Origin of the sequence: Streptomyces sp. NPDC047453 (genome assembly GCF_040643155.1) — a bacterium.
Lineage (GTDB): Bacteria > Actinomycetota > Actinomycetes > Streptomycetales > Streptomycetaceae > Streptomyces.
The window spans coordinates 1-57,671 of the sequence record NZ_JBEYTS010000037.1; the positions used below are offsets into that span (position 1 = coordinate 1).

The 57,671-nt window shown below is 72.0% G+C and carries 46 protein-coding genes and 1 pseudogene (1 of these 47 running past the window's edge); 17 read left to right on the top strand and 30 right to left on the bottom strand.

The annotated features are described in order from the left end of the window. Positions 1-75: 75 nt before the first annotated feature. The 3 genes from ABZ818_RS27055 to ABZ818_RS27065 form a co-directional block, all read right to left on the bottom strand. The gene (locus ABZ818_RS27055; RefSeq protein ID WP_361419770.1) at positions 76-1,008 is read right to left on the bottom strand and encodes an SGNH/GDSL hydrolase family protein; all 933 of its coding nucleotides are present in this window, start codon (positions 1,006-1,008) and stop codon (positions 76-78) included. Positions 1,009-1,186: 178 nt separating this feature from the next. Next, positions 1,187-3,067, bottom strand: coding sequence for a sensor histidine kinase (locus ABZ818_RS27060; protein ID WP_361419773.1), 1,881 nt, complete (start codon positions 3,065-3,067; stop codon positions 1,187-1,189). Continuing rightward, positions 3,064-3,738: a response regulator transcription factor gene (locus ABZ818_RS27065; protein ID WP_361419776.1), complete on the bottom strand. Its 675-nt coding sequence runs from the start codon at positions 3,736-3,738 to the stop codon at positions 3,064-3,066. The genes ABZ818_RS27060 and ABZ818_RS27065 overlap by 4 nt, the downstream gene beginning before the upstream one ends. Positions 3,739-3,914: 176 nt before the next feature. Here ABZ818_RS27065 and ABZ818_RS27070 point away from each other — a divergent pair, with 176 nt between their 5' ends. Next, positions 3,915-4,322 (top strand): hypothetical protein, encoded by a 408-nt coding sequence (locus ABZ818_RS27070; protein WP_361419779.1) that lies wholly within the window; start codon positions 3,915-3,917, stop codon positions 4,320-4,322. Between the two features lie 202 nt (positions 4,323-4,524). On the opposite strand, the gene ABZ818_RS27075 is transcribed toward ABZ818_RS27070, so the two are convergent. From ABZ818_RS27075 to ABZ818_RS27130, 12 genes are all read right to left on the bottom strand, one after another. Beyond that, a complete protein-coding gene (locus tag ABZ818_RS27075; protein WP_361419782.1) occupies positions 4,525-5,304 on the bottom strand; it encodes an enoyl-CoA hydratase/isomerase family protein in 780 nt (259 codons plus the stop codon). A gap of 5 nt (positions 5,305-5,309) precedes the next feature. Further along, on the bottom strand, positions 5,310-6,557 hold the full coding sequence (locus tag ABZ818_RS27080) for a cytochrome P450 (RefSeq protein WP_361419784.1): 1,248 nt from the start codon (positions 6,555-6,557) through the stop codon (positions 5,310-5,312). A gap of 89 nt (positions 6,558-6,646) precedes the next feature. Beyond that, positions 6,647-8,005: a cytochrome P450 gene (locus tag ABZ818_RS27085; protein ID WP_361419787.1), complete on the bottom strand. Its 1,359-nt coding sequence runs from the start codon at positions 8,003-8,005 to the stop codon at positions 6,647-6,649. Positions 8,006-8,018: 13 nt separating this feature from the next. Beyond that, positions 8,019-8,579: an ATP/GTP-binding protein gene (locus tag ABZ818_RS27090; protein ID WP_361419790.1), complete on the bottom strand. Its 561-nt coding sequence runs from the start codon at positions 8,577-8,579 to the stop codon at positions 8,019-8,021. Between the two features lie 3 nt (positions 8,580-8,582). Beyond that, positions 8,583-8,960, bottom strand: a complete 378-nt coding sequence (locus tag ABZ818_RS27095) for a DUF742 domain-containing protein (protein ID WP_141367239.1) — start codon at positions 8,958-8,960, stop codon at positions 8,583-8,585. Then, positions 8,957-9,802: a roadblock/LC7 domain-containing protein gene (locus tag ABZ818_RS27100; protein WP_361419793.1), complete on the bottom strand. Its 846-nt coding sequence runs from the start codon at positions 9,800-9,802 to the stop codon at positions 8,957-8,959. The genes ABZ818_RS27095 and ABZ818_RS27100 overlap by 4 nt, the downstream gene beginning before the upstream one ends. After that, positions 9,799-11,001, bottom strand: a complete 1,203-nt coding sequence (locus ABZ818_RS27105) for an ATP-binding protein (RefSeq protein ID WP_361419796.1) — start codon at positions 10,999-11,001, stop codon at positions 9,799-9,801. The genes ABZ818_RS27100 and ABZ818_RS27105 overlap by 4 nt, the downstream gene beginning before the upstream one ends. A 293-nt stretch (positions 11,002-11,294) precedes the next feature. Continuing rightward, positions 11,295-12,077 carry a hypothetical protein gene (locus ABZ818_RS27110; protein WP_361419942.1) on the bottom strand — a complete coding sequence of 261 codons (783 nt, stop codon included), beginning with the start codon at positions 12,075-12,077 and terminating at the stop codon, positions 11,295-11,297. A gap of 642 nt (positions 12,078-12,719) precedes the next feature. Next, positions 12,720-12,998 carry a hypothetical protein gene (locus tag ABZ818_RS27115; RefSeq protein WP_361419799.1) on the bottom strand — a complete coding sequence of 93 codons (279 nt, stop codon included), beginning with the start codon at positions 12,996-12,998 and terminating at the stop codon, positions 12,720-12,722. Continuing rightward, positions 12,995-13,363 (bottom strand): hypothetical protein, encoded by a 369-nt coding sequence (locus ABZ818_RS27120; protein WP_361419802.1) that lies wholly within the window; start codon positions 13,361-13,363, stop codon positions 12,995-12,997. The genes ABZ818_RS27115 and ABZ818_RS27120 overlap by 4 nt, the downstream gene beginning before the upstream one ends. Before the next feature lie 227 nt (positions 13,364-13,590). Beyond that, positions 13,591-15,069 (bottom strand): glutamate-cysteine ligase family protein, encoded by a 1,479-nt coding sequence (locus ABZ818_RS27125; protein WP_361419805.1) that lies wholly within the window; start codon positions 15,067-15,069, stop codon positions 13,591-13,593. Between the two features lie 133 nt (positions 15,070-15,202). Further along, positions 15,203-16,567, bottom strand: a complete 1,365-nt coding sequence (locus ABZ818_RS27130; protein ID WP_361419808.1) for an aminotransferase class V-fold PLP-dependent enzyme — start codon at positions 16,565-16,567, stop codon at positions 15,203-15,205. A 172-nt stretch (positions 16,568-16,739) separates the two neighbouring features. Here ABZ818_RS27130 and ABZ818_RS27135 point away from each other — a divergent pair, with 172 nt between their 5' ends. Further along, complete coding sequence (locus tag ABZ818_RS27135) at positions 16,740-17,219, top strand: MarR family transcriptional regulator (protein WP_361419811.1); 480 nt, start codon at positions 16,740-16,742, stop codon at positions 17,217-17,219. Between the two features lie 99 nt (positions 17,220-17,318). Here the strand turns inward: ABZ818_RS27135 and ABZ818_RS27140 are convergent, their stop codons facing one another. Beyond that, positions 17,319-18,566, bottom strand: a complete 1,248-nt coding sequence (locus tag ABZ818_RS27140) for an FAD-dependent oxidoreductase (protein ID WP_361419814.1) — start codon at positions 18,564-18,566, stop codon at positions 17,319-17,321. Positions 18,567-19,521: 955 nt separating this feature from the next. On the opposite strand from ABZ818_RS27140, the gene ABZ818_RS27145 reads away from it, so the two are divergent. The 7 genes from ABZ818_RS27145 to ABZ818_RS27175 all read left to right on the top strand — a co-directional run bounded on the left by ABZ818_RS27145 (position 19,522) and on the right by ABZ818_RS27175 (position 26,374). Continuing rightward, a complete protein-coding gene (locus ABZ818_RS27145) occupies positions 19,522-20,337 on the top strand; it encodes a hypothetical protein (RefSeq protein ID WP_361419817.1) in 816 nt (271 codons plus the stop codon). A 137-nt stretch (positions 20,338-20,474) separates the two neighbouring features. Then, positions 20,475-21,347 (top strand): class F sortase, encoded by an 873-nt coding sequence (locus ABZ818_RS27150; RefSeq protein WP_361419820.1) that lies wholly within the window; start codon positions 20,475-20,477, stop codon positions 21,345-21,347. A 113-nt stretch (positions 21,348-21,460) separates the two neighbouring features. Then, positions 21,461-22,735: a GNAT family N-acetyltransferase gene (locus ABZ818_RS27155; protein WP_361419823.1), complete on the top strand. Its 1,275-nt coding sequence runs from the start codon at positions 21,461-21,463 to the stop codon at positions 22,733-22,735. 80 nt (positions 22,736-22,815) lie between these two features. After that, a complete protein-coding gene (locus ABZ818_RS27160) occupies positions 22,816-23,439 on the top strand; it encodes a hypothetical protein (protein ID WP_361419827.1) in 624 nt (207 codons plus the stop codon). A gap of 94 nt (positions 23,440-23,533) precedes the next feature. After that, positions 23,534-24,817, top strand: coding sequence for a hypothetical protein (locus tag ABZ818_RS27165; RefSeq protein ID WP_361419830.1), 1,284 nt, complete (start codon positions 23,534-23,536; stop codon positions 24,815-24,817). Then, positions 24,808-25,599, top strand: coding sequence for an endonuclease/exonuclease/phosphatase family protein (locus ABZ818_RS27170; RefSeq protein ID WP_361419833.1), 792 nt, complete (start codon positions 24,808-24,810; stop codon positions 25,597-25,599). The genes ABZ818_RS27165 and ABZ818_RS27170 overlap by 10 nt, the downstream gene beginning before the upstream one ends. Positions 25,600-25,636: 37 nt before the next feature. Continuing rightward, on the top strand, positions 25,637-26,374 hold the full coding sequence (locus ABZ818_RS27175; RefSeq protein ID WP_361419835.1) for a hypothetical protein: 738 nt from the start codon (positions 25,637-25,639) through the stop codon (positions 26,372-26,374). 50 nt (positions 26,375-26,424) lie between these two features. On the opposite strand, the pseudogene ABZ818_RS27180 reads toward ABZ818_RS27175, so the two are convergent. Then, positions 26,425-26,586, bottom strand: a pseudogene (locus tag ABZ818_RS27180) (two-component sensor histidine kinase); the annotation flags it as partial. Between the two features lie 235 nt (positions 26,587-26,821). Between ABZ818_RS27180 and ABZ818_RS27185 the strand changes: the two are divergent. Next, positions 26,822-28,084, top strand: coding sequence for a DUF418 domain-containing protein (locus ABZ818_RS27185; RefSeq protein WP_361419837.1), 1,263 nt, complete (start codon positions 26,822-26,824; stop codon positions 28,082-28,084). A gap of 58 nt (positions 28,085-28,142) precedes the next feature. Here ABZ818_RS27185 and ABZ818_RS27190 read toward each other — a convergent pair whose 3' ends face one another. The 3 genes from ABZ818_RS27190 to ABZ818_RS27200 all read right to left on the bottom strand — a co-directional run bounded on the left by ABZ818_RS27190 (position 28,143) and on the right by ABZ818_RS27200 (position 36,292). After that, entirely contained in the window at positions 28,143-32,198 is a 4,056-nt protein-coding gene (locus ABZ818_RS27190; RefSeq protein WP_361419840.1) for an endo-alpha-N-acetylgalactosaminidase family protein, read from the bottom strand. A 68-nt stretch (positions 32,199-32,266) separates the two neighbouring features. Beyond that, positions 32,267-34,999, bottom strand: a complete 2,733-nt coding sequence (locus tag ABZ818_RS27195) for a family 20 glycosylhydrolase (protein ID WP_361419843.1) — start codon at positions 34,997-34,999, stop codon at positions 32,267-32,269. Positions 35,000-35,251: 252 nt separating this feature from the next. Next, complete coding sequence (locus tag ABZ818_RS27200; protein ID WP_361419846.1) at positions 35,252-36,292, bottom strand: LacI family DNA-binding transcriptional regulator; 1,041 nt, start codon at positions 36,290-36,292, stop codon at positions 35,252-35,254. Positions 36,293-36,610: 318 nt separating this feature from the next. On the opposite strand from ABZ818_RS27200, the gene ABZ818_RS27205 reads away from it, so the two are divergent. Next, a complete protein-coding gene (locus tag ABZ818_RS27205) occupies positions 36,611-38,422 on the top strand; it encodes a glycoside hydrolase family 35 protein (RefSeq protein WP_361419849.1) in 1,812 nt (603 codons plus the stop codon). 49 nt (positions 38,423-38,471) lie between these two features. Here ABZ818_RS27205 and ABZ818_RS27210 read toward each other — a convergent pair whose 3' ends face one another. The 3 genes from ABZ818_RS27210 to ABZ818_RS27220 all read right to left on the bottom strand — a co-directional run bounded on the left by ABZ818_RS27210 (position 38,472) and on the right by ABZ818_RS27220 (position 40,881). Next, entirely contained in the window at positions 38,472-39,305 is an 834-nt protein-coding gene (locus ABZ818_RS27210; protein WP_361419852.1) for a maleylpyruvate isomerase family mycothiol-dependent enzyme, read from the bottom strand. 153 nt (positions 39,306-39,458) lie between these two features. Continuing rightward, positions 39,459-40,253 (bottom strand): maleylpyruvate isomerase family mycothiol-dependent enzyme, encoded by a 795-nt coding sequence (locus tag ABZ818_RS27215; RefSeq protein WP_361419855.1) that lies wholly within the window; start codon positions 40,251-40,253, stop codon positions 39,459-39,461. Continuing rightward, positions 40,204-40,881, bottom strand: a complete 678-nt coding sequence (locus ABZ818_RS27220) for a TetR/AcrR family transcriptional regulator (protein ID WP_361419858.1) — start codon at positions 40,879-40,881, stop codon at positions 40,204-40,206. Before ABZ818_RS27220 ends, ABZ818_RS27215 begins: the two co-directional genes overlap by 50 nt. Positions 40,882-41,122: 241 nt before the next feature. On the opposite strand from ABZ818_RS27220, the gene ABZ818_RS27225 reads away from it, so the two are divergent. Further along, positions 41,123-41,659: an RDD family protein gene (locus ABZ818_RS27225; RefSeq protein WP_361419861.1), complete on the top strand. Its 537-nt coding sequence runs from the start codon at positions 41,123-41,125 to the stop codon at positions 41,657-41,659. A 293-nt stretch (positions 41,660-41,952) separates the two neighbouring features. Here ABZ818_RS27225 and ABZ818_RS27230 read toward each other — a convergent pair whose 3' ends face one another. From ABZ818_RS27230 to ABZ818_RS27255, 6 genes are all read right to left on the bottom strand, one after another. Beyond that, entirely contained in the window at positions 41,953-43,548 is a 1,596-nt protein-coding gene (locus ABZ818_RS27230) for a class I adenylate-forming enzyme family protein (protein WP_361419864.1), read from the bottom strand. Between the two features lie 126 nt (positions 43,549-43,674). After that, positions 43,675-44,670 (bottom strand): UbiA family prenyltransferase, encoded by a 996-nt coding sequence (locus tag ABZ818_RS27235; protein WP_361419867.1) that lies wholly within the window; start codon positions 44,668-44,670, stop codon positions 43,675-43,677. Positions 44,671-44,745: 75 nt separating this feature from the next. Beyond that, positions 44,746-46,506, bottom strand: a complete 1,761-nt coding sequence (locus ABZ818_RS27240) for a CoA transferase (protein ID WP_361419870.1) — start codon at positions 46,504-46,506, stop codon at positions 44,746-44,748. After that, a complete protein-coding gene (locus tag ABZ818_RS27245) occupies positions 46,503-46,850 on the bottom strand; it encodes a hypothetical protein (RefSeq protein ID WP_361419873.1) in 348 nt (115 codons plus the stop codon). The genes ABZ818_RS27240 and ABZ818_RS27245 overlap by 4 nt, the downstream gene beginning before the upstream one ends. Positions 46,851-47,626: 776 nt before the next feature. Next, on the bottom strand, positions 47,627-48,289 hold the full coding sequence (locus ABZ818_RS27250) for a response regulator transcription factor (protein ID WP_361419876.1): 663 nt from the start codon (positions 48,287-48,289) through the stop codon (positions 47,627-47,629). Then, complete coding sequence (locus tag ABZ818_RS27255) at positions 48,286-49,410, bottom strand: histidine kinase (protein WP_361419879.1); 1,125 nt, start codon at positions 49,408-49,410, stop codon at positions 48,286-48,288. The genes ABZ818_RS27250 and ABZ818_RS27255 overlap by 4 nt, the downstream gene beginning before the upstream one ends. Positions 49,411-49,619: 209 nt before the next feature. On the opposite strand from ABZ818_RS27255, the gene ABZ818_RS27260 reads away from it, so the two are divergent. From ABZ818_RS27260 to ABZ818_RS27280, 5 genes are all read left to right on the top strand, one after another. Continuing rightward, entirely contained in the window at positions 49,620-51,800 is a 2,181-nt protein-coding gene (locus tag ABZ818_RS27260) for an MMPL family transporter (protein WP_361419882.1), read from the top strand. Between the two features lie 308 nt (positions 51,801-52,108). After that, positions 52,109-52,990, top strand: a complete 882-nt coding sequence (locus tag ABZ818_RS27265) for a hypothetical protein (RefSeq protein WP_361419885.1) — start codon at positions 52,109-52,111, stop codon at positions 52,988-52,990. Between the two features lie 801 nt (positions 52,991-53,791). Continuing rightward, complete coding sequence (locus tag ABZ818_RS27270; protein ID WP_361419888.1) at positions 53,792-54,031, top strand: hypothetical protein; 240 nt, start codon at positions 53,792-53,794, stop codon at positions 54,029-54,031. Between the two features lie 120 nt (positions 54,032-54,151). Further along, entirely contained in the window at positions 54,152-54,790 is a 639-nt protein-coding gene (locus tag ABZ818_RS27275; protein WP_361419891.1) for an isochorismatase family protein, read from the top strand. Positions 54,791-54,936: 146 nt separating this feature from the next. Beyond that, positions 54,937-55,371, top strand: coding sequence for a universal stress protein (locus ABZ818_RS27280; RefSeq protein ID WP_361419894.1), 435 nt, complete (start codon positions 54,937-54,939; stop codon positions 55,369-55,371). Positions 55,372-55,395: 24 nt separating this feature from the next. Here the strand turns inward: ABZ818_RS27280 and ABZ818_RS27285 are convergent, their stop codons facing one another. Continuing rightward, positions 55,396-57,671: the 3' portion of an AAA family ATPase gene (locus tag ABZ818_RS27285; protein ID WP_361419897.1), read on the bottom strand. The gene runs 505 nt beyond the window's last position; 2,276 of the gene's 2,781 nt are visible here — the last part of the coding sequence; its start codon lies off the right edge, out of view; it ends in the stop codon at positions 55,396-55,398.

Consider the following 57,671-nt stretch of genomic DNA (forward strand, 5'->3'; position numbering starts at 1 on the left):
CAACTGAACAAGGGTGCGTCGTCGAGGGGGGGGGGGGGCGCCCGGGGCCCGCCGCACACCGCAGCCTGCCGTGACTCAGTTCCGCCCGTGCTGCTTGCCCAGCACGTCCAGCACCGCGCGTGCCATGGCCTCCTCGCCCCGGGCGTTGGGGTGGGCCGGGGCCGCGGGCGAGGCCGGCTGCAAGGGTTCGATCCAGCGGTCCGCCGGGGCCTTGCACATGTCGTGGCCGACCGTGGGCCGGTAGGTGTCGACGTACTCCGCGTGGTTCCACGTGGCCACCAGGCGGAGCATCGTGTTCAGCCGTTTCTCGGTGTCCCGCAGATAGGGGAAGTCCTGCGAGGCGAACGGCACCGAGGGGAAGCAGCCGCTGCCGTCGTCGGGCAGCAGGTCCGGGTAGCCGACGACGAGCACCCGGGCGTGCGGCGCCCTGGCGTGCACGGCCCGCAGCACGCGGTCCACCTCCGGTGCCGTCCGCGCGATGTCGAGCGTCAGCCGGTCGATGCCGGACGAGGCGTAGTGGCGCCGGCAGGGGTCCCCGGTCGGCTGCTGGGAGCCGAGTTGGGCGCAGGTGGCGATGATGGAGCCGAACCCGACGTCGTTGCCGCCGATCTGGACCGTCACCAGGTCCGTGTCCTTGCGCAGGGCGTTGAGCTGGGCGTCGTTGGAGCCCTGCGGCTTCCACATCTCCTCGGTCGTCGCCCCGCCGCAGCTCACGTCCTTGAACGAGGCGACGTTCCGCTCAGCCGCAACGAGTGACGGGTAATTACTGTCTGAGCGCCCGCAGTTGGCGTCGACCTGCCGTGGGATTCCGGGACCGGAGGTGTAGGAGTCCCCGAGCGACACATAGTGCGCGGCGCGGCCGGACCCCGCACCGGACCGGGCGCCGTGCGCCGAAGCGGGCGCCGTGGAAGCGGCGACGAGGGCGCATCCGCCGAGCGCCGCCCCCACCGCGGCCGGCCACCGCCGGCGTCTCGCCGGCACCGCACCCGAATGTTCCTGATAGATCATCAGTTCTCCCCCCTGGGCCGGGACATCGCACGCCGTCGGCACCGGGGCGCCGCCGTCGCACGTTCGACTGGGCTTGTATACCGCTCGGTAAGTCCCCGGGGCCAGGGGTGTGAAGCGGTGGCGGTGTTCTCGCGGCGGCGGCCGGGGACGAGGGTTGTGCCGTGCGCGGCGGACGGCGTCACGCCGGGATGGACAGGGGAAGTTCGGCGGTGATCGTGGCGCCCTCGGGTGTGGTGCGGACGGTCAGGGTGCCGCCGATCTGCTCGACGCGCTCGTGCATGGACTGGATGCCGACGCCGGGTGTCCACGGCTCGGTGCAGCGGCCGGAGTCCGCGACCGTCACCCGCAGGTGGGTGGTGCCGCGCAGGTCCAGGGTGAGCGTGGCGGCGGTGACGGCGGCGTGCCGGGCGATGTTGGTGACGGCCTCCACCGCCACCCGATAGGCGGTGACCTCGACGGCCGCGGGCAGTTGCGGCAATTGCTCCGGGGCGTCGACCGTCACCGTGAGGGGACGGCCGTCGGCGACCCGCAGCGGGGCGGTGCGCTGGCGGATGGCCTCGACGAGGCCGAGTTCGTCGAGGGCGCGGGGGCGCAGCCCGTAGACGATCCGGCGGATCTCGGTGATCGTGTCGCTCACGTCGGCGCGCAGCGCGCGCAGCGTCTCGACCGCGTGCTCGGGGTCGGTGGCGATGAGGTTGACGACCGCGTCCGCCGTGTAGGCGATGCCGGTCAGGGTGGGGCCGAGACCGTCGTGCAGATCGCGGCGCATGCGGCGCCGCTCCTCCTCCAGCGCGGTCACCGTGCGGCCCCTGGACAGGCGCAGTTGCTCGCTGAGCCGGGCCGCGTGCAGGGCCTGTGCGAGCGGGGCCGCGACCAGGTCGACCACCGCGGCGGCCGCGCGGGGCAGCCGCAGATGTCCCGGCGGCAGACCGACCACGAGATCGCCCACCTTCTCACCGTCCGCGCGCAGGGCGGAGACCTGGACGTGGTCCGCGCCGACGGTGCCCGCGGTGGCGACCACGCTGTCCTCCTGGCGCAGTTCGATGCCGGGCACGCCGAGCGTGGTGCGCAGGGTGTGCAGCCACAGCGGAGGCGGGGCGCCGGCGGTCAGGTCCGTGCCGAGCCGGGTCAGCGTCTCCACCGGGTCGGCCGACCGGCCGAACAGCATCTCGTCCATGACCGCCTCGACATGACGCCGCACCGGCTGGTACCCGGCGGCGATCCCCGCCGCCAGCAGGGGCGGTACGCCCTTGCCCGGCCGGGTGCCCACGGCCAGCTCCCACACGGCGGCGATGCCCTCGTACACCGCGGCACTCAACGCGAGCATGACGATGAGGACGGCGGCGCCGCGCATCACCACCCGGACGTCCACCGCGCGGGGCGCGACCAGCGCCACGGTGATGGCGCCAGGCAGCAGCAGGGACGCCGCGCCGACCGCCGCCACGGTGGTCGGGAAGCCCAGCGTGAGGGAGTTGTCCACCGCGAACAGCAGCATCCCGGCCAGCGTCGTCGCGGCGGCGCCCAGCACCAGCCACAGCACGCGGCGCCGGTCGTCGCCGGAGGTGAGCTCGAACAGCACCCAGGTGCCGGCGCACATCGCGGTCCCGGAGGCCACCCCGGCCGCGATCAGCGCCGGCTCGCCGCCCGTCACCGAGGCGGCCGCGCAGCCCGCCCCGCAGACGGCGATCGAAGCCTCCGCCCAGCGCAGCGTCCGCGACACCGGCCGCACCTCGACGACGCGCAGCGCGGCCAGCGGCAGGGTGACCGTGGAGGCCAGCACCACCAGGATGACGGCGAGGTCCGGGGCACCGGCCGCGGCCAGGAGCGGTGCGCCGAGCAGCGCCGCCGCGGACAGGGTGAGCAGCCTGGAGGCGGCCGAGGCCCCGCGCCGGGCGGTGACCAGGACGTGCGACGCCGTCAGCCCGAGGCCGACGATGACGGCCCACAGGACCCACCGCTCGGACGGGGACGGCGGCGCCCACCACAGAGAGGCGACCGACGCACCGGCGATCGGCGCGAGGGCCGCACATCGCAGAGCGGTCCGCAGGCGCGCGGTCATGAGGCGGGGCCGGACGCGTGGTCGCCCAGTCCCCGCTCGCGGGCGAGCAGGATGGCCTCGGTCCGGCCGCTCACCCCCAGTTTGGCGAAGATGGCGGACAGGTGGTTCGCGACGGTCTTGACTGCCAGTTCCAACTCGGCCGCGACACGGGCGTTGCCGTGGCCGCGTGCCACCCGGTCGAGGATCTCGCGTTCCCGGGCAGTCAGTTCGGGGAAGGGGTCGGCCGGCCGGGGCGGCGGTCCGACCTGGCCGAGCAGACGGGCCGCCACGCCCGGCGCGATGACGAACTGGCCGGTCGCCACGGACCGGATGGTGGTCAGGATCTCCTCCTGCTGGGCCCCCTTGAGGAGATAGCCGCGGGCCCCGGCACGCAGCGCCGACAGCACCGTCTCGTCGTCCTCGTACATGGTGACGACGAGCACGGCGACGTCGGGCAGCAGCGCGGTCAGCCGCCGGGTGGCCTCCACCCCGTCCATCGACGGCATCCGGATGTCCATCACCACCACGTCGGGACGGCTCAACTGCGCCTCGCGCAACGCCTCCTCGCCCGTGGCGGCCTCCGCCACCACGTCCACCCCGGCCAACGAGGTCAGCAGCGTGCTCATGCCGCGCCGCACTACGGGATGGTCGTCGGCGATGAGCACCCGGATGGGACGGGCCGCGGAGGTCATGTCCCGATAATGGCGGAGACCGGTTCCCGGCGGGGAGGCTCTTCTCCCGGGACGTACGGGAAATCCTCCCTGCCGGCGGGGACGGACCACCGATGCGCTCCGGACCGCCGCTGCCGCATGCTCACCGCACCGGGTCGCCGCACCGGCGTCCCCGACTCCCGGACACAGGAGCCCAGATGAGCCAGACCAGCCGCACGGAAACCGCCCTCGGCCTCACCCGCAAGAACAAGGTGGGCCTCGTCCTCGCGGGCCTCCTGGGCCTGCTCGACATGACCAACTTCTTCACCCTCCCGGAGCCCGGCTCGGACACCCAGGGCCCGCCGATGGCCGTCGCCATCGCCGATGGCGTGCTCGGTGTGATCACGGTGCTCGCGGTCGTCTACACCTGGCGCACGCTGAACCGGACCGGCTCCCGCGTCGTGGCGGCCTCCCGGATCCTGTCGGTGGTCTCGGCCCTCCCGGCGTTCTTCGTCAGCGGCGTCCCGGCCGCGGTGGTCGCCCTGGTCGCCGTGTTCACGATCCTCAGCGTCGTCGTCATCGCCCTCGTCCTGACCCGCCCGGCCCCGGAGGCCGGAACCGCCTGACCGGCTACGGGAGCACGGCGTGCCGCTCGGGCGCCGGGGACGCATCCGCCACCGCAGGGGAGCGGCGGATGCGTCCTCGTGCGTCGTCCCGGCCCGGTCCGGCCTGCCCTCGTCCTGGCCCGCCTGCCGTCGTCACGGACGCCGAAAACGCCGTACGCGCCCGACGCCAGGGGGCGTCGGGCGCGTACGGACGGAAGTGCGGTCAGCGCTGGGACACGGCCCGACCCTGGTTGAGCTGTGCGGTGAGGAGATGGGCGTCGAGCAGCGCGACGTCGGCGGTACGGTCGGCCCGCGCGTAGCCGGCGAGCATGCGCTTGGTGAGGGTGAGGGCTTCCGGCGCGCGCCGGACGAGGGGCCTGATCCAGGCGTCGACGGCCGCGTCCAGCTCCTCCACGGGCGCGACCTTGTGCAGGAGACCGAGCCGGTGGGCGGTGGCCGCGTCGAACGGTTCGCAGGTGAGCATGAGTTCGCGGATCCTGGCGGACCCGCCCTCGGCGACCAGGCGGCCCATGGCGCCTCCCCAGGCGGGGGGCAGTCCGAGGGCGATCTCCGGCATACGGAACCGGCAGGTGTCCGCCCCCGCGCGCAGGTCGCAGAAGGAGGCGAGTGCCAGGCCCGCGCCCACGACCCTGCCGTGGAGTCTGGCGATGGTCACCGCGTGCGAGTTCTCCAGGGCGTCGCACACGCGGTAGGCCTTGTCCACGATGCGGCGCATGGCGCCGCCGGTCGGGTCTTCCGCCAGTGCCGCCTGGAACTCGTCGCGGTCGGCGCCGAGGCAGAAGTCGTCGCCCTCCGCGGACAGCAGCAGCACCCGGATGTCGGGCCGTTCATGGAGGCTGTTGAGCAGGGAGACGAGGTCGTCGAGAGCCGCGACGGTCAGCGAGCTGTCCTGCGCCGCGGGGTTGAGCCGGACCCGGAGGACAGGTCCGTCCTGCTCGACGTGTATCGCCTTGTAGGGGAAGGTGTCGAGGGTATTGGTCATTTCGATCATATGAGAGCGACATCCAGGTTCAGCGGGCGCCGGAAGGCAACGCGCGGCGCCCACGTCGGACGGCGCACGAGGGTGAGCCGCGGGAAGCGCCTGACCAGGTGGTGCAGGAGGGTCTGGGCCTCCAGCCGGGCCAGGGGCGCGCCGAGGCAGTAGTGAATGCCGCCGCTGAAGGCCAGGTGCGCCGGTTTGCGGTGCAGGTTGAACAGCTCGGGGTCCTCGTGCTTGGCGGGGTCGCGGTTGGCCGCCCCCACCATGAGGTGGACCATCTCGTCCTTGCGCACCTCGACGCCGCCCAGCTCGGTGTCCCTGGAGGAGACACGGCTGATCACATGGGTGGGCGGGTCGTAGCGCAACGACTCCTCCACGGCGGCCGGCACGAGGTCGGGGTGGATGGTGAGCCGGTCCCACTGCCGGGGGTGTTCGAGGAGCAGCAGGGTCATGGTCGACAACAGGGTGGACGTCGTCTCCAGGGCGGCCAGCAGCACGAACAGGGCCAGGAAGTAGACGGCCTCGTCCGCCTTGTCCTGGTCGCTCTCCATGGCGTCCCAGAGGGTGATCCAGCGTGATACGGGGTCGTCGCCCGGGTGGGCTCGCCGCTCGCGCACCAGCTCCAGGAAGTAGGCGCGCAGCTCGGCCGTGGCCGCGTCGGACAGCGCCAGTTGACTGGACGAGGGCAGCAACTCCTGGGTGAAGACCTGGTCGTGGGTCAGTTCGCGCAGCCGGGGGAAGTCGGCGCTCGGCAGGCCCAGCCAGTGCCCGATGGTGGCGACCGGCAGCTCCTCGCTGACCAGGGCGTTGAAATCGGCCTCCCCGTCACGTAGCCGAACGGCGAGGGAGTCCATGAGCCGGCCCGTGATACGGCCGACCGTGCCACGGATCTCCTCCAGGGAGGTGCGGTCGAACATGCCGGCCGACCGGCGCACCCAGGTGTGTTCGGGGGGATTGAGGGCGGGCAGCGTCCTGCTCATCTCACGAGAGGAGGGGGCGGTCCACCGGGTGCCGTCCCCCTGCTGTTCTCGCCAGCGGGAGTCGGGCTCCAGCCAGTCGCGGTTGCGCAGGACCTGATCGCACAGATCGAAGCGCGTGACGAGATGACCTCCCCAGGGCGCTGCGATGACTCCGCCCCTCGACCGAAGCTCCGCGTAGATCGGAAAGGGGTTGGCCTGGCCCTTCGCTGTCCGTAGACGAGAGAAGAGCGAGACCGCAAAACGTCTGTCGGGGGGCGGAGTTACCGCTGTCTCCACGACGGCTCCTTTCTAGGTATCAGCCGCCATGCATACCCCAACGGTGGCTTAAACATACGAGATGACTATGCGCGTTGGGGTTGCCTTCGTCACTCCCCTCGGGTCCATGCCAGGAAGCGGCTGAACATGCCCGCCTTGGGCTTGGCCGGGGACGTCGCCGCAGGCCTGGGCGCCGCGGAGGAGGCCATCGGGGCGCTGGGGGCGGCCGCCTGCTGCGTCTGCGCGGGCGTCGGCGCCACGACCCGGGGCGTGAACCGGACCGGGAGCGTCACCAGCGAACGGCTCCACGGCGCCGGGACCCAGCTCAAGTCCTTGAAGGGCACGCGCACTTCGACGTCGGGCAGCCGGTTGAGGAGGGACTCGACGGCGGTGACGGCGATCATGAACGCGGGGTCCTTGGCCGGACAGGCGTGCGGGCCGGCCCCGAAGGCCAGATGCGCCTTCGCGCTGAGCTGCTCACGGTGCTCGGCCAGCCGGGGATCGGTGTTGGCCGCCGCGAAGGAGATGAGGACCGGGTCGTTGGCCTTGAGCGTCCTGCCGCCCAACTCCACGTCGTGGGTCGGGTAGTGGGCCGCGTAGTTGGCGATCGGCGCGTAGTTCCACAGGACCTGGGTGACGGCGTCCTCGATCGGCAGGCCGGCTTGCCACCCCTCGTCGAGGATCAGCGCGCTGCTCGTGCCGATGGCCGCCGCCAGGGGAGCGGTGCCCCCGGAGAGCAGGGTCACCAGCTGGTGCAGCACCTCCTCGTCGGTCAGCCCCGCCGGGTGCTCCATCAGACGGGTGGTCAGGTCCTGCCCGGGACGGCGCCGCTTGAGGGCGATCAGCTCCCCGAGCGCCTCGCCCAGCACCTGGTCGGCGTTGGGGGTGCCGTCGAAGATGCCGCTGATGCCGACGATGACGCGGTCGCCGATCTCCGGCGGGCAGCCGAACAGATCGCTGAAGACCAGCAGCGGCAGCGGCTGGGCGTAGTCGGCCATCAACTCGGCCTGGCCCATGCGGTCGGTGCTGAACCGGCTGATCAGGTAGTCGGCGGACTGCTGGGTCTGCCGCACCAGTTGGAGCTCGTTGACGCTGGCCAGACTGTCCGTGACCGCCTGGCGCAGCCGGGCGTGCGCCGCGCCGTCACTGAACAGCGCGTTGGGCCGGTACCCCAGCATCGGCAGCGCCGGGCTGTCCTCGGGGACACGTCCCTGGTTCAGCGCGTTCCAGCGCCGGGAGTCCCGGACGAACGAGGCGGGGTTCTGGAGGATGTACAGAGCGGCGTCGTAGCTGGTGACCAGCTCGACCTGGACGTCAGGGGCGACGTCGACCGGCGCGCTCGGGCCGAGGGTGCGCAGGTACTCGTAGTGGCTGTCGGGATCGGAGCCGAACTGGGGGCCGTAGACCGGGACGTTGGCGTGGGCGGGGCAGCCAGGAGGTGGCCCCTGTATGCCGGGACGCTGCTGCATGAGCGGGTGGCTCCTAAGAAATGAGGGACAGGAGGTGGTGCACGAGGGTGATGAGGGCCTGCGCCGCCGAGTTCTGGTCCCGTACGTCACAGGCGACGACGGGGGTCTCCGCGGACAGGTTCAGGGCCTCGCGCACCTCCGTGAGCGGGTAGTTGGTGGTGCCTTCGAAGCGGTTGACGCCGATGGCGTAGGTCAGGCCGAAGCGCTCGACCAGGTCGAGGACCGGGAAGGACTCGGAGAGCCGCTCTGGGTCGACCAGCACCAGGGCGCCGAGCGCGCCCCGGGACAGCTCTTCCCACATCTCTTTGAACCGTTCCTGACCAGGCGTTCCGAAGAGGTAGAGCACCACCTCGTCGCTGATGGTCAGGCGGCCGAAGTCCATGGCGACCGTCGTGGTCGTCTTGTCCGGAGTTCCCGACAGGTCGTCAAATCCCACACTCGCTTCGGTGATCTCCTCTTCGGTCCGCAAAGGCTCGATCTCGGAGATACTTCCGATGCACGTGGTCTTCCCGACGCCGAAGTGGCCCACCACAAGGATCTTGACCGCGGTGGAGACGGCTGAATCCAGGTACACGTATCACGCTCCGAATCGGGCTTTGAGGCCATCGAGTACCGCGCTGAGGATTTCTCGATCGACACGTTCGGCGCGGGGGACGGGCTTCCTCGTGATGACGAGGCCGCCCTCTTCCAACTCCGCCAGAAGAATCCGGACGATCCCCAGCGGCAGGTGCGTATGGCCGGCCACTTCGGCGACGGACAGAAAGCCGTCCGTGACCATCTCCAGAACCTGGCCCGCCTCCGGGGAAAGCATGAGGCCGGCGGCGGAGGCACCGTCCTCCGCGGACACCAGCGTCGTGCGCTCGTAGGCGTGGTCCGGGGGCAGGGAACGCCCGTTCGTGACCACGAACAGTGGCACTAATGCCGAGGTCAGCTCGAGATCGGGCTCATCGTTCACTTGCTGCTCACCGCCCCCTGTGGTGACAGATGCGCGCTCAGCCGGGGCACCACCTGGTGCAGCCGGGTCGTGAACTCCTCGATGTCGGCGTCGTGGTCGGCCGCCGCGGCCAGGAAGGCGCGGTGACCGGCCGAGATCAGGAAGATCCAGCCGTGCTGGAACTCGATGACCGTCTGCCGCCACCGGGCGTGCTCGTGCACACCGGCGAACTGCGAGGTGGCGCGGCTGTAGGCGTGGATGCCCGTCATCGCCGCCGAGATCGTGTCCGCCAGGTCCTGGCTCATTCCCGTGGTGGCACCGCGGGGCAGACCGTCGGCGCCCAGCAGCACCGCGTGGCGGGCGCCGCGCACCTCGCCGACCGCCTCGTCGAGGTCGGCGATCGGGACGCCGGTTCCCCGCCTGGCGCCCAGCTGGCCCCCGGCACGGTCGGAACGCTCGGTCGCGGCCTCCGCGTTGACCCTGGGGGGCGAGGTGAGGTTGTTGCCGAGCCGGGCGACGAGCCGGTGCATGCGGAAGGAGATCTGCTGCATGTCGACGTCGGGCGCCGCGGCCGCGGCGAGGTAGGCACCCTGCCCCGCCCCGATCAGGAAGATCCAGCCGTGGGAGAACTCGATGATCGTCTGGTTCCACTGCCGGTCCTCGCCGGGACCGGCGAAGTGGGAGGTCGCCCGGCTCAGTGCCTGCATCCCCGCCATGGCCGCGGATATGGTGCGCACGTCCTTCTCCGACATGCCGTCGGTCGCGCCGCGGGGGAGACCGTCTGCGGACAGCAGAACAGCGTGCCGCGCCTTCGGCACGTTGCTCACGATGTCCTCGAGCATCCACGACAGGTCGTTGGTCATGCGTTATCGGACCCTTCGAACGGAGCCGCGGAGAGGTTCCGGCCCGAGAGCGTGCCGCGCTGGAAAGCTCCCAGGCTTCGGCCGGCGCGGCCGGCCTCGTCCGGCGGCGCAACGGGCTGTGCCGAGTCGTCGCGCTCGGGCGTGCTGTCGGGAACGGCGTCGGGAACACTGGCGATGGGCACCTGGCGCGCCCCCCGCTTGGGCAGACCGTGCGCGGTGCGCGGACCGGACTCGGACCGGCCCGTCGCGCTGCGGATCGGGCTGACCTGGGAGACCTCGGTCGGGGCTGTCTCCTCCTCGGTCCACAGCTCCTCCGGCAGCAGCACGACCGCCCGGACGCCGCCGTAGCGGGAGACGCCGGTGACGTCCACCCGGAACCCGTACTGCTGGGCGAGCAGGCCGATGACGGGGAAGCCGAACTTCGGCTGGTTGCCCAGCTGGGACAGTCGGGGGCGGAGCTCGCCGGACAGCAGGGTGGACGCCTTCTGCCGGTCCTCGTCGTTCATGCCGACACCGGCGTCGTCGATGACGATGCACAGGTTCTTCTGCACCCGCTGGAAGGTCACCTCGATCGGCGAACCCTGCTGGGAGAAACTGGCGGCGTTGTCGAGGAGTTCCGCGACGGCGAGAGCGACCGGGGAAACAGCGGACGCCTTCAGCGCGAAACCGGTCTGCTGCATGATTTCGACGCGGCGGAAGTTGCGAATCTGTCCCTGCGCGCTGCGCACCACGTCATAAACACTGGCGGGCTTACTGCGGCGACCCAGGGGCGCACCGCACATCACCGCAATACCCTGAGCCTTTCGCGCCATTTGCGCATTGGCGTGGTTCACTTCCAGCAGATCCGCCAGTACGGCGTGGCCGCCGTACTTCCGCTGAATCTCCTCGAGGAGTGCCAACTGTTCGGCCGCAAGGCTCTGCAGAAAGCGTGCCGAGCCCTTGAGAACGGCCTTGGTGCTCTCCTCGGCCCCCTCTTCGGCTTCCTGGATGGTCTGGTCGTGCTCGGCCTTGTGACGCTGCAATTCATGCCACACCGTGGCAAGTTGTCCCTCGGCCTCGCTCAGCTTCTGTGTGTAGGCAGCCTCGGCCTGGCTCTTTTTCGTCGTGATGGCATTATTTCGACGATAGAGCACCAGGGCCGCGGCGACGGCGAGCACCACCGCGGCAACCAGGCACCAAACAAGTGCGTCTCGAATCATGGAAACCTTTCCTGGCGTTTAGCCTGCAGCCGACGGTGGGTGGCGCCTCGTGGGAGTCCGCGGCGCAACCGCTCAGAGCGACCCGACCGCTGTTGCGTTGAGAACAGGCCGACCTCAATGCAGTGCCCGAGCCGAGTGGACCAAGGTCACAGACGCGGGGATGCTATCACTGACTTAGGGCACCCTCCGCAACTCCGCGAGAGCAAGTGCCCTGCACCGTTCGCCACTTGGCCGCGTCCTGATATGCGCGGTGTTGCCTTCTCGCAGCCGGGACGTTAACCGTTGTGTGTTCGCTACATAAGGCGGATTGCGGGATATCTACGATTTATACGGTCAAGTCCCCACGCCCAGCGTGGATCTGACGGCCCGTCGCGGGCCCGGCGCACCACACGCTCACAAGCCCGCACCGCTTTTTTCACAGACGACGCTGCCCACGCCCGCGGGTCATTACGCAGGGACGCCTCTCGGGTGTTCAACGGTTCCCCTCGTGCGACACGGTCAGCGGGCCGAAGGCGATCCGGGTGCGCGCGCCGCTCGGTGATGTACGGGTCGTACAGCAGCACCTCGAAGTCGTGCGGGCGCAGCAGTTCGATGGCCCGGCGGCCGACGAGCGAGGCCGACACGATGCCCACGGTGCGGCCGCAGTTGCCGACGCGGACCGGGGTGCGCAGCGAGTCGCCGTGGGTGCGGCGGGCGCGGAACTCGCGGGCGCGTTCCCGCACTTGCTTCCCGGTGAGCAGGATCATGCCGAGCGTGAACGCGACCACCGGCACGGCGTTGGCGGCCGCGGCGGAGGACGCCTCGATGCCCCGCTCCCAGCAGGCCTCGGTGACATGGCTTCGTACGCTGCCCGCCGTGTGTACGACGGCCCGCAGCCGGGGCGCCGCGGTCAGCGCGGCCGCGTCCAGGGGCGGGCGGCCCCAGCCGGTGACCAGAAGGTCCACGTCGGCGAACACGGAGCGGACCCGCGCGGTGGCGAGGTCGTCGAGCACGGGCGGGGGCGCGAGGTCGCAGATCGCGTGGAGCGCGTCGAGCGCCGCGGCGTCGAGGACCGCCGCGGCGGCGTCCGCCGGCATCGCCGGCGCGGCCCGGGGCCGGAAGCCGGGGCCCGGTCCCTCGCCAATCACCCGGCGGCTCCCGCGGCCGGGGCGCCGCGCCAGGGGCGCGTGTGTCGCGGGAAGCCGAGGACGGGCGGGGGCACGGCGAGTTGAAAGTCCATGATCACCACCGGGTAGGATGCGGACGGAAACGGGCGGAGCCGTTCCACGTCTACCGGACGAGGCTCGCCGGATACAGGTGCTCCTCGGCCAGCGTGACGACCGAGGCGCGGGATCCGCACCGCGGTCCACGGCGATTCACGTGTCGTGGGGGACACCATCCGGCTCGCGCATGGGACGTCGGGCGTCATCCGCCCGCACCTGTCCGGGCCGTCGCCTCCTGCTGGGCCGGAGTGCCGCTCACGGCGTTGGGGCGCAGGCCGATGTCAGTGGCTCCGACTGTCCACGCGGGATCCGCCCCCGGTTCACGGCGGCTCACGTGTCATGGCGGACTCCATCCGGCTCGCACACAGGACGCCGGGCGTCATCCGCCCGCACCTGTCCGGGTGATCGCCTCCTGCTTGGCCGCGGTGCCGCTCACCGCGGCCGGCCTGTCGTGGTGTTCGGGGGCAGGCCGGCGTCAGTGGCTCCGACTGTCCGCGCGGGCACCGGCGTTGGCGGTCATGTGCGGCTGTCGCATGGGCGTCGCGAGGGGTACCCGGCCGCGATCCACCGGCGCACCACGGCCCGCGGCAGGTGCCCGTCGGCCGCGATGACGTCCTCGGGTATGCCGGAGGACCAGGCGGCCAGCGCCGCCCTGTGCAGTGCGGCGGCGCGGACGCCGAGGCCGGCCCGGTACGCGGCCGCGGAGCCGCGGGCGAGCTTCGGGGCGTCCTCGGCCAGTTGCCGGGCCGCCCGGCGGACGGCGCGGCGGGCGCGCAGCGGGTCGAGGTCGCTCATGCCGTCACCACCTTCCGCTCCGCGCCGAGGGGCGCGTCGTCCGGATGCCGGCGCAGGTCCCGGACACCGCACTCCAGGGCCGGCCGTGCGACGAGCTGCTCCAGCCCGCGCGCCTGATCGCCGGCCAGGTAGGCGGCGGCCCGCACGGCCGTGGTCTCACCGTCGTCACGCCGCGGCCGCAGTCCGGTCGCGGCCACTCCGCCGCCGGTGCCGCGGACGCCGCCGCCCCCACGCGGGATGAACCCGTCGCCGAGGATGCCGATGCCGGAGAGGACGCAGGAGGCGACCCGGGTGGGGCCGCCGGAGTCGCAGTCGGGGTCGGCCACGAGCCGGAGAGCGAGGTCGAATGTGGTCGGGTTCGCCATGGAACCTCCCCTCGCCCCGCACGAGCGGGGCAGGACGAGGGCACGGCAGCCGCCGGCGGCGCGGGGCCGAGGGCTACCGGATGCCCGAGGAGTTGGGGGACACGGGAACGCGGGGCCGGGGACGGCCCGGACTACTACTGGAGTCCATGTCTCTCACCTCCTCGATGCCGGCGGCGGACCTCCACCATACTTGCACAGCAACGCAACTACATACCCGGCCGGCCCCGTCAGTCGACCGGCCACGTATGGCCCGGTGCGTTGAGGTGCATGTAGTCGACGTACTGCTGCGTCATGCGCCGCAGCGCCTCGTGCCGGCCGCAGTGGGTGGTGGCGTCGATGTGGTGGAACATCTCCTTCTGCCAGATCGCCCCGTTGCGGCCGGTGACGCACCGCTGCTCGATGATGCCGAGCAGCGGCTCGCGCCAGGCGTCGTCCATGCCGGACTGCTCCAGCCCCCGGTGGGCCAGCGGCAGCAGCCGCCGCAGCACGAGTTCGGGCACCGGCACCTCACCCATCCCGGGCCAGTACAGCCGTGCCTCCATGCCGTGCCGCGCCGCCGTGTGCAGGTTCTCCTCGGCGGCGGAGAAGGACATCCGCGACCACACCGGCCGGTCCTCCTCCACCAGGGCGCGGGTGAGCCCGTAGTAGAAGGCGCCGTTGGCGAGCGTGTCGGCGACGGTCGGGCCGGCGGGCAGCACCCGGTTCTCCACCCGCACGTGCGGCTTGTCGTGGTCGATGGCGTAGACGGGCCGGTTCCAGCGGTAGATGGTGCCGTTGTGCAGGGTGAGCTCGGCCAGTTCCGGGATGTCGCCGCGGTCCAGCGTCTCCGCGGGGTCCTGCTCGTCGCACAGCGGCAGCAGCGCCGGGAAGTAGCGCAGGTTCTCCTCGAAGAGGTCGAAGACGCTGTTGATCCACCGCTCGCCGAACCACACCCGGGGCCGTACCCCCTGCACTTTGATCTCCTCCGGGCGGGTGTCGGTGGCTTGCTCGAACAGCGGGATACGGGTCTCGTGCCACAGTTCCTTGCCGAACAGGAACGGCGAATTGGCCGCCAGCGCGACCTGGACCCCGGCGATCGCCTGCGCCGCGTTCCAGTAGCCGGCGAACTCCTCCGGGGAGACCTGGAGGTGGAACTGAGTACTGGTGCACGCGGCCTCGGGAGTGATCGTGTCGGCGTAGGTCCGCAGCCGGTCCACGCCGTCCACCTCGATGTGCAGGTCCTCGCCCCGGGCCGCGAAAACCTGGTCGTTGAGGAGCCGGTAGCGCGGATTCTCCGACAGCGCCGCCTCGCCGACGTCCTCCTGTCGCAGCGTGGGCAGGATGCCGATCATGATCAGATGCGCGCCGACCGAACTGGCACGATCCTCCGCGTGGTTCAGCGCGGCGCGGATCTCGGACTCCCAGTCGTCCGGGCCGCCCTCGGTCAGCCGGCGGGGCGGGATGTTGATCTCGAGGTTGAACCGGCCGAGCTCCGTCGCCCAGGCGGGGTCCGCGATCGCCTCCAACACGTCGCTGTTGCGCATCGCGGGCTCCGCCCCGTCGTCGCCCAGGTTCAGCTCGATCTCCAGCCCCACCTGGGGCCGCTCGGACTCGAACCTTGACTCGCGCAGCATCTGCGCGAACGCGTCGAGGCACTTCTGCATCTTGATCCGGTACCGGCGGCGGTCCTCGCGGGTGAAGACCAGCGCCGGGACGTCACGTCCCATCGGCCCTCCCGGAACCCCCTCCTCGGACACCTCACCTCCCCAGCGTCGCATCACCGGGCGACCCTGACCAGGCGAGGGCGGGAGGGCGCGCGCTCCGCACGGGGCGCGGGCCCGTTGCGGCCGCTCCGGGCGGTCACCGCGACCGGGCGAGCCGCTCCACCCGGGCGTGGACGTGTTCCACGTGGTGCTCGGTCTCCGGTTTCATCAGGACGCTGCGCAGGACGCGGGCGCCGTCGGCGTCCGCCGTGACCTTCGGGTGACGGACCGTGAACGCCTCGCGGCCGGCCCTCAGCGTGCTCAGGTACACGGGGTCGGGGCCGGTCATGCCGTCGTCGAGGATGCGCGCGGAGGCGGTGTCGACGGCGCTCAGCGTGGCCGGCTCCACCGCCGGGAAGTAGGTGACGATGTCCAATTCGGGCCCCTGGTAAAGCTCCAGGGCCTCGGACGCGTCGATCAGGTCCGCCCACCTCAGCGCGGCCCGGCGGCCGGCTGCCAGGACGGCGCCCAGACCGTCGGGCGTGGGCGGGAGAAGCCGGAACGTGAGCCACAGGGCGGCCGCCGAGGCGCCGGCGCGTGAGCACTCCAGGCTGATCTCGCCGAGGTGCAGTTCGGCGGAGGTGAAGTAGGTGTACGGGGAGTCGTGCAGGTAGAAGCGTCCCACCTCCGGGTCGCGGAAGAGGACGGCACCGCAGCCGTAGGGCTGGAGTCCGTGCTTGTGCGGGTCGACGACGATCGAGTCGCACCCGGCGATCGCCCGCCACGGCTCGGGCGGCAGCCCCGCGTCACCGCCGGCGCCTGTGAGCAAGGTGAAGAAGCCGCCGTACGCGGCGTCGACGTGGACGCGGACGCCGTGGCGCCGCGCGAGGGGTACGGCGTCGTGGATCGGGTCGACGGCCCCGAGCCCGGTGGTGCCCGCCGTGACGACCACCGTGCCCACCCGGCCCGTCCGCAGCAGGTCCTCCAGCGCACCGAGGTCCATACGGCCCCGGTCGTCGGTGGGGACGGCGTGGCCCTCCATGCCCAGGACGCGGCACATGCGGCCGTGGGTGTAATGGGCGTCCTCGCTGTAGGCGACGCCCCGCCCGGGGTGGAGTTCCCGGGCGACGTAGAGGGCTTCGAGGTTGGCGATCGTGCCGCTGGTGGTGAGGTGGCCGAGATGGGTGTCGTAGCCGAACATCGCGGCGAGTTGCGCGACGGCCTCCCGCTCCATGCGGGCGGTGGCCGGACCGCCGTCCAGGGCGTGGTTGTTGGGGTTGATCAGCATGGCGGTGAGGTATCCGGCCACGGCCGCGGGGTGCGGGGGCTTGAGCATCTGGCCCACGTAGGACGGGTGGAAGAAGGGGTAGTTGTCCTTCAGCCGGCCGGTGAACTCCTCGAAGGCGGCGGCGAACCGGTCGTCGTCGACCTGGAGCGACGGGTGCGGCTGGTAGGGGGCGAAGGTGTCGGCCCACTCCTGTATCGCCTGGGTGGCTCGGCCGAGCCAGTGCTGCAGGTCCACTGCTCTCCCTCTCTTCGGCCCTCGTGCGGACCCGGCCACCATAGAACTTCGCTGACTGCTCAGCAATTGATTGCTCAGTAATTGAGGTTTCGGTAGGTGAGTCAGCAGTAAACTGGGCGGGACAGGACCGCGCGGGGCCGAAGTGGGAGAGGACATCAGGCAGGTGGAGGACATGACCCGGCAGGACGACGAGGCCGCCCGTGCCGCGAACAGTCCGCTCGTGCACGACTTCGGGCTGCTGATCAAGGCCGCCACCCGCCTGGAACAGCGGATCGACACCGCTCTGCGCCATGAGTGCGGGATCGGCCACACGATGTTCGAGGTCCTCATACGGCTCTGCCGGCAGCCGGACGAGGAGGTCTCGCAGCGTGTGCTCGCCACCGACCTCACCCTCACCAGTGGCGGCATCACCCGCCTGGTGGACCGCATGGAGGAGGCCGGCCTGGTCCGGCGCGTGCCGTCCCCCGGGGACCGCAGAAGCGTCCTGGTGGAGCCGACGGAGCAGGGCCGTGCCGTCTTCCTCCGGGCCGCGGCCGTGCACGCGGACGTCGTCGAGCGCTACTTCGTCACACCGGTGGCGGGCGACGACTACGCTCGGCTGACCGGCTCGCTGCGGGAGATCCACCAGGCCCTGCGCGACGAGACCGGCTGAGAGGCTCCGCCCCGAATCCATCGGTGTCGGTCTGGCCGCGCCACCGTCGGACCTTACGGCCTTCGGGTCTTCGGGTCTCCGGGTCTCCGGGCTTCGGTCTTACGTCCGCCGGAGCCGGCGGACGGCGCTCTCCGGTGGGCGCTCGCGCAGTGCGCCGTAGGCGAGGAAGTACGCGGGCAGCCGCTGGACCAGCCGGGATCCGGTGAGCAGGCCGGCGGTGCGCCGGGCCCGGTCGGCGCTGCCGAGGGGTTGCCGCCCCCGCAGGACGGGCGCGATGAACCCGGCGTGGGCCGCCCGTTGCAGCGCCTGCGTCATGACGGTGGTGGGACGGCGGCGGCGCTGTACGGCGCGTACGTCGCGCAGGCCCACGGTCCCTCGGCGCAGCGGCCCGACCAGGTGCCGGGCGGCGGCGACGGCGTCCTCCACGGCGAGGTTGATGCCGATGCCGAAGACCGGGGACATCGCGTGCGCGGCGTCGCCGATGCACAGCAGCCCCGGGCGGTGCCAGCGGCGCAGCCGGTCCAGCCGCACGTCCAGGAGCTTGACCTCGTCCCAGGAGCGCAGGGTGTGTGTGCGGTCCGCGGCCCAGGGCACCGCGGCGGCGAAGTCGGCCAGGAAGCGGTCGAGGCCGGCGGCGCGGCGCTCGGCGTCGGTGCCCTTGGGAATGAGCGCGGCGCACTGCCAGTACGACCCGCGGTCGATCATCGCGGTCAGGAAGCGGTCGCCCGCGCCGCCGACCAGTCCGCTCGGGTCGCCCTCGTGCCGCGGCAGCCGGAACCACCAGGCGTCCATCGGGCAGTCGAAGCGGCGCAGCCCCAGTTCCGGCCGCGAGCGGGCCAGGGAGCCGCGGCCGTCGCAGGCGACCGTGAGAGCCGCGCGCAGTTCACCGGTGCGGCCGTCGGAGGTGCGGTAGCGCACCCCGGTGACCCGTCCGCGCTCGATCAGGAAGGAGGTCGCCTCGGTGTTCATGCGCACGTCGAAGGACGGCTCGCGCCGGGCCTCGTCCACGAGGAGGTCGAGCAGGTCCCACTGGGGCACCATCGCGACGTAGTTGTACGGGCCGGGAAGCGCCGCGAGGTCCGCGACCGTCACCATCGACCGGCCGGGCCCGGCGGGCAGTTGGACGGTGCGCACCCGGCGCTGGGGCAGCCGCGCGAAGCGCTCGGCCAAGCCCAGCTCGTCCAGCAACGCCAAGGTCGAGGGGTGCACGGTGTCGCCGCGGAAGTCCCGCAGGAAGTCGCCGTGCTGTTCCAGCACGGTCACGGGGACGCCCGACCGGGCCAGCAGCAGGGCGAACACCATGCCCGCGGGACCGCCCCCCACCACACAGCACGTGGTCCGCTCCATCACGGCCCCGCCTCTCAGGAGAGCATTAATTCATCGGATGATGAAAATTATACCCCCCCGACGGGCGGGCACACCCTCCTGAGCGGCCCGGAGGCCGGTCCGCGGCGTGGGCCAGTGCCGATCAGTGTCGGTCGGCGCCGGTCAGTGCGCTGGTCAGTGCTCATCAGTGCCGGTCAGTGCTGGTCAGTGCTGGTCAGTGCTGGTCAGGAGGAGGCGCTGACTCTCGCCTGACGGTAGTGGCCGGCGGTGCCGAGAACCTGTTCGCCGGTGGCGGCGACCTGGCCCAGCAGGTCCGAATCGCTGACCGCCGTGGGGTCGGCGACGATGTCAACTCGTACGACGCACTGGGGGGAGTTGATCGCACCGGTGACCCATCTGTGCGGGCATGCCCACGACTTCGGGGATGCTTCGGCGCACGCCGCACGCCGCACGCCGCACGCCGCACGACATCCGGGCGCCGGCTCCGTCGCCGCCGTTGTGCCGAACGCGTGACGTGCGTACCGCGGTGCGCGACCCGTCGCGTCTTTGTGTGGTTTCATCATTCTTTATGCCTTCTTTGCGTATTCGGTGAGCGGGTTTACTAAAGACGGACGGCTGTTCGACGCTGAGAACGGGCTGTCACCGATCGGCTGTGGGCCATATGGATGGCCGGCATGGGCCGCTTACCCCCGCACGGCTTCGTTCGGCCCGCGGGCGTCCCGCGGATGACTCCGGGGAGCGGGAGACCGGCCCGGACAACGGGAATCGGCCCTTCCTGACCGAGGAAGGGAGAGCACCGCGGCCAAGGCCGCCCTCGTTCCCCCGCTCGGACGTACGGAGAGGGTGTCAGTAGTCCGAATGCGACGCTCAGGTGGTGGGGCGTCAGGATTCCGCTGAAGGTGATCACGTCGCGGCTGCGATTCCCGATTGAGTGGGCGTTGGGCCGGCTCTCGCAGTCGTGACGGAAGGAACACCCATGCGTATCACCCGTACTCTGTTCACCTCCGCGGCCCTGGCCGCGGCTGTGGCGTTCTCCGCCCCTGCTGCGAGCGCGGTGACCCTGACCGCGCTCCCCTCCTCGCAGCAGCAGGCCGTCAAGGCTGACAGCTCCCGCGGCGGGGACTCCGACGACAACGACAGTGACGAGGGCCAGAAGGGCGAGGGCCGCGGCGACGACGAAGGCCGCGGTGGCCGTGACAACGACGACCAGGGCCGCGACCACGGCGACAAGGGCGGCAAGGGCCGTGACAACGGCGGCGAGGACCGTGGCGAGGGTCGCAAGGACCGGCCGCGCGGTGGCGTGCACGCCGGTGGCGGAGCCCTGGCCCTGTTGAAGGCCGACGGCGACCGTGGTGGTCGTGACGAGGACGAGCGCGGTGACCGCGACGAGGGTCGCGAGGGCCGCGAAAAGGGCGGCAAGAGCCATGGCGAGGGTTGCGACGACGAGTGCGGTAAGGGCCACAAGGGCCACAAGGGCAAGCCGCAAGGTGGCGTGCACGCCGGTGGCGGAGCCCTGGCCCTGTTGAAGGCCGACGGCGACGAGGACGAGCGCGGTGACGGCGACGAGGGTCGCGAGGGCCGTGACAACGGTGGCGAGGACCGTGGCGAGGGCCGTGGTGAGAGCCGCGATGAGGGCCAGCCGCGCGGTGGCGTGCACGCCGGCGGTGGCGGGCTGGCCCAGTCCTCCAACACCCTGGGCCTCGGGGCAGGGGCCGCGCTGCTGCTCGGCGGCCTGGGCGCCGGTGCGTACATGCTCCGCCGCCGTCAGGCGTCGGACCCCTCCGCGGCCTGATCGGGCCGTTCTTGCTTGTCGCTGGGCTGCCGCGGTCCGCGTCACCTCCCCAGGAGGGCAGCGCGGGCCGCGGCAGCGGCGGCCGACCCCAACCGTCGCCCGCGGCCAGTACCACCTCTTGACGAAAGGCACCGTCCATGGCTTCTCAGCAGCCGCCCCAGACGGAGCAGCGCGGGATCAAGCCCGCCAAGCGTCGTTTCCGGCTCCGCCTGCTGTGGCCCGCGGCAGCGGTCGGGCTGGGCATCGCTCTCATTCACAACTCCCTGGTCGCGGCGCCCGTGGCGCACCCCACGCACACGAACGGTCCGGCGGCGATCACCTCCCTGGCTCCCTTGTCGCCGGAGCCGAGCGTCGACACCAGGACCGGCACGAAGGCCGACCCCAGGACCGGTACGAAGGCCGACCCCAGGACGGGCACGACGACCGACTCCACAACCCACCCCGGGACGGGCACGACGACCGACCCCAGGACGGGCACGACGACCGACTCCACAACCCACCCCAGAACCGGCACCAAGTCCGGTACCAAGTCCGGCAAGGCGCTGCCCCGCTCGGCACCGACGCGGATCTCGATCCCGGACATCGGGGTGGACGCGCCGTTCACCAAACTGTCCGTCAACGCCTCGGGCCAACTGAACCCGCCGCCGGCCGAGAACACCAACCTGGTCGGATGGTTCAAGGGCGGGCCGTCGCCCGGCGAGCGCGGAGCCTCGGTCGTCGTCGGTCATCTGGACACCAAGACCGGTCCCGCGGTCTTCGCCGAGCTGGGCTCGCTCGAACCCGGAGCCGTCGTGAACATCACCCGCGCGGACGGCACCGTCGCCCGCTTCAAGGTCGACTCCATCGACGCCTTCAGCAAGGCGCACTTCCCCGACGACAGGGTCTACGCGGACACCGCGACTCCCCAGCTGCGGCTGATCACCTGCGGCGGGAAGTTCGACCGCGCCAAGGGGGGCTACCAGGAGAACGTGGTCGTGTTCGCCCACCTCGCCTCGAGCTCGCGAAGCTGACGAACCGGGAAGGGTGCGTACCAGTGCGTGTCGCACCCGCCCCGGCCTGCCTGGCTCGCCGCCCGGCGCACCAGCGGAGACAATGGACTGCCGGGAGCGGTGAGGTGGTTGCGATGCCCGCATGGCACCTGCGCGACTATCGCGACGACGATCTTGACCAGGCGATCCTGATCTGGGAGGAGAGCCGGCAGACCAGCGAGGATCCGGTCTTCCCGGTCTCGGAGGTGATGGCCGAGGCCCGGGCCGGACAGAACGCCGTGGTCGCCGTCGTGGGCGACGAACTGGTGGGCATGGCCGCGGCACGGGCGGGCGGCCAGCGAGGATGGGTCCTCCTGGTGGCGCTCGCCGCCCGGTGGCGTCAGCGCGGCATCGGCAGCGCCCTCGTCACCGAACTGGAACGGCGCCTGAGGGCACTGGGCGTGCGTCGTATCAGCGCCCTGCTGCCGCCCGGCGCCGCCGGAACCGCGGCCCTGGAACACTGCGGCTACCGGCTCCGGGACGACCTGGTCTACTACGAGAAACTCGAACCGCAGGGACCCTCCAACGCCGGCGCCCTCACGGAGCTGGGCGGGCGCATGCTTCCCGAGGGGCTCTGGGACGCCATGGCCGGCATGGAACGGGAGAAGCAGGTCGTCGAACGGCGTGTCGTGCTCCCCCTGGCGGAGCCGACGCTCGCCGACCGCTACGGCGTCGTCCCGCCGAAAGGGGTCATCCTCTTCGGCCCGCCCGGCACCGGGAAGACCAGTTTCGCCAAGGCGGTGGCCTCGCGGCTCGGCTGGCCGTTCGTGGAACTCTTCCCGTCCCGGCTCGCCGCCGACACGAGCGAGGGGCTGGCGGCGGCGCTGCGGGAGGTGTTCGCCGATCTGGCGGAACTGGACACGGTGCTGCTCTTCATCGACGAGGTCGAGGAGATCGCCGGTGTGCGATCCGGTATGGCGGTGGACCCGGGGCACGGGGTGACCAACGAGCTGCTGAAGCTCATCCCCGGCTTCCGCGAGCACGACTCCCGGCTGCTGGCCTGCGCCACGAACTCGGTGCGTTCCCTCGACCCGGCGTTCCTGCGGCCGGGCCGGTTCGACTACGTCATCCCGATCGGACCCCCCGACGCGACGGCCCGCTCGGCGATCTGGGACCGCTATCTCCGGGCCGCCGACTCGGTGGACGTGGCACAACTGGTGGCCGCCAGCGAGCTGTTCACCCCGGCCGACATCGAGTTCGCCGCCCGCAAGGGCGCGCAGGCGGCGTTCGAACGCGAAGTCACGCATCGGCAGGGCCGTCCGGCCACCACCGAGGACTACCTCGACGCCATCGCCGACACCCGGCCCACGCTCACCGCGCAGGCGATCGAGGAGTTCAGCGAGGACATCGAGAAGTACAGTCGCCTCTGAGACGGGCGACGATGCCGGGCCGACGTCGACGACGAAGCCGGCGTGCCGGCGGTGACGCCGCGGTCGGGCGGGAGGCAGGTGTGGCGAAGTCACGCAACAGGGCGGCGCGGCGCCGCAGGGCCGCGGCCGGTGGCGCGAGCGGCTACCGCGCGCCCGGCGCCCCGGGGGGTGCCGGATGGGGCATCGGCACGGACCGGCAGCGGACCCTGCGGAAACTGGCCGATCGAGCGGACGCGTCCCCGGCCGCCCCGCTGCGGCGGCTCGTGTGGTGGTGCGGGTCCGTCGTGTTCCTGACCGGCATCGTGCTGCTGGGCACGGTGGCGGCCTCCGCGGTGGGATGGGCGGGCACCCCGGGTATGTTCACGGCCCGCGAGTGCCATCGGGAGGAGGGCGGCAGGGGAGGCAAGAGCAGGGCCTGCTCCGGGTCGTTCGTCGCCGAGGACGGAAGCCTCGTCGACACGGCCGCGGTCCTGCACTGGGCGGAGGGCGAGGCGGGAGGACGGATCCGGGTCCGCACCCTGATCCTCGGCGGCTACCAGAGGGAGAGCGCGCTCGACGCGGCACTGGTCGCCGTCCTCATCGCGCTCCTCGCCGCCCCGGCGATCGGCTGCGCCTTCGCCGGCCTGTCCCGCCACAGCCAGGACCGCCTCGCCGCCCGACTGCCCGGCCGGGCCTTCAAGTCCTATGTGAGATGGAGGTCCTGACGGCGCGGGACCGTCGTCCCGGCGGACGACCAACCGGGCATCCCGGGTCTATCCTGGCGCTCTCGCCGCGCGGGCGCGTCTTCGGGGGGACAGGATGGCCCACACCAATCGAGTACGTCCCGACACCTCGACCCCGACCGCGCCCGGGGACACCGCGAACCCCGCACAGCGGATCAAGGCCGCGCTGGTCTCCCTCGGCCCGTTCAGCGCGGCTCTCGTCGCCTACAAGGCCTTCCTCGACTACGTACTGCCCGAGGACTGGTTCAGCGTCGCCGTTCTCCGCTATCTGTTCGCGGGTCTGTGCGCCCTGTGCATCGGTCTCGCGCTGCGCCTGGCCGGGCAGCGGTACGCCGGTGAGGCTTCTGCGCCCGCACTCGCCCCGCCGCCACCGGGGTCCGCGGCACCGTCCGTCAGGCGTGTGGTCGACGACTCGGCACACGGTGTGCTCGCCGAGTTCCGCGAGGTGCGCCACCGGGGCGCCGATCTGGCCGGCTGGTCGCAATACCTGAACGACCATCACGTGCCGCCCACGGCGGTCGGCAGCTCGTACGGCCTGCGGATGATCACGGCGTTCGACGTACGCGACCCCCGCATCAGCCGGCGTCGCGTGATCGACTCCCTGCTCGCCCTGCAGAAGCCGGGCGGGGGATGGGCCGCCAGCACCCAGCGCGACCGGGGCAGACCCGAGATCACCGCGTGGGTTCTGGCCGCCATGTTCCGCGGCGGCCTGGACAACGCGACCAAGGCCGAACTCGTCGCACTCCTGGAGCGGATGCTGGATCCGCAGGAGGACCCCGTCGGGATGAACCGTACGACCGTTCTCACGGTCGCGATCTCCACACTGGCGGAGGTGGCTCCGGCGTCACCGAAACTCCCGTGGCTGGCCCGCCGGCTGCTCGACGGGGCCCACCGGGAGGACGACGGGGCGGCCCCTGTCGCCCACTGGGGTGAAAACCTGCACAGTGCGGCGAAGTCCGCCGCCCACACGGCCCGTGCCGCGCTCGCCCTCCACCGAGCCGCCGGCGTCCTCGCCGACGGGGCGGTGTACAGGAACGCGGCCCGGTCCGGCGTCCGCTGGCTGTGCGCCGCGGACCTCGACCTGCGCACCACGGACGAGCAACTCCGCCGCCCCGTCGACGACGGCACGGTGGACGCGCTGCTCATCGGACACTTCACCGCGGCCTGGGTCGCGCGGGCCCTGATGCTTCCCGGAACTCCCGGCTGCGAGGAGAAACTGAGGGGAGCCGTGGTCGACATCCTCAAGAACTACAAGGACGGCGCCTGGCGATGGCACGACGACACGAGACCGATCTGGATGACCTATCAGGGCACGAGCACTCTGCGGGACTTCGCGCTGAGGACGACGGCATGCCCGTAGCCCCGCGTCCCGACCACACGCTGACGGTCGCCAGCTGGAATCTGCACGAGGGAGTTCCGGCGTCGGGAGGAACGGATCCGTGCTCCGCCGGCGTTGCGGAAGAGGTGGTCCGTTTCCTCACGCACCAGCGCGTCGACATCGTCGCCTTCCAGGAGGTCGGATTCGACGACCGCGGGACGTCGGAACTCCTCGACCACATCATGAGGAGGACGGCGCTGCGGCACACCGCGGCCCTTCCGCTGCACGAATCGTCCTTCTTCCCGGGCCGGCTCAGCGGGGTGGCGGTGGCAGGCCGGTTCCCGTTGAGCCGGTACCGGCAGCACCGGCTGCCCAACCCCGGTCTGCGCACGACGATCGAGGGACAGGAGATCCACAGCCACGACAAGGGTCTGGTGACGGCCACCTTCCCGCTGGAGGGAACGGAGGTCGACGTGACCTCACTGCACGTCCTGCCCTTCTACCTGTTCCGCCGGGACCCCGACGAGGCGGAGTTCAAGGAGGTCTGGGACTCGCTGGCCGGGGAGCTCGGCCGCCATGCGAACAGCCGCCTCACGCTGGTCTGCGGGGACTTCAACACACCGGAACGCCGACTGGTCCTCGGCGCGGGCACCCTTCCTCTCGCCAGTTCGATCGACGGCCGGCCCACGTACAAGGACCGGTCCGTGGACGACATCCTCTACGGGCCCGGCATCGCCGTGAACCGCACCGAGGTCGTCGACAACTTCTCCGACCACAGGGCGTGCGTCGCGCAGTTCCGCCTGCCCACCGGTTCCGGCCGATGAACGACACTCATCCACTGCGAGCATCCACGAGGCAGGCATGGGAACAGCCCACATCACGGCGGCCCGGCGGACCCTGGCCGAAGCGGTGGGACGCGATATGGCCGAGGACCGGCTGCTGGACGCCGCCCGAGCGGCCGTCGCCGAACTGGCCCGCCCCGGAAGGATGGTGGAACTGGTCACCGAACTCGCCTCGGGAGCGGGCGATCCGGCGGCCTGCGCGCGCCACTCGTACCGTCACGTCCTCGGCTTCCGCAAACTGCTGCTGATCGACGGAGGCCACCGGCACAGGCTGCGCGCCCACCTGTGGCAGCCGGGGGTGGAGAGCGCCGCCCTGGAGGACATCCACAACCACCGTTCACCGCTCGCCTCCTGCGTCGTCAGGGGACGGCTGAGCATGGAACTGTACGAGCCGTCCCGCGACGGCGGCATCACCGCGACCCGGTACCGCGAATCACTGTCGGAACACGACGCCCACTGGCAGCTCACCGCCCTGGGACCGGCGCGGCTGCGGTCGCTCCACACCGCCCGGTACGCCGCGGGCTCCTCCTACGCCCTGCCCGCGCACACCTTGCACCGCGCATGGTGCGACACGAGCGAGCCGACCGTGACGCTGTTCCTGGAGACGGGTGGCGGACGCAGCCCGCACACCGATGTGTTCACCCGGTCGGACACGCGTCCCGGCACCGTCGAGAAGGAGCCCCTGAGCGAGGACGACTACCTGTCCGAACTCTCCACGCTGGCTGGGGCACTCGGGGTCGGCGCCCGGGCCGCCTGAGGCCACGCCGTCCGACGGCTCCGCTGCCCCGGTCCGCTTGCCGCGGGTGGTCACGACGGGTCGCCGGTCGGCAGTTCCAGGAGGAGTTCGTAGCCCCCGTCGGCCGTGGGCCCGGAGGTGACGGTGCCGCCGAGGAGTTCGGCGCGCCGGCGCAGGCCGGCCAGGCCGTGGCGGGCGCTGGGCAGCGGGAGGGCGAACCGGGCCGGCGAGGACGTTGCGTGAAGCTCCCCGCGGACCAAGGCCTCGTCGTCGACCACCCCTACCGGGATCACGTGCGCTCCGCTGGTCGAAGCCCCGTCGCTCGATCGGTATCACGCAGGGTGTCCGCCCGCTCGTGGACCGCAGGCACCTCCCGCCGACCGGCCGGGGCGGCTCCGGCCGGGCGGCCGGGTGTCTCCCGAAAGGGGACATGTACGTCGTGCCGGTTATTTGGCAGAGTCTGAGGGCATGACGCAGAACGCATCGTTGTACGTGCCGTCACAGGTGCCGACCGGGACGAGGGCCGAGCCGACCGGTACCCGCGCCGGGCCGCCGTCGACGGGACGGCTGATCGGCATCGACCTGGCGCGCGGACTCGCGGTCTTCGGCATGTACTCCGCCCACGTCGGCCCCGACGTGACCGTGGGCGGACCGGTGGGGTTCCTGCTGGAGACGGCACGAGGCCGGTCCTCCGCGCTCTTCGCGCTGCTGGCCGGCTTCTCGCTGATCATCCTGACCGGCCGGCCGCGCCCCCGGACCGGCCGGGCCGGCCGGCAGGCGATGGCCAGGATCATGATTCGCGCCGGCGTGCTCGTCGTGCTCGGCTACGCCCTGACCGCCCTCGACACCGGCGTCGACGTGATCCTCAGCTTCTACGGACTGCTCTTCCTGGCCGTCCTGCCGTTGTACCGGCTGCGGGCCGGGGCCCTGGCGCTCATCGCCGCCGCCGGTGCGCTGGTCCTGCCGCAGATCCTCTACGTGGTGCGGAAGTCGATCGAGGAGGGGCACTGGGCGGACGCGGTCGTCGCCCGGGACCCGCTGGCCCGGATCACCGGCACGCTCGGCGTCATCGAACTGTTGTTCACCGGGGGGTATCCGGTCCTCGCCTGGGTGCCGTACCTGATCGCGGGCATGGCGGTGGCCCGGCTCGACCTCACCCGGCCCGGCGTCCGGTCCCGGCTGGCCGCCGCCGGCGGCGCCCTCGTCCTGCTCGGCTACGGCGGTTCCTGGCTGGCCCTGCGCCTGGTCCCGCGCGCCCTGTCGGCCGTCTCGGCCGCCACGGACGGTGGCGTGGCGAACTCGGCGTGGTGGTCCGACCGGGTCGGCGAGACCGGGCACCACATCCCGCCCGCCTGGCTGCTGGTGGCCGCACCGCACAGTGAGACGACGTTCTCCATCCTCGGCAACACGGGCGTGGCCCTGGTCGTGATGGCCGTGTGCCTGACCGTCGCCGCCCGGCTGCCGCGGCTCACGCGCGCGGCCAGGCCCGTCGCCGCGGTCGGCATGATCGCGTTGACCGTGTACGTCCTGCACATCGTCGCTCTGTGGCTGCTCTCCGACGTCTGGCACGTGGCCGCGATCGAGGACGACGGCATGTCCGCGCTTCCGGTGCTCCTCGCCTTCATCGCCGCCGCCGTGCTGCTGGCCATGGCATGGACCCGGCTGTTCCGGCGCGGCCCCCTGGAGTCCCTGCTCCACCTGGCCTCCAGCCCGGCCCGGCACATCCCCTAGACGGCCCTGCCGCCACCGGTGGTGAACACACCGGTGGCGGCAGGGCCAGGAGGTGCCGCTACGGCCGGTCGGCCGGCGGGTATCCGGTGGGCAGGTCCACCGGAGTGCCGTACACGCGCATCTCGGCGGCGGCCGCGAACGGCTGGCCGTTGAGAGCGTTCAGCGCGGTGAATCTCACGTAGGAGGCACGCACCGAGGGGAAGGAGATCCGCTGCATCTGCGGCGAGTCGACGAGGGTGCCCCTGGCCACCGTGGACCAGGTGCGGCCGTCGTCGGAGACGGCCACCTCGTAGCCCGCCACACGGCCGTTCTGACCGCCGCTCTGCCGGTCGAGGTAGCCGAAGCCGTTCACGTCGGCCGGACCGGCCGGCTTCAGCGTCACCCAGTGCGGGTACGGCGCGTTCCCGTGGCTGTAGTCGGTGTGCCAGATGGTGCCCGGGTCACCGTCCAGCACGTTGGACACCGGGCCCTCCGCCGGTCCCGAGGAGAGGTTCTCCGAGTCGGCGGTCGCCGTCATCGAGCCGGGCGAGAGGACCGGCACGGTCGAGACCGACGCCCTGGCGTCCGCCGACACCGTCTTGGTGACGCCGGAGTCGGCGTAGATGGCCGTCGCCTTCCAGGTCGCCGACGTCCCCGCGGCGCTCGAGGGCGGCGTGAGGATCCAGGTGGTGCTCACAGTCGCGCCCGGCTTCACACTGTCGAAGAGGTTGCCGTCGCGCTTCTCGACCATGGCGGTCCAGCCGTCGGGCAGGCCGTCGAGCCGCAGGGCGACGTTCGTGACGTCGCTCTGCTCGTTGTTGGTGAACGTCGTGACGTACTCGCCCGGCACGCCGGGGCTCAGGTCGGCGCCGGCCGGAGTGGTCACGCTCGCGCAGGCGGCGCCGCCGCTCACCGGGCCGAGGTCGGTCACGCGGAAGTCGTCGAGGACGAAGTCCGTACCTGCCGCGCCGCCGAGCTTGCGCAGGCCGACCCAGGTGTCGCCGCAGCCGGCGACGATCTCCTTGGAGTAGGTCGCGGTGTCCAGCGCGGGGGCGAGCGTCTCGCGCGTGATGTCCTTGGACACGGCCTTGCCGTCCCCGACCCGGTCCGCTCCTGTAACCCAGGCCCACTGGCCTTCGACGTTGGTCTGGTAGCGGAACGAGACCGCGTACTTGTGCCCGGCGGTGAACGGCACCGTGGCGGGGACCGTCCGGTACACCAGTCCCGTGTTCTCCTCGTGGGCCTTCAGCGAGTGCTTCCCACCGATGACGTCGTCCACCGCCTGGCCCTTGAGGGTGCCCGAGGCGTAGGGCGAGTAGGTGTTCTTCCAGGTCTTCTGGCTGTACGGGGCGTGCAGCTCGCTGACGCTGGTGCGCGGGTCGGTGGAGCCGCCCGCGTCGCCCTTCACGAACGGCCCCCAGCCGGGCTGGTTGCCCTCGAAGTCGTCGTGGGCGACCACGGTGCCGCCGGACGGGCCGTCCTCGCCCCGCGGCAGCGGCGTGGAGGTGTCGGCCATGATCCGCACGTCGTCGAGGGTGACCGCCGCTTCCCCGGCGGCCGCTCCGATCGCCACGGTGACCTCGCCGTCGGCGGGCGCGGTGAAGGCGACGGACGCGCGCTGCGCGTAGGTGCCCTGCTTGGAGTCGGCGGCCATGGTGTTCCGCAGCGGGGTGGTGTCGAAACCGTTGTGCGCCTTCACCCCGTCGCCGGTCACGCCCAGTGCGACGGCGCGGCGCTGCCCGGCGGCGACCTCGACATGGGCGCTCAGCGTGTACCGCCGGCCCGGCCTGAGGTCCTTGACTTGCTGGGAGATGCCGGACTCGCCGGCGCCGAGCCGCACGACGTTGTCACCGGTGGCGCTGCGCGCGACCGCCGCCCCGCCCCGCGGGTTCCAGGCGTCCAGGTTTCCGGCGTTGAAGCCGGGGTCGGCCAGGCCGGTGCCCTCGCCGTAGTGCGCGTCCCGGTGCGGGGCCTGGTTCCCGTTCGGCACCAGGACGTAGGGCTGGTCCTTGTCGCCGGTGAGCGTCACCCGCCCGTCCTCGGCCTTCACCTGGGCGGCTTTCACCCGGCCCTGGTCGGTGAGCTTGTACAGAGTGAAGTTGCGGGTGGAGGCGAACTGCCGGGTCAGGTCGAAGGTGCGGGTGCCGCCGGAGGCGCTGTAGTAGTACATCTTGTCGGCCCGGCTCGGCGAGGAGGTGCCGTTGCCGCCCTTCGCCTCGCCCCAGGGCAGCAGATAGGTGTCGCCGTCGAGCACGACCGCGCCGTCCATCGACACCTGGCGCTTGCCGTCGGCCATCGCGACCCGGACACCGCCGGTGAGGGTGGCGGACTTGCCGAAGTCCCAGTTCATGACCTGGTAGTGCTGGAGGAACTTGGTCGGCAGGTTGTCGGTCCAGATGTTCCGGTAGAAGGCGTTGAAGTCGTCGTGGCCGGTCCAGCCCTCGAACTCCTTGACGCTGGCGCCGCCGAGCAGCGGGTCCACGTTCCACACGTCGCGGTCGGAGTTGGCGATGAACCGGACGATGTTGGAGTTGATGCCCTTGTTGGTGGCGCCGCCGTAGCCCTTGTCGCTCGCCCAGTGGGACCAGGTCGACGTGCCCTCGAACTTGTAGGCCCACTCGGTCGCGACCTCGAAGCCCATCGTCCGCAGCCGCGCCGCCAGTGAGTCGGCCAGCCAGCCGCTGGAGTAGTAGACGTCTATGTAGAGGCCCTTGAGGCCCGGAGCCTCGCGGCGCAGCTGCTCGAACCGGTCGAGGACGGCTCCGGAGCCCAGGTCGGCGCGCTGGTCGATGTGGTACGACTGGTTCAGCCAGTTCCAGCCGTTGACCTGGCCCTTGACGAGGGCCTCACTGAAGTTCCTCGCCTGCGGGTACGCCTCGGTGGCGTTCACGTGCACGGCGAAGTCGGAGTTGTACTCGGCACCGGCCTTGGTGAGCTTGTTCAGGTCGGCGAGCCCGCCGGCCCGGGTGTTGTAGTTGCCGCCGTAGTCCGGGTGGGCCGAGTCGTGGCCCTCGCTGCCGTAGCCCTTCTCCAGGACCCACTGGCCGAGGTCGTCCGTGGCCATCGAGACACGCTTGACGTTGTCGAGCGTCTTGAGGAACGGATTCGTCGCCTGGCTGGCGAAGTTGAAGGGGATGTGCTGCACGACGCGCTCGGGCACCCGGTCCGCGCCGAGCGGCCGGGGCATGTGGTCGCGGTAGGCGATGGCGCCGTCCTGCCAGTCCACCCGGCCGTCGCCGTTGGCGTCCGCGGCGAGCACGACGGTCGCCTTGGGCAGGGCGTACGTCCTCACCCGTGGGTCGGTGGCGCCCCGGGGCGCGTAGGTGTAGGTGCCGGCCGACAGCTCCGCGCGCCGGGCGCCGTTGCCGGCGTCCACGATCCGCGACTGGAGGCGGGTATTCCAGTTGTCGTTGTTGTTCTGCGCGGAGTCGTCGGTGGCGTTGGTGATGATGCCGCCGGCCAGGTCGCCGTTGCTCACGAAGCCGTACGGCGTGCCGACGGCGGCCTTGTCGGGGGCCGTGGCGGCGGTGACCGGGACGAACTCGTCGGCCGTGGTGGTCGAGTTCGTCGAGATCTTCGTACGGGCCAGGGTCGTGTGCGGCGAGGAGGAGTCGGCGGAGACGAGTGACTGGTCGGGGATCGACAGCTGGTCGACGGTGGAGGCGGCGGCGCCCTCGATGCTCTTCACCGCGAAGACGACGGTCCGCTCCTCGGTCACCGTGATCGTCGAGGTGATGGTGAGGTCCGGCAGATCGGCGAAGACCGAGGTGTAGACGGCCTGGTTGCCGTTCGCCGTCATGGTCGTGGTGGCGGTGTGCGCCGTGCCGTTGACGATGAAGGTGTCCAGGGCCCGCGCCTGGCCGCCGAGCGTTCTGCCGCCCATCGTGTACGAGATGACCTGCGGGAACTCCTTGGCCACCTGGACCGTCAGGCCGGGACCGGTCAGCTCGACCGGTGTCGCGGGGTGGTCCGGGGGAGCCGGCGCCGCCGTCGTGGGCGCGGCGGCCGGGCCGGCATGGGCGGGAAGGGCGCCGGCCGACAGCGTGCCGAGCGTGAGCAGCGCGGCGGTCGCCGCGGCGACGCCTGTTCTTGACCGGGGCGTGCGTCGAGGGCGTTGCGGGTGGATGGCATCCACGGTGGGGCCTCCTGATGACTCCGGTACGGGAGAGCGAGGAAGACACGGCCCTTGTCGGGGCCGGTGGGTCAGGGGGCCGGCGTCGCGTCAACGCCGACCTCGGCGACGGCGGTCCACGGGTTGCCGTTCACCTCGGACAGGGCGACGAGCCTGAGGTAACGCGCCGTCGTGGTCGGCACCGGCACCCACTGGGCCTCGGCGGCGTTGGGGAAGGTGCCCTTGGCGACCGGTTCGCCCCAGGTGCTGCCGTCGGTGCTCAGGTAGATCTCGTAGTCGGCGATCCGGCCGTTCCCGGAGCCGCCGCCGCTGCCCTGCCGGGGCAGGTAGGTGACGGCGCAGACGGACTTCGCCGCGCCCAGGTCGAACCGGATCTCGTGCGGTGGACGCGGCTCGTTCCTCGACCACTCCGTGTGCCAGTACGTCGCCGGGTTCCCATCGATCGCGTTGACGGCCCGGCCGTCCTCCCCGGCGGTCTCCTGGCTGTCCGCGTAGGTGACGGCGGTCGGCCGGGTCGATGTGTCCGCGCAGCTCAGGCGCAGCTGCGCCGAGGCGGCGACCGTGTGGCGGACGCCCTGCACGGTGGAGTCGACCACGGCGCCGAGGGAGGCTGTCCCGGCCTGCGCCCGCTGCGGCGGCGTGGCGGTGAAGGTGGCGGTCCAGGTCGCCCCGGGCGCCACGGTCGACGCGGTCGCGCCGTCCGGGGTCACCGTCCAGCCGGCCGGGGCGGTCGGCCGGACCTCGACCGAGGAGGCGGGTGTGGCGGTGGTGTTGGCGACGGTGACGGTCAGCGTCGCGGTGCCGCCCGGCACGACGGTCGCCCGGTCGGCTGCCGCGGACACCCTCAGCACCGGCGCCAGGGTGAACACCGTGGCCCGGTGGCCGTCCGGCACCTGCTGCACCAGGCGGCCGTCGTCGTCGAGGACGGCCACCATCCGGGTGATCGCGTTGGTGAGGGTGACACCGCCGTCGGCCGCGGTGGCCTGCCAGCGCTGCAGTCGGTTGCCCGCGGCGCAGGTCTGCGCGGTGATCGGGGTGCCGGGCTCGAGCGGGGTGTTGAGGTAGCGGGTGCCGACCCGGGACTCCGCGCAGCGGCCGGTGGCGGCGTTGCGCAGCGTGTAGTAGCCGTCCGCGGTGGTGCCGAGGTCCCACGCCGACTCCGCTGCGCCCATGGTCAGCGGCGCGCCCTCGGCGGCCGTGGCTGCGGACAGGAACGCGTCGCCGCGTGCAAGGGTGTACGTGCCCGGCTGGACCGGCGTCCGGTCCACGTTGTCGAACCCGGGCGCCCGGCCGACCGCGTTCACCCGGGCGGTGAAGGCCGCGTAGTCCGGGTCGGGTTTCGGCCGGCCCCAGGTGACCTGGGCGACCAGGCGCAGCGGCGCGAAGACGTCGGACTCGACCTCGTTCTCGGTGTTGCCGGAGCCGTTGTCCGGCCACATCGTCAGCTTGGCGCCGGTGACGCCGTCGGCCGACGGGACGGTCTCGCCGAGGAAGTTCCGCGGGTCCCAGCCGTCGTCGTACAGCTTCCGGGTGTTGACGCCGTAGCTGCCACGGACGTGGTACAGCGCGTTGCTCGCGTTCATCAGCCGGTGCCCCTGGGCCAGCAGCCGGCTGGGCTTCAGACCGGAGTTGGTCCAGTGCTCGACGACGATATCGGGGTTGAGCGGCACCGTCGCGGCGGAGGTGATGCCGTCGTTCCAGATCCGCAGCGTCTTGCCCTTGGCCCTCACATGGGCGTCGACCCGGTTGACGAAGTCCACGAACGCGTCCTGCGGCACGGCGTCCGGGCCGAACTTCTCCTTGGCGTACGCCGCCATCTGCGGGTACCTGGCGTAGTCCGAGCCGAGCATGTACTCGTCCGCGCCCATGTGCCAGTACGGCGTGTCGAACACCGTGAAATACTCGTCGATGATCCGGGTCAGGAAGGTGAACGCCTCGGGCTTGGTGATGTCGAGGCGGCTGACCTGCTTCTGCCCGGCGTTGTCGGTGAGTTGCAGGTCGGGGCGTTGACGGATCCACGGCTCGATGTGGCCCGGCGAGTTCACCTCGGGCACCAGCGTCACGTGGTAGCGGTGCGCGAGCCGCTGGAGGGCGGCGATCTGAGGCTTGGTGTAGTAGCCCCATTCGTTCGCCTCGGGGTGGGTGCTGCTCTTCACCTTCAGCTCGATCCACAGCTGATTGAGCTTCAGGTACGCCGCGTCCTTCACCAGCCGCTCCAGCGACGGGGTGGAGACGTTGATGATGCAGGCGCAGACGCCGACGCCGCGTTCGGCGTACCGCGGCACGTCGACGGCGCTGCCCGCCGGTACAGCCGAGCCGCTGTGGAACATCTGCAGCAGGGTGCGGGTGCCGTAGAACGCGCCGGCGTCCGTCCGGGCGGTGACGGTGGCGGCGGCGCCGACGGTGAGCGTGTAGCCCTCGGCGCCCAGATCGGTGCGGGAGGTGTCCAGCCGCAGCACGATGTCGCCGGCCTTCGCCGCTTCGGTGCTGTGCACCACGGGCGGCCGCTTGCCGGTCTGCACCGCGATGTCGTCCGCGAACGTCGCGGCCTCGTCGTGCGTGGAGGTGGCGCGCGGGTCGACCAGCACGCGGCTTTGGCGGGTGAGGTGGAAAGCCCCCTCGGCGGGCTTCCAGTCGGGCAGTGCCGGGACCGTCACCGGCGCGGTCGTCGCGTCCGGCGCGGCCTCCGCGCGTGCGGGGGCCGTTAGCGCCGGGGCCGGTGTGGCCGTCAGCGTGGCCAGCGCGGTGACCAGGGCGGCCAGCGTGCCGACGCGGCGCCGGGACCTACGGGATCGGGGTCTCACAGGACCGTTCCTCCTCGGGTCGGGAGGGGCGCAGGGGGCAGGGCTTCACCTGGCCGCCTCCTCATGACGCTGATGGGGGCGGGGGAGACAGTAGGGGAATGGCATCGCTAACACCAGATGCCGTTTGCGATTCCCTGTTGGGGATGGCATCGCCGTGCATCGTCGGAGAGCACTGCCGGCCGTCCGCAGTCGGCCGCAGCCGGGCCGGCCCGGTCGGGCACGGACAGGCCCCGACCGGGCACGGCAGGCTTTCTACTGGTCGCCGCGTCGCATCGGCGCGGTGCTCGCGCGCACGATCAGGGCCGGCTCGACGGACGCGGGTTCGGGAGCGGCGTCCGGGTTCTCCAGATGGCGCATCAGATGGGAGACGGCGAGAGCTCCCATCTGCGTGAACGGCTGGGCGACGGTGGTCAGCGACGGCGAGCAGTACTCGGCCAGGGCGATGTCGTCGACGCCGACGACCGAGATGTCGTCGGGCACCCGCCTGCCGAGCTCGTGCAGCGCCCGGATCACTCCGAACGCCATCTCGTCGCTGGCCACGAAGACGGCCGTGACGTCCGGGATCCGGCCCAGGACGAGGCCGTTGCGGTACCCCGACGCGGGCGACCAGTCACCCTCCAGCTCGGGCGGGACGCTCCTGCCCTCCGCCTCCAGCGTGTCGCGCCAGCCCTGGGTGCGGCTGACCGCGTCGAGCCACTCGCGCGGCCCGGCGACGTGCCAGACCGTCTCGTGCCCGAGGTCCAGCAGATGCCGGGTGGCCAGGCGTGCGGCCTGGGTCTGGTCTACGGCCACCACCTCGGTGGCTGAGGTGCGCGACCCGTCGATGGTGACGGTGGGAACCGAGCCCGTGAGCTGCTCGATCCGCCTGCTCACATGGATCAGCGGGACGGCGAGGACGATCCCCTCGACACCCTGCTCCTCAAGGCGCGCCAGCGCTCCCTCGATGGCGGAGGTGTCCAGGGAGGCGGTGGTGGCGGTGGAGACCGAGTAGCCCGCCTCGCGCGCCGCGTTCTCGATGCCGTACAGGACGGCGGTGCGCGAGTAGAAGGTGGTCTGCAGTGTCACCACGCCGATGGTGCGGCTGCGGCCGGACGACAGCATCCGCGCCGCGTTGTTCTTGCGGTACCCGAGCTGGTCGACGGCCGCGAGGACCTTGGCCCGCGTCCTCTCCCGCACGTTGGGGTGGCCGGACAGGGTCCGCGACACGGTCTGGGGGGAGACCCCGGCGAGCCGGGCGACATCGGTCATGCCCGGGGGCCGTGCGGCGCCGTCGTCTTCGCTCCGCTTCTTCATGCGTTCCCTCGTCCGCTCATCCCACCGCGATGATAGCGCCCGCACGACGGTGTCCATGCTGCTCGGAGTGCCTTTGCAGCGGAGGCACCTCCCATTGGCATCGCTATCATCCTGTGTCATAGTTCCGGCACGTCAGCGTGTCCCGGCCGTGCGGCGGACCGCAGGGGAGCCGGGTTCCGCTCCCCCACCCCATGTCGAAGGAGAGGCCGTGAGGAAGCCAACCACGCGCAGGGCGGCAGTGGCGAGCGCGGTCCCGCCCGGACCCGTTCCCGCGCGCCGCCCCCGCCGTCGCGGGCCGGCCTCGTGCACCACCGCACCATGAGAGAGGCACGCCCCATGCGCCGGCCGACGCCTGCCCTGTCCCACCCCGACGGCGAACTCCTGCGGCACGGCAGCCCGCACCGCGTCCTCGCCGGGTCGCTTCACTACTTCCGGGTCCACCCCGACCAGTGGCCGGACCGGCTGGCACGACTCGCCGCCATGGGGCTGAACACGGTCGACACCTATGTGCCGTGGAACTTCCACGAGCGGCACCGGGGCCGGGCGCGCTTCGACGGCTGGTGCGACGTGGAACGGTTCCTCCGCCTCGCGCAGGAGGCCGGGCTGGACGCGATCGTGCGACCCGGCCCGTACATCTGCGCCGAATGGGACAACGGCGGGCTGCCCGCCTGGCTGACGGGCACCCCGGGGATGCGGCCGCGGTCCTCGCACGGCCCCTTCCTGGACGCGGTGGCGGGCTGGTTCGACCAGTTGATCCCGCGTCTCGCCGCGCTTCAGTCGGCGCGGGGAGGGCCCGTCGTCGCGGTGCAGATCGAGAACGAGTACGGCAGCTACGGCGACGACCACGTGTACCTTCGCTGGCTCCGCGACGCCCTGGTGGAACGCGGCATCACCGAACTGCTCTTCACGGCCGACGGCCCGACCGAGCTGATGCTCGACGGCGGCACGCTGCCCGACGAGCTCGCGACCGCGACGTTCGGCTCCCAGGCGGCCGAGGCCGCCGCACTGCTGCGGGCGCACCGCCGCGGCGAGCCGTTCGTCTGCGCGGAGTTCTGGAACGGCTGGTTCGACCACTGGGGGGAGCGGCACCACGTCCGGTCGCCTCGGAGCGCTGCGGGGACACTGGGCGACATCCTCGACGCCGGTGGCTCGGTGAGCCTCTACATGGCCCACGGCGGCACCAACTTCGGACTCTGGGCAGGCGCCAACCACGACGACGAGGCCATCCAGCCGACCGTGACCAGCTATGACTCGGACGCGCCGATCGCCGAACACGGCGGGCTCACCCCGAAGTTCTTCGCCCTGCGCGACCGGCTCGGCGCCGTGACCGGCCTCCCGGAGCAGCCGCCGCCCGCCGATCCCGCGCTGCTGGCACCCCGTGTCGTCCCGGTCGTCCGGGGCGCCGAACTGCTGGGCGGGCTGGAAGCCGTCTCCCGGGCGGTGGACTCACCCCACCCGCCGAGCTTCGAGGAACTGGGGCAGTCCTCCGGCCTGGTGCTCTACCGTGCGGACCCGAAACTCCCTGAAGGCGCCCTCGAATTGACCGTCAGCGGACTGCACGACCGCGCCCAGGTCTTCGTCGACGGCGCCCCGGCCGGAGTCGTCGACCGGGAGGCCGGCTCGCTCACCCTCCACGGCACGGGGCGGCGGGTACGGCTGGAACTCCTCGTCGAGAACCAGGGGCGGATCAACTACGGCCCGCTCCTCGGCCAGGGCAAGGGCATCCTCGGCCATGTCCGGGTGGGACGCCGGATGGTCCACGGCTGGACGACGCACCCGCTGCCGCTGGACGAGTGGTCGGCGGAGGAGGTCGACCGCGCGGCGTCCGCCACCGACCCGCGGGGCACGGCCGGATTCGCGACGGCACGGTTCACGGTGGACGAGCAGGCGGACACCTTCCTGGCGTTTCCCGGCTTCGGCAAGGGGTTCGTCTGGATCAACGGCTTCCTGCTCGGCCGGTACTGGGAGATCGGCCCCCAGCTGACGCTGTACGTCCCGGCGCCGCTCCTGGTGCCGGGCGAGAACACCGTCACCCTGCTGGAGCTGGAACGCCTCGGGGAGCGGATCGAGTTGCGCGACGCGCCGGAGCTGGGGGAGGCCGAGGAGTACGTCGAGACCTTCTCCTCGTAGCGGCGCCGACAGGACGGCCGGGGTCAGCGCCGCAGGGGAGCCGGGCGGATCAGGGTGCCGTGAACAGGTTCGGGAAGCGCGGCGCGAGCCAGGGCCTGCGGCCCCAGGCGATGACGTGCCCCCGGGCCATGGCCCGCCACGGGTTGAGGCGGCCCAGCGCGATGAGGAGGAAGGCGACCGGTTCGATCAGGATCGTGCAGTCGGGCCGGATCGCGGGCCCTGGGGTCACGTGCACGGCGCCGTCGTCGAGAGCGACGCCGAACGCGGCGCCGCCGCGCAGGCGGATGGCGTAACGCGCCGTCATGCCCGCGGCGGACGCCGCGGTGACCCTCGGCATGACCAGGAGCATGAACGGCATGCACAGCCCGACACGGGCACGGTCGACCATGTGCGGGCGGCCCAGCGCCCGGGCCAGGTCGTAGCCGTGGCCCAGCATGTGCGTCAGGAGGTAGGACGCGAACGTGGCCCTGTTCATGCGGCCCAGTGGCGTGACGAGCGCCGGGTCGTCCGCGGCGCCCTCGTCCGCGGCCCGGTCCACGGCGTCCAGGAACGCCTCGGCCTGTTCCACGATCATCGCCGCGAGCGGCTCGGGCCGACGCTCCTCGAACGCGGCGAGGGCCCGTGAGTTGGCCGCGGCCAGGCTCCGCGGTGTGCCGTCCCCGTAGGGGCGTTCCCGGCCGCGCGCGAGGTCGGCCATCAGCTCGTTGGCCAGCGCCAGATGGGCGGCCGCCTCGCCGACCGTCCACTCCGACCGCGGAACGGGAAGCGCCGGGTCGGCCGCGCCCCGCAGCAGTGCGGCGATGTCACCGGCGGCCTCACGTATCGCTTCCGCGAGCCCTTCGGGCAACGGCCGCCCGTTGCCCGGCCGCACTGTGGGATGCACGCCCTTGGACCCCTTCCTGTCTCGTGTACGCGCGGTCGAGTTCCCGCTGTGAACGGGGGCCGAGCGTACCGGGTCGGGCAGCCGGCGGGTCGGTACCGCGACGGCTGCCCCACGATCCCGGCCGAGTCCGCTCCCAGGGCGCCCGACGGGGGATCAGAAGACGATCCGGGCCCGGCGGGCGGCTACGAGGGCGGCGTCGGATCCGGAGACCAGTTCCAGCGGCACGTCCGGATCGCGTCCGGCCAGGCCGCGCAGATAGGCGACGGCGTCCGCCCGGACGACCGACGCGGGCTCGCCCGAGCCGATCAGCCACGTGCCCCCGGCGGGCCCGGTGAGCTCCAGCACGACGGGTGCCCCGGACCAGGTCAGGGCCAGGTCGCGGATCACCTGCTCGACGATGAGCCGGTCGTGCTCCCCCAGCACGAGGGGCTGCCCCGTGGCCCGTGCCAGGTCGACGCGGTGCATCCACAGGTCGCGGTTGTAGATGGTGTCGAGCAGATGGCCCACGGACATCCGGGGTGCCTCGGCCACGCCGGTGGCGACCCTGGCGCGCCGCATCAGTCCCGGGCGGCGCCGGCGGGCCTGTACGGCGCGGGGCCACAGCAGCGCGAACCGCTCGGCCAACTCCGGTCCTGAGGCGGTGGCGTGGTCGGCGATCTGGGCCGCCATGTGCGCGTCGACCGGGCCCATGCCCCGGTGGCGCCGCCTGCCCGTGATCTCCCTGCGCACCATGGTGGCCAGGGAGATGTTGTCCTCGCACTGGGCGACGAGGTGGGAGACCAGCGTGCGCACGTCCCACTCCACGCAGTCGGTGGGACGGTGCCAGTCCTCGTCCCCGAGCTTGTCGAGTACGTCCATGGCGGCCCGGCCTTCCGCCTCGGCGATCGCGACCGACTGGTCACGGCCGGTCTGCGGCAGGCGTGCGCCCTCCCCGTAGGTCTGAGTCATCGCACTCGCCCTCCTCGGGGGCGTAGAAGTGGAAGAACATGTCGACCGTCGTCCGGGTGAGCCGGGTGAAGCGGCCCTCCTCGACCCGCGCGGACGGTTCGTTGGCGAGCTGCTGGCTGATCACGCCGGCCATCAGCGCCGTGTAGAGGGCCATCCCGTCCTCCTCGGCGGCGGCGGGCGACAACTGCCCGGCGCGCACCGCGGCCTGGAGGGCGGCCCGCAGGAGTTCCAGTTGCCGCACCGCGGGTTCGAAGGCCCGCGGGGTCGGTTCGAATCCGGGCACGGGCCGCCAGTACAGCAGTTGTGCCAGGACCGGATGGGCCATCGCCCAGGCGACGGTGGCCTGCTGGCCCGCCAGGAGGGCACCGCGCGGATCCCGGGAGAGCATGGCCCGGTACGGCTCCAAAACGTCGACCGTCTCGCGCATCCCCCGCTCGAACAGGGCGTCGTAGACGGCCGTCTTGGACGGGAAGTACTGATAGAGCGAGGGCGGCCGCATGCCCATCCGCCGGGCCACCTCGGCCATGCTCAGCGCGGCCACGCCTTCTTCCGCCATCACCTCGAGCGCGATGTCGAGGATCTCCCGCACGGTGTCGTTGCGCCGGCGCAGCCTCCGGTCCTCCCTCATGTCCCTAGGAAAACCTAATGGGCGTAGGGGAGTCAATACCCCGTCAGTTCCACGATCGGACACGCGGGGGAAAGGGCGTGCGTCACGGGGCAACTGCCAAGATCGCCCGGAGCGTTGACGTGCGGGCAGGACTCCGCGACCCTCCAGTGACCGTGGCTCGCTCCGACCGCCCCGCGGATCGCGGACGGCTCGCGTCACGCCAGCACCCGCTCACCGACCTTCCGACGACCCAGGACCGCACATGAGCATGTACCAGTCCCCGCAGCAGCAGCCCTACGGATACTGGCAGCCGACGTACCCCCCGCCCGCCGGGCCCGCTCCGGTGGGCCCGCCTCCCGGGGCCCTCGGCAACCAGGGCGCGCGGCTCGCCGCCCGCTTCCTGGACGGGGTGTTCATGCTGCTGGCGCTGCTGCTCGTGGCCGGGCTCGTCGTCCTGATCCAGAACCTCACGGTGGACAACGACAGCATCGGCATGGTGGCCGGGGTGATCGGATACTCCGCGATCGGTGTGGTCCTGCTCTGCTACGAGCCCGTCATGCACTGGAAGTCCGGCGCCACCTACGGCAAGCGGATCTGCGGGTTGCGTGTCGCCCGGCTCGACGACGGGCGGCACCTCTCCTTCGGACGCGCGTGGCTGCGCTGGTTCACCAGCTTCCTGATGGGATTCGTGCCGTTCCTGGGCCTGGTCGACGTGCTGTGGTGCCTCTGGGACAAGCCGTTCCAGCAGTGCCTGCACGACAAGGCGGCCAACAGTGTCGTCCTGACCACCAGAGTCTGAGACCTCGGCGCGCGTCGGCGGACAGGACCTGTGCGCGGCGATCTCGGCCGAGCGGACGGCGGCCTCGCTGTCGGGGCGGAGCATCACCCAGTCGCCGGCGACCACGGACACGACCTCGTCGTCGGGCCGCTCCAGCAGGTCCGGGGAGGCGTACGGGGAGGCGAAGAGACTGATCGGACCGCGGCCGGGCGGAACCCGGTCGGGGGCCTTGACGTGGTCGAGGACCGTGCCGGCGAACACCCGGTCGTCCAGGGCCGGGACCTCCAGCGCGTAGGACGGCTCGCGGGTGCGGATCAGGTCCACCGTCCGGTGCCGTAGGGCGCCGCCCCGTCGAGCAGCCGGTCGCGCAGTTCCTGCCGACGGACCTTGCCCGTCGCGGTGAGCGGGAGCTGGTCCAGGGGCAGCACCGTCGGCTCGCCGAGCGGTGGGAGGTCGGTCACGGCCCGCTTCCACGCGTCGAGGTCCAGCATGCCGTCCCGGGTCACCAGGACCGGCTGCGGCAGTCCTCTCGTACGACCGAGTACCACCGCCTCGACGATCTCCGGCAGCCGGTCGTGGATCACGTCCTCGATCTCGACGCAGCTGCCGTCGGGGATCGTGTCCACCTCGCGGTCGAGCAGCAGCAGCCGGCCGGAGCGGGTGATGAGGCCGAGGTCCCCGGTGGTGAACCAGGGACCGGACAACTTGGCGCGCATCCGCTCCGGTTCGCTGACGTATCCGGCGCACAGCGTTCTGGTGCGGGCCTGCACCAGGCCGGGCCTGCCGCGTCCCACCGGCTGGAGGGTCGCCGGGTCCACCACGCGCAGTCCGGCCTTGCCGGGCACGGTCCGCCCCAGGTCCCGGGTGGTGGGGTGGCGCTCCCCGCTCGCTCGTACCGATCTGCGCGTCAGGCAGCGGAAGGTGAGCGGCCCGGTCTCGGACTGCCCCCAGACCTGCACCCACAGCGGCAGTCGGCGCCGGGTCGCGGTCAGGAACGTCCGTACCGTGGGCGGGTGGACGGCGTCGAAGGCGTTGACGTAGAGCCGGACGTCGTGGAAGGGGTTGTCCGGCGACGCCGCCAGCGGCTGCCAGCGCACGAAGGCCGAGGGCGCGGCCTCCAGCATGGTCGGCGGATGGGCGCGCAGGACGGGTTCGGCGAGCCGGGGGTCGTAGCCGTCCAGGATCACCGCCGCGCGCGGGGCGAGCCAGAACACGCTGATCGTCCAGGCGAGGCCCCGCCCGTGCGCGTACGACGCCGCCTGGGCGACGGTGTCGTCACGCCGGGTGGACACCAGGGGCAGGCGCCGGGCCTCGGCCGCGGCGATCCGGTGGATCAGCGTTCTGGCGGAGTGCCGGACCAGCTTGGGGATCCCGGTGGTGCCCGAGGTGTGCATGATGGCCAGGGTCAGGTCGTCCGGGCGGGGGCGGGGCGGCGGCGTCCGGTGGCCGCGCACGTCCGCGAGCGTGATCGCGCACGGTGCGGGGGCGTCGAGGGTGAGGGTGCGGCGGGTGAAGGCGGTGAGGTCGGTCTCCGCGCCGCGCGCGGCCGCCAGGGTGGCCGAGGTGGTGACCAGGGCCTTGGCGTCGAGGCGTTTGAGCAGCACCTGGAGCGTCTCCACCGGGAGGCGGTCGGAGATCAGCGCGGGCACCGCGCCGATGCGGGCGGCGGCACAGGCGAGCAGGACGTAGTCCCAGTGGTTGGGTTTGATCACGGCGACCCGGTCGCCCGGCGTCACGCCCAGCCCCTCGAGCCAGCCCGCGGCCTGGCTCACCAGATGGGCCAGGTCCGGGATGTCGTACGTCGTCCCGCCGTCGGCCGCGATGTCCAGCGGCCGGCTCAGATGGACCGTCGTTCCGGTGCCGCGGTCGGCCAGGACGTCGAAGAACGGTCCGGGGGCGAGGAGTTTCATCGGGTGACCTCCGAGGAATTCCGTTACGCGCACGGGAGCTGATGGAAGGTGAGGCGCGGCGGGTCGGGCGGGCCTCCGCACGGAGCGCGGGGACGCCGGCCCGGGTCCTCGCCCCGCCCTTCCGGCTCAGGCGAGGCCGGTGATCGTGAGATTGACCGCCACGAGTGTGACGACCAGGATCCGGTGGGCCCGGATGCCGATCAGCCGGCCGCGCAGGACGTCACCGCGCACCATGCCGACCGTGAACTGCCGGACGCGGGTCGCCTTCAGCGGGACGAAGGCGAGCGGGAACCACCACGGGGCGAACCCCAGCAGCGGCGCGGTGACGATCGCCGCGGTCTCGAGTACCGACAGCGCGCCGATGAACAGGCGGTTGCCGCGCAGGGACAGCAGACACGCGGCGGTCGGCCGGCCCACCGCGCGGTCACCTGCGACGTCGTGGGTGTTGGAGTACACGCCGAACAGGACCGGACCCAGCCCGAACAGGAACGCCTCCACGGCCGCGAGCCCGGTCGCCTCCCCGGTGAGCAGGCCGAACAGCGGCAGCACGAAGGCCCAGCCGACCACGGCGAGGAACACTTCCTGGAATCCCCGGTAGCTGAGCCGCAGGCCCCACGAGTACTGCGGGACGACGACGGCGGCGGCCACGAGGGCGAGCACCGCCCACAACGGGCGGTGCGGCGCCCAGACCAGCGCCGCCGTCCAGCACAGACACCCGGCGACGAGCGCGCACCAGGCGAAACGGACCGCGGCCGCTTCGGTGAGCGTCCCGGCCGGCAGCGGCTTGCGGGCCAGTGCCCGTGCCGGCGCGTCGGGGCCGTGGTTCGCGGCGTCGCTTCCGTCCCGGTAGCCGGTGACGTCGCCGAACGCGACGGCCGCCGCCACCAGGCACACCTCGCCGAGCAGGAACGCGAGCAGTGTCGGCAGCGACGCGCCGTCGAGTCGCTGGGACGCGGGGAGCAGCGACCAGACGACGGCCGGGCTGAGGTAGTAGTCGACCATGCCGAGCCTGGCCGGCCGGAGGTAGGCGGGCAGCCGTGCCCCCGGGTGCCGGCCGGTGCGGACGCCGGCCTCCTGGGGCGGCGGCTCCGTGGCGGTTCCGGTACTGAGCTCACTGGTCATGGACGCTCCCTGTGGTCGTGGCGTCGGGCGTCCGCGGGGCGCGGAGCAACGGTGTCGCCGTGGTCCAGGTCTCCGTCATGCGGTGAACTCCCAGGGCGTGCCGGGCAGGACGCAGCCGGCCCGGGTCAGTGCGGCGCCGAACCGCGGGTCCGCGGCGAGCTCGGTGAGGTCGGACGTCAGCGGCACCGACGGCCCGGGACGGCGGGAGGCGGCGGCGCCGGATCCGTGCCGGGTCAGTACGGTCGCGGCGGAGAGCAGGGAGGTGTCCACACGCAGGAGTGGGGCGCTGCCGTGTCTGTCGCGGCCGCTGGTGGAGCGCGCCGCCAGCGCGGCCAGCACCCCCTCGGCGCAGACCAGTCCGCCGAGCACGTCGAGCAGCGTCATCAGCGAGGGCGTCGGTGGCTCGCCGTGCCGCGCGGTCAGCCCGGCCAGACCGCTGCCCGCCTGCACCAGGTAGTCGGTGCCGAGCGGCGGGGTGGGCCCGAGGGCCTCGCCCCAGCCGGACGCCCAGGCATGGACGAGGCCGGGCCGGGCACCGGCCAGATCGGTCGCGTCGAGGTGCCACGCGGCCGCCTTGCCGGGGGCCCAGTCGTGCAGGAACACATCGGCGTCGCGGACGAGTTCGCGGAGCGTGCCGCGGCCGCCCGGGGTCCGCAGGTTCGCCACCACCGCGTCCTTGCCCTGGTTGAGCGCCAGGAACCGGGCCGAGCAGCCGCCGACCAGCGGCTCGGTGCCGCGCAGGGGGTCCCCGCCCGGCGGTTCGACCTTGATGACCCGGGCCCCGAGCCGGGCGAGTACGTGCCCGGCGAGCGGCCCCTGCACCCGTCCGGTGGACTCGACGACGACCAGCCCGGCGAGCGGCCCGGACACCGTGGGGGAGGCCGTGGCGGGCGAGGGCACGGAGGGCCCCGCCGCGGTCCGCCGGTCCGCGGGCAGCGCGCTGACGGTCCATGGGGTCTCGGGCAGGGCGCCCGGCTCCGGTGCGTCGGGGCCGCGGACGGGCAGCACGCTGACGTCGGTCCGGGCGCCCACGGAGCGGATCACCTGGTAGGAACGCCGCGCGGCGACGCGGTGCAGTGCGGCGGGCAGCGGGCAGACGGCGGTGGCGAACCGGTTCTGGAACGGCGACCAGCCCCGGCGGATCGCGGTCCGCTCGGCGTCGAGGAGGGTCCAGAAGCTCTGCCAGGCCTCGGCGTCGAGTGTCTCGATCTCGAACCTGACCCCGTCGGCGCTCGTGAACGGCGGTGCCGCGGCGTCCGGAGCGGGGGACGTCATCGGCACCGGCATGTTCGAAGGGTGCGTACGTGCGGCGCTCGCCATGGCCAGGTACTGGCCGGTGGCGAGGAGCGCGCCCTGCGCCACCGAGGTGCGCACCCGGCCGATCCGGGTGCCGCGCGTGGCGGCGTGGAACGCGGCGAGCATGCCGGTCACGGCGAGCACCCCGGCCACCGTTCCGGCGTAGTCGAGGCCGAGCGGCGTGGGCGCCCCGTACCGGCGCCCGTGGATATGGGCGATGCCGCAGGCGGACTGCACATCGGCCTCGCTCGCCAGGGGCAGCGCCACCGGGCCCGCCCAGTCGATGGCACAGGTGAGGCTGCCGGCACCCGTAGCGGCGACGAGGGTGCCCGCGTCACCGGTGCCGTGCCCCGGACGGGTGTCACCGGTGCCGTGCCCCAGGCCGGCGGTGGCCGGTTCGCAGCCGAGGAGCGCCAGGTGGTCGGCGGCGACCGCGAGCGCCGTCGAGCCGCCCGCGGCGCTCACCTGGATCCCGGCCAGCGGCCGGTGCGGTTCGGGCGCCCGACGCGCCTCGGTCCGTACGCACGCGTCGACGCTCACCGGGACCGCCGCCCCTGCACGGAATAGATCACGCACGAGCCGGCCCGGAACCGCGGATGCCGCATCACCTCGCGCACCTCGGCGAGTTCGGCGTCGGTCCTGCCGGCGGCGACGAGGCGGTCACGCAGGTGTAGCACCAGACGGGAGTGGCGCGCGGGCAGCCGATGGCAGCCGTGCGGGAACGGGTACGCCTCCAGCGGGAGCAACTCGTTGCTGAACACGACGACCTGGTTGGTGTCCGGGATGTCACGGACGCTGCCGGGGGCGTTCTGCGCGACGGCCGGGCCGACGCCGGCGAAGACGACTCCGGCGGCCGGCGCGGTGGTGAGCGCGGTACGACGCATGGGATTCACCTCTCGGGACGGGGGGAGCCACCGACCGTTGCAGCGGCTCCACGCGGTCGGCTCAGAACGGCTGGGGCGCGGTCGTCGCGCTCGTCGCCTGGGCCGACCCGAGCCGGCCAGACCGAGGACGCCCGCGAGGGACGCGGCGGCCAAGGCGGCGGCGAAGCGCTTGCCGACAGCGGTGCATGAAATCTCCTTGGACATCTCGGGCCCGTTGCCCGACGACACACACAGAAGATCACATTGAGCGACAGTCAGCTTGCTTTCCGTGTCGACTCCGTTCGTGGTCGCGCTGCGGCATCCCCGCCGTGCGGCCCGGGTTCGCCGCCGGGACGGCCGGTTCCGGGCGCACGCGGGTTTCACTGCGCTGAGTGAGCACGATCGCCCGGTCGGAGGCGCGCGGCCTGTCGGCCTCCGGGGCCTGCGGCGGCCCGGCGCACGATGCACAGCGGTGGCGGCCGCCGGCGAGCCGTCGGGCCCGCCCGGTCACCGGGGCCCCGGCGGGAGGAAGAGGCGCGGATGGTGTGCGCTCCGGTCGTCGTGGGTCTCGAGTACGTCGGGCTGCCGCTCGCCAGGACAGCCGGCGCCGGGCTCACCGCGACCGGATGCGATCTGTCGCGGCAGGTCGTCGCCGGGATGAACGCCGGGCGCTCGCACGTGCGGGACATGACCGACCACGAGGTGCGGGGGATTCTCGCCGCCGGCTGTCTGCCACGTCCGGCCCCCGCCCCCGCCGCGGCGTGCCGACCGGTCCGGCGGCGGTCCGCCCGACGCAGTCAGCGGCTTCGCGGGGTCACCAGGCCCGACTCGTAGGCCAGGACCACGAGTTGGGCGCGGTCACGGACCCGGAGTTTGACCATGGCCCGGTTGACATGGGTCTTCGCGGTCATCGGGCTGATCACCATGCGGTCGGCGATCTGGTCGTTGGACAGCCCCTGCGCGACCAGGGCGACGGCCTCGCGTTCGCGGTTGGTCAGCTCCTTCAGGCCCGGGCCGACTCCCGTGTCGAGCGGCTGGGTGACGTACCGGCTGATCAGCTTGCGGGTGATCGACGGCGCGAGCAGGGCGTCGCCCCGGGCGGCGACGCGCACGGCGTGCAGGAAGTCCTCCGGCACGATGTCCTTGACGAGGAATCCGGCCGCCCCGGCCCGCAGCGCGTCGAAGACGTACTCGTCCAGGCCGTAGTTGGTCAGGATGACGACGTGCACCCCGGACAGCGCCGGGTCCGCGGCGATACGCCGGGTCACCTCGATGCCGTCGAGGACCGGCATCCGGATGTCGACGAGCGCGATGTCGGGCAGGTGCTCCCGGACCAGAGCCAGTCCGGCCATGCCGTCGCCGGCCTCGGCCACCACCTCGATGTCGCCCTCCATGTCGAGCAGCGCGCGGAATCCGCTGCGCAGGAGCGGCTGGTCGTCGACCAGCAGGACACGGATCACGACGTCTGCTCCACGGGGAGTTCGGCCTGGACGGTGAAGCCTCCCTCGGTGCGCGGCTCGGCCAGCAGCCGGCCTCCGAGGGCGGTGACGCGCTCACGCATCCCCAGCAGTCCCACGCCGGGCACCGTGGCGGTGCCCGGCGTGGCCCTGCCGTCGTCGTCGACGCGTATCGTGAGCGCGTCAGGTCGGCAGTCGATCCGGACCGACGCCGAGTCCGCGGCGGCATGCCGGGCGATGTTGGTCAGCGACTCCTGAACGATCCGGTAGACCGTCCGGTCCACCGCGGCGGGCACGTCGTGCCGTTGCCCCTTGATCGTCAGCGTCGCGTCCAGGCCGATGGCACGGGCCCGTTCCACCAGCTCCGGGACGTGGTCGAGACCGCGCGGCGGGGCCGTGTCGTCGTCGCGCAGCGCCTCCAGGGTCGCGCGCAACTCCCGGCTCGCCTCACGTCCCGCCTCCTGGATCGCCAGCAGCGCCGCCGGCACCTGTTCGCCGCGCCTGCGGGCCACATGGACGGCGACCTCGGCCTGCACCTTGATGATGGAGATCTGGTGGGTGAGGGAATCGTGCAACTCCCGGGCGATGTGCAGCCGTTCCTCGTCGGCGCGGCGCCGCGCGGTCTCCTCCCGGGTGCGTTCGGCCTCGTCAGCCCGCCGCTCGGCCTGCCGTAGCGCCTCGCCCGCCGCGCCGGCCGCAATGAGCCAGGCCACTTCGAGGGCGCCGCGGGCCTGCGCGAACGCCTCGCCCGTGTCGTGCAGGGAGGCGAGGGCCGCGAGAGGGAGGGCGGCCAGCATGGCCCCGCTCGCCGCGACGGTGACGGTGCGGTGCCCCGCCCGCATGGCGGCGTACACCGCGAACAGGTAGGCGACGGCGGGCACATCGAAGCCGACCGCCTGGTAGCCCACCGCGCACAGCCCGGTGACGGCCAGCACGGGCAGCGGGGCCCGGCGGCGCGCGGCCAGCGCCAGACCGCCGGCCACCAGCAGTGCGTAGCCGAGCAGGCCGAGGTCGTCGGCGGAGTGCCCCCCGGACAGCCCGGTGGCCAGCAGCGCCCCCGCCACGCCGACGGCGATCGCCCAGTTCCCGACACCGGCCGGGACACCGAACCGTCCTCTGTCCATGAGCGCACCCTAACGGGACGCCGCCGCGGGCGGATCACGCTCGCGGACGAGCGCCCCTGTACCGCGCCCGCGGTACAGGAGCGGCGCCCGCGGTATCCGCCGCGGCCGTGTGCGCCGCCGGTGGCAGCCCAAAGTGTCCGCGTCTGAGGGACGTTCGGCGGCGGGTCCGGCGGACATGATCGGGCGACGTCCAGTCGCAGGAGGAGAAGATGACGGCAACCGACACCCCTCGTACGGAAGGAGCCCTGGCGGGACTGGCCCGGTTCTGCTACCGGCGGCGCCGCCTGGTGCTCCTGGCCTGGATCGTCGGCGTGATCGCCGTGGCGTTCGCCGGCTTCGGCTTCGGCGCCGCCCCCGACAACGACTTCTCCGGCGGAAGCTCCGACTCCGCCAAGGCGCAGGCGCTGATCGAGAAGCACTTCCCCGAGCGGCAGGGGGACACGCTGACTCTCGCGATCAAGGCGGAGAAGGGGATCGACGACCCCGCCGCCCGGCAGAAGATCGAGAAGGTCGTCGCCGATCTGGACGCCTCCCCCCTTACGGGACCGGTGATCTCGCCGTATCAGGACGAGGATCTGGTGACGAAGGATCGTCGTATCGCCCGTACGACCATCCCGCTGACGGCCAAGGATGTGAAGAAGACCGAGGTCAAGCCCTTGGTGACCATGGTCAAGGAGGCCTCCGGCGACGGCGTGACGCTGGGGCTGGGCGGGGAGAAGGCGGAGAAGGCCGAGACACCCGCGCAGGGTTCGTCCGAGAGCGTGGGCATCGTGGCGGCAGCGGTGATCCTGTTCATCGCCTTCGGGTCGCTGGTGGCGATGGGACTGCCGATCGTGACCGCACTGCTGGCGATCGTCGCCGGCCTCGCCCTGATGAAGCTGGTGGGGTACCTGGTCCCCTCACCCGATTTCACCGCGATCCTCGCCGCGATGATCGGGCTCGGCGTCGGCATCGACTACGCGCTGTTCATCGTGACCCGCTACAAGGACGGCCTGCAGGCCGGCGACGAGCCGGAGACCGCCACGGTCAAGGCCATCACCACGGCCGGTCACGCGGTGCTGTTCGCCGGCACGACCGTCGTGATCGCGCTGATGGGCCTGATCGTCATGGGACAGCGGCTGATGACCGGGGTGGCCGTCGCCACGTCGGTGATCGTGCTGGTGACGATGATCGCCGCGGTGACGCTGCTGCCGGCGTTCCTGGGTTTCACCGGCCACAGGATCAACTCGCTGCGCCTGCCGCGTCGGACGTCCCGCCGGAGCGGGGCCGACGGTGTCCCGGCGCGGGAGCGCCGTACCCTCGCCGAGCGCTGGGCCGGTGTGGTGCAGCGCAAGCCGCTGGTCGCCGCGGTACTGGCCGGCACGGTCCTGCTGGTGCTGGCCGCCCCCACGCTGTCGATGCGGCTGAGCAACCCCGACGCCAGTGTCCAGCCCCACGACAGGAGCAGCTACACCTCGTACAAGATCCTCTCCGCGGGCTTCGGCCCCGGCTACGGCGCGCCCCTGATCTTCGCCACCGAGGTCGGCTCCGGCCACACCGGTCTGGGTCCCGTCGTCGAAGCGGTCGGCAAGACCGAGGGCATCGCCCACACCACACCGCCCCAGGTCAGCAAGGACGGGCAGGCCGCGATCTTCATGGCCTTCCCTCGGACCGGATACCAGGACGAGGCGACCGCGGACGTGGTGCACCGGCTCCGCGACGACGTGCTGCCCAAGGCACCCGGCGGCGACGGGGTCTACGTCGGTGGCCCGAACGCCGGCACGATCGACATGGCCGACGACATCGGCTCGCGCCTGCCCCTGATGATCGCGGTCGTCATCGCGCTGTCCCTGGTGCTGCTGATCGCGCTGGTCCGGTCGGTCACGATCGCGCTGCAGGCCGCCGTGATGAACCTGCTGGCGATCGGCGCCGCCTACGGGGTGCTCGTCGCGGTCGTCCAGTGGGGATGGCTGGGCTCGGCCCTCGGTTTCCCCACCGAGATGCCGATCACGACCTGGGTGCCGATGATGATCTTCCCGGTCCTGTTCGGCCTGTCCATGGACTACGAGGTCTTCCTGATCTCGCGGGTCCGTGAGGAGTACGAGCGCACCGGCGACACCCGGACGGCCGTCGCTCGCGGGATGGCGCGGACCGCCAAGGTCATCACGGCGGCGGCCGCGATCATGGTCGCCGTCTTCACGACCTCCCTGCTCGGCCCCGACGTCGCGGTCAAGCAGGGAGGGCTGGGCATGGCCGTCGCCGTGCTCATCGACGCCACCATCATCCGGATGATCCTCGTCCCCGCGGTGATGGAACTGTGCGGCAACGCCAACTGGTGGATGCCCGGACGCCGTTCGCCGAAGACGACCGCGGCTCGAGGCGCCGAGGTCGCGGAGGAGGCCAGGGTCTGACCCTTGCTCCAGCCGGTGTGCGGGGGACCCTTGGGCGGGGTCTCCGGACGTTGTCGCACACCTGCCCACTGACCTGCTGGAACGGTCGAATCTTGGCTGATTCCCGTGCACTTGTGGGAACACCATGGGAACACCGGGGCTAGCCTCCGGGCCATGGCGAGCGTTGTGCGGCGCAAGAACAGGGCTGGGGAGATCACCAGCTATCAGGTGAAGTGGCGAGACGGTGGCTCGAAGTCCGGTGACTGGCAGACCGAGCGCTTCGACGACGAGGACTCGGCCAACGTCTTCAAAAGGGCACCGGATGGACGATGCGCCCGATCCGCCTGCCCGACGCGCACCTGCCGGATTCGAGCAAGCCCGTGTGGCAGTGCCGGCCGTGCTCCACGGCCTGGCCGTGCGCGACGGCCGCCGAACACCTCAGCCCGAGCCGGTGCAGCTGCGGCAGCCCCAGCTACTGGGAGAAGCGCGGCCCCCGGAACTGGCACGTCGGGCCCCGCTGCCACTCGGACGCCGACGTCGTCAGGCGGCAGGCCGCCGACCTGGCCGCCTACAGGGAGGCCCACCCGCACTACCCGCCGTCCCACTACTACCCGGCCAAGCCGCGCCGGGCGAAGCGGCAGCGGCCGGTCTACCGGCACACCCCGGCCGGGCCCGGCGACATCCGCCCCGGCACCTGGACGTGGATCAAGCCCGGCGGCCTGCACCCCGGATGGGGCGACATCCACCAGCTCGCCATGATCACCCGGCCCGGCCTGCCGAAGTCCGAGGTATGGCTGATCCTCGACGGCACCGTGCACGACGTCCGCTCCGACCAGCTCATCCTGTCCGGCGGCCCCCGGCAGGCCCGGCCCGGCTGGTGGCAGTGGACGGCCGCCCAGCACCTCGAACACCAGCAGGCCGACCGGCAGACCGAGGACCGTACCGCGGTCCAGCCCGAACTGTTCCCCGGCCTCACGCCCGTCTCAGCCGCTCAACCCCCCGAGCCTCCCACCACCCCAAGCCCCGCCAACGAGGCGGCCACAGCCGGAACCGCAGCCTTCCCCCCAGGCCCCCCAGGCAGCCCCGACAACACCCTGGAAAGTCTTACCGCGTGCCGTCAGGGCTTGTTGTTCTTGTCTCGGTTGATGCTTGACGTTGTGGCTTCACCTGATGCTGACACCGCTTGCCTCGGCTTGGCTGTGCGCGTCTGACGGGCGTGCGCAGGGAGGGCCGGGGCCGTAGGAGTCAGAACATCCCGAATGTCCTCACCCCGGTTACTGCAAGGGAGACGACACCGAGGACACCGAAGATCCCTCGCGTGACGTCCGGGCAGAACCTTGGATCGACCCCGCCACCAGGTGAGCGCTGGGCTATCAGGTCATACACGCGCAGCCCAACGTTCCGATAGTCGAGTGCGATGACCGTCGCGCCAGCACCCACGACGCCCCCCAGATCAAGCTCAGCCAGTCACCCACGGATTGCCCCTCCCCAGCGGATTTCCCGGATGGAGCATCTCAGACGCTGGCCTCACCCATCCAAGATCAACGGCCCATGGGGCGATGACTGGTGCACTTATCTCCGTACTGCGTGGAGCCCCTGCAAGGTGGCCTCACAGGTGCCATGTGCTGGGCTGGTGAGAGTTTGTGACGGTTGGTGGATATGCTCCGGATGTCTGGTCGTCCTGAGCAGCGGCGACGACCAGTCACGCGCCGGAGGGGTAACCGCCGCACGGTCCCCTTCCAGGGGGCAGGACCACGTTCAAGTCGTGGCCGGCGCTCCAGCCCCGAAAGCTCCCGCCCCTCGGCAGCACCGGGCCCGTCGCCTCGCTGAGCACCTGGCGGTAACAGCCCGGGGCGGCCGCCGCATCGGCTCAGGCGCTTCACGACCGCCCCGAACGCCCGCCTCCCCGTCACAGGACGCGAGCACTTCCAGCAGGCATGACCCCCGGTATCTCCCGCGCGGCAGTGATCACACAGCAAGAGGCACACCCCCTACGCCTACAACAACTCGGGGTGCGCCGCCAACTGGATGCCGCCCGCCGGGACCCGATGTCCGGACTGCCCGGCCGCCCCGAACTGCTCGCCTACACCGACCGCCTACTCCACACCCGCCGCCGCGCAGACCTGCACCTGATGCTCCTGGACGGCAACGGAGCTCGGTGTCTCATGAGGCGCTCCAATGCCGTTCGGAACGTCCAGTCGATCGACTGCACCGAAGGCACCCGCCAACTGGCAGTCGTACGACTGATGTGACGCCCCGGCCCGTGCCCGGAGACTCGTGTCACGGCGGACGCTCCGCCGGACCTCACCGCTCGAACGAACCAGCACTGGGCGCATGGGCGGTGAGATACGACCCTCGGGAAGGACAGCGACATGAGTGAGCAGACACGTCCCGTCTTCGACGCCTCGGAGACCGTACTGGCACTGATCGACTACCAGGACGGGGTGCTCGACCTGATCTTCGAGCAGGACCGCAGGGTCATCGAGCTCAACACCCGCTACCTGGCGAAGTTCGCGAAGGCCATCGGCGTCCCCGTGGTACTCAGCACGGTCGGTGTCGAGATGGGCGTCAACGGCCCGACCATCAAGACCATCCGGGCCGAGCTGCCCGATGTCGAGGAGATCGACCGGTCCCAGATGAACGCCTGGGAGGACGCCGCCTTCGTGGACGCCATCAAGGCGACCGGCCGCAAGAAGGTGGTGATGGCCGGCATCGTCACCTCGGTGTGCCTGACCTTCCCGGCGATCGACGCGATCGCCGACGGCTACGAGGTCGCGTTCGTCGCGGACGCGGTGGGTGACGCGACCAAGGAGATCCACGACACCTCGGTGCTCCGGCTGGTGCAGGCCGGGGCGGTGCCGGTGACGACGATCGCGCTGATGGCCGAGTGGTTCCGGGACTGGAAGTCGCCGCTCGCCGAGGCGGCCCGCGAGCTGTGGGTGCCCTACAAGGAGGAGTGGGCGGCCCTCAAGCGCAACCCCGAGTTCGTGGAGCCCAAGGGCCTGGTGTGATGGGGTCGAGAACGCGGGCGTGACGCGGCGCGTGGCCCGGAGTTCGCATGATCTCCGGGCCGAGCCTGCCGCGCGCCCCGACGCCCCCGTCAGTATCAGCGGCGCCTTGCCTGACGCGGAGAGGGAAGAGGAGAGGGGAGAGTTATATGTACCGAAGCATCGTCGTCGCTGTCGATCCGAGCCCCGCCCGGCACCGCGCACTGCGCGCAGCGGGCGACCTGGCCCGGTTGACGGGCGCTGAGGTCCACGTCGTACACGTCGCGGCGACGACTGTCGCCTGGGACACGGTGGTCACGCTTGAGGCGGATCGTGAAGCAGAGGCGATCGTCGAGGAAGCCCTGGGCGCGCTCCGCGCGATGGGGGTCGGCGCTCACGGTGAGGCTGTGCGTGCCATGGACCGCGAGATAGCTGGGGTGATTTCGCGTACTGCCGCGGCGGCCGAGGCCGATCTCATCGTGCTTGGTCCGCATCACCGGGGTGCCGTCGCGGCGTTCATCAGCCCGCGCGTCAGTGATGCCGTCGCCCACGCCGGCCGGGTCTCGGTGCTCCTCGTCCCGGAGGCGGGTCCGGGGGAGCGCTGACAGCCGGGCTGTGGACGACGGAGCTCATACACCGTCGTCCAGCGCATCGAGGGCGTTGAGCGCGTCCCGCAGGGCGGCTCGTGTCGTGATGCCGAGTTTCGGATACACCTTGTACAGGTGGGCGCCGACGGTCCGGTGCGAGATGTAGAGCCGTTCCCCGATCTGCTTGTTGCTCATGCCGGACGCGGCCAGGTGCGCGATCTCCAGCTCCTGCGGCGTCAGCAGGTGCTGGGCGGTCTCGGGCAGGGTCGCCTGGCCGGCCGCGCGCAGCTCCGCACGGGCCCGCTCCGTCCAGGGCGCCGCCCCGAGCCGGGCGAAGGCATCCGCGGCGGCGCTCAGCGGTGCGCGGGCCTGCGCCTTGGCACCGGTACGCCGCAGGCGTTCGCCGAGCGCCAGCCGGATCCGGGCCGCCTCGAACACCCAGCGGTCCGCGTCCGGTACTGACAATGCCTGTTCGAAGTGGGCGATGGCCTCGTCGTCCGGGGCACACAGCCCGGCCGCGCCCGCGACGAGCATGGCGTAGCGGTCCGACAAGCGGGCGATGCCCAACTCGCGCAGGGTATGCAGATGCGCTGCCGCCTCCGCCTCGCGACCAGTCTGCACAGCTGCTTCGATGAGGTCGTACGCACCCCATAGCGCATGTGCCATATAGGGCGCCAGGGTCCCGGCCGGGGTGAGTGCGGTCGCATGGCGGTACGCGGACTCGTAGTCACCCGCGCCCAGTGCGATGAGGGTCCGTGCCTGGTGGGCGAAGGCTACCGCCGCGCCGGCACCCCGTCGTGTCCCCCAGTGAACCATGCGCTCGGCCAGCGCGTTTCCGGCTTCGGCCTCGCCTCGCGCGCCGTGCAGCAACGCCTGGTTGTACTGGAAGTACCAGGCGAAGAACGGGTACTCGGCGTCGCACAACGTCCGGCCCTCGTCCGCCAGTTGCTGTGCCTCCTCCCATTCGCCGGTCAGGAAGTTCTCCATGCACAGGTGCATGAGGGCGCCAAGGTGCCGGCGGGCGGGCCCGCTGCCGTCCCGGCCTTGGCGCACCAACTCCCAGAGTCGGTCTCGCAGCTCACCTACTCGGTCGATGTAGATGGTCGCGGTGGCGCCACGGACCAGGACGGTCGGATCGGACGTCCGGCGCAGCACGTCACGGACCTTGTCCAGATCGGGCAGGGCTGCGGTGCCGGTGCGCGCCGGGTCGGGGAAGGTCCGGGCGGCCATGGCCAGGACCGGCGGCGCGGTCGGCTCCAGGCGGTTCACGGTGTCGATGAACGGCGCCCACAGCTTTTCCCGCCCGCTCCACCAGCAGACCAACTGCAGGGTGTGCAGCGCGTCGACCAGTGCGGGATCCGTGGCGTCGTAGACCGGTCCGGCGGCCTCGATGGCGCCGACCAGCAGCTGGTGCGCGGTGCCCAGGTCGGCTTCGGTGTTGAGGAGGACGTACACGGTCGCTGCCGCCGCGTACAGGGCGGTGCCCGAGCCGGGGTCGGCGTGCTGTGCCTGTCGAAGCAGTTCGGCGGCGCCCGTTACGTCGCCGGTCGCTTCGGCGCCCAGGTACGCGGCCTCGGCGAGTCGCCGGGCGCGGTCGCCGGCCGCCGGGCTGAGATCGGCGGCCCGGGTCAGGGCTGCCACGGCTCCCGTCGCGTCGCCGCGGCCGAGCACCGAGTGCCCTGCCTGCTCCAGAAGCCGGGCCACGGATTCGTCCGGCTCGAGTGCCGCCTCAGCCAGGTGCCAGGCCCGGCGCTCGTGACGATCATCGAGGGCTTCGGCGAGCGCGAGGTGTGCGGCGCTTCGCTCCGCGATCGTGGAGGTCTCCACGATCGCGGAACGGATGAGGGGGTGGGCGAACGCGAGGCGCCGGGCGGCGCTGTCCGTGCGGACCAGGCGTTCCCGCTCCGCGGTCGCAAGGTGTCTGAGGACACCTGTGTCCGGTCCGGCGGCGTGGTGCAGGACGCGGAGGTCGCCAGTGCCGTCCAGCGCGGCGAGCAACAGTATCCGGCGTGGGCCCTCTGCCAGGGCGGTGACGCGGGTGGCGAACAGGGCGCGCAGGCGTTCGCCGAGGGGCAGTACCGTCGGCAGCTCCTCCACAGCGGCCTGCTGGGGCCCGCTGAGTTCGGCGGGCAGTTCCAGCAGGGCGAGCGGATTGCCGCGGGCCTCGAGCACCACCCTCGCCTGGACCCGGGCGGCGAGTCCCGGGTATCTGGCGGCGAGGAGCAGCCGGGCCGAGTCGTCGTCGAGCGGGCCCAATTCGATCTCGCGCAGGCCGCTGTGATCGAAAACGTTCTCCGCGCCAGTGCGGGAGGCGCCGA

Excerpts from the sequence above, each read along its gene's own strand:
- ABZ818_RS27075 (WP_361419782.1), bottom strand. The coding sequence starts at position 5,304 with ATGACCAATACCCTCGACACCTTCCCCTACAAGGCGATACACGTCGAG.
- ABZ818_RS27110 (WP_361419942.1), bottom strand. The coding sequence starts at position 12,077 with ATGCCGGCGGACGCCGCCGCGGCGGTCCTCGACGCCGCGGCGCTCGAC.
- ABZ818_RS27220 (WP_361419858.1), bottom strand. The coding sequence starts at position 40,881 with ATGAGGGAGGACCGGAGGCTGCGCCGGCGCAACGACACCGTGCGGGAG.
- ABZ818_RS27100 (WP_361419793.1), bottom strand. The coding sequence starts at position 9,802 with ATGACCAACGACCTGTCGTGGATGCTCGAGGACATCGTGAGCAACGTG.
- ABZ818_RS27260 (WP_361419882.1), top strand. The coding sequence starts at position 49,620 with ATGACGGCAACCGACACCCCTCGTACGGAAGGAGCCCTGGCGGGACTG.
- ABZ818_RS27065 (WP_361419776.1), bottom strand. The coding sequence starts at position 3,738 with ATGACCTCCGCGGCCCGTCCCATCCGGGTGCTCATCGCCGACGACCAT.
- ABZ818_RS27265 (WP_361419885.1), top strand. The coding sequence starts at position 52,109 with ATGCGCCCGATCCGCCTGCCCGACGCGCACCTGCCGGATTCGAGCAAG.
- ABZ818_RS27120 (WP_361419802.1), bottom strand. The coding sequence starts at position 13,363 with ATGGCGAACCCGACCACATTCGACCTCGCTCTCCGGCTCGTGGCCGAC.
- ABZ818_RS27085 (WP_361419787.1), bottom strand. The coding sequence starts at position 8,005 with ATGCAGCAGCGTCCCGGCATACAGGGGCCACCTCCTGGCTGCCCCGCC.
- ABZ818_RS27170 (WP_361419833.1), top strand. The coding sequence starts at position 24,808 with ATGCCCGTAGCCCCGCGTCCCGACCACACGCTGACGGTCGCCAGCTGG.
- ABZ818_RS27215 (WP_361419855.1), bottom strand. The coding sequence starts at position 40,253 with ATGACTCAGACCTACGGGGAGGGCGCACGCCTGCCGCAGACCGGCCGT.
- ABZ818_RS27155 (WP_361419823.1), top strand. The coding sequence starts at position 21,461 with ATGCCCGCATGGCACCTGCGCGACTATCGCGACGACGATCTTGACCAG.
- ABZ818_RS27055 (WP_361419770.1), bottom strand. The coding sequence starts at position 1,008 with ATGATCTATCAGGAACATTCGGGTGCGGTGCCGGCGAGACGCCGGCGG.
- ABZ818_RS27255 (WP_361419879.1), bottom strand. The coding sequence starts at position 49,410 with ATGGACAGAGGACGGTTCGGTGTCCCGGCCGGTGTCGGGAACTGGGCG.
- ABZ818_RS27280 (WP_361419894.1), top strand. The coding sequence starts at position 54,937 with ATGTACCGAAGCATCGTCGTCGCTGTCGATCCGAGCCCCGCCCGGCAC.
- ABZ818_RS27070 (WP_361419779.1), top strand. The coding sequence starts at position 3,915 with ATGAGCCAGACCAGCCGCACGGAAACCGCCCTCGGCCTCACCCGCAAG.
- ABZ818_RS27150 (WP_361419820.1), top strand. The coding sequence starts at position 20,475 with ATGGCTTCTCAGCAGCCGCCCCAGACGGAGCAGCGCGGGATCAAGCCC.
- ABZ818_RS27135 (WP_361419811.1), top strand. The coding sequence starts at position 16,740 with ATGACCCGGCAGGACGACGAGGCCGCCCGTGCCGCGAACAGTCCGCTC.
- ABZ818_RS27200 (WP_361419846.1), bottom strand. The coding sequence starts at position 36,292 with ATGAAGAAGCGGAGCGAAGACGACGGCGCCGCACGGCCCCCGGGCATG.
- ABZ818_RS27185 (WP_361419837.1), top strand. The coding sequence starts at position 26,822 with ATGACGCAGAACGCATCGTTGTACGTGCCGTCACAGGTGCCGACCGGG.
- ABZ818_RS27205 (WP_361419849.1), top strand. The coding sequence starts at position 36,611 with ATGAGAGAGGCACGCCCCATGCGCCGGCCGACGCCTGCCCTGTCCCAC.
- ABZ818_RS27225 (WP_361419861.1), top strand. The coding sequence starts at position 41,123 with ATGAGCATGTACCAGTCCCCGCAGCAGCAGCCCTACGGATACTGGCAG.
- ABZ818_RS27245 (WP_361419873.1), bottom strand. The coding sequence starts at position 46,850 with ATGCGTCGTACCGCGCTCACCACCGCGCCGGCCGCCGGAGTCGTCTTC.
- ABZ818_RS27275 (WP_361419891.1), top strand. The coding sequence starts at position 54,152 with ATGAGTGAGCAGACACGTCCCGTCTTCGACGCCTCGGAGACCGTACTG.
- ABZ818_RS27125 (WP_361419805.1), bottom strand. The coding sequence starts at position 15,069 with ATGGGACGTGACGTCCCGGCGCTGGTCTTCACCCGCGAGGACCGCCGC.
- ABZ818_RS27145 (WP_361419817.1), top strand. The coding sequence starts at position 19,522 with ATGCGTATCACCCGTACTCTGTTCACCTCCGCGGCCCTGGCCGCGGCT.
- ABZ818_RS27105 (WP_361419796.1), bottom strand. The coding sequence starts at position 11,001 with ATGATTCGAGACGCACTTGTTTGGTGCCTGGTTGCCGCGGTGGTGCTC.
- ABZ818_RS27230 (WP_361419864.1), bottom strand. The coding sequence starts at position 43,548 with ATGAAACTCCTCGCCCCCGGACCGTTCTTCGACGTCCTGGCCGACCGC.
- ABZ818_RS27115 (WP_361419799.1), bottom strand. The coding sequence starts at position 12,998 with ATGAGCGACCTCGACCCGCTGCGCGCCCGCCGCGCCGTCCGCCGGGCG.
- ABZ818_RS27175 (WP_361419835.1), top strand. The coding sequence starts at position 25,637 with ATGGGAACAGCCCACATCACGGCGGCCCGGCGGACCCTGGCCGAAGCG.
- ABZ818_RS27060 (WP_361419773.1), bottom strand. The coding sequence starts at position 3,067 with ATGACCGCGCGCCTGCGGACCGCTCTGCGATGTGCGGCCCTCGCGCCG.
- ABZ818_RS27140 (WP_361419814.1), bottom strand. The coding sequence starts at position 18,566 with ATGGAGCGGACCACGTGCTGTGTGGTGGGGGGCGGTCCCGCGGGCATG.
- ABZ818_RS27235 (WP_361419867.1), bottom strand. The coding sequence starts at position 44,670 with ATGACCAGTGAGCTCAGTACCGGAACCGCCACGGAGCCGCCGCCCCAG.
- ABZ818_RS27165 (WP_361419830.1), top strand. The coding sequence starts at position 23,534 with ATGGCCCACACCAATCGAGTACGTCCCGACACCTCGACCCCGACCGCG.